Origin of the sequence: Bradyrhizobium sp. BRP22 (genome assembly GCF_020194175.1) — a bacterium.
Lineage (GTDB): Bacteria > Pseudomonadota > Alphaproteobacteria > Rhizobiales > Xanthobacteraceae > Bradyrhizobium.
In genome coordinates, this window is the sequence record NZ_JADYVX010000051.1 from 1 (window position 1) to 45590 (window position 45590).

At 63.3% G+C, this 45590-nt stretch carries 50 protein-coding genes; 28 read left to right on the plus strand and 22 right to left on the minus strand.

Annotated features, from left to right (window positions below; genetic code table 11):
- Positions 1 to 150 precede the first annotated feature (150 nt).
- Complete coding sequence (locus tag I6F35_RS36375) at positions 151 to 528, minus strand: response regulator (protein ID WP_225122443.1); 378 nt, start codon at positions 526 to 528, stop codon at positions 151 to 153.
- Positions 529 to 822: 294 nt separating this feature from the next.
- On the opposite strand from I6F35_RS36375, the gene I6F35_RS36380 reads away from it, so the two are divergent.
- Positions 823 to 1473 carry a protein-L-isoaspartate(D-aspartate) O-methyltransferase gene (locus tag I6F35_RS36380; RefSeq protein ID WP_225122444.1) on the plus strand — a complete coding sequence of 217 codons (651 nt, stop codon included), beginning with the start codon at positions 823 to 825 and terminating at the stop codon, positions 1471 to 1473.
- A gap of 111 nt (positions 1474 to 1584) precedes the next feature.
- Entirely contained in the window at positions 1585 to 2958 is a 1374-nt protein-coding gene (locus tag I6F35_RS36385) for a LysM peptidoglycan-binding domain-containing M23 family metallopeptidase (RefSeq protein WP_225122445.1), read from the plus strand.
- Between the two features lie 191 nt (positions 2959 to 3149).
- On the opposite strand, the gene I6F35_RS36390 is transcribed toward I6F35_RS36385, so the two are convergent.
- On the minus strand, positions 3150 to 4121 hold the full coding sequence (locus tag I6F35_RS36390) for an ATP-binding protein (protein ID WP_225122446.1): 972 nt from the start codon (positions 4119 to 4121) through the stop codon (positions 3150 to 3152).
- Between the two features lie 183 nt (positions 4122 to 4304).
- Here I6F35_RS36390 and yajC point away from each other — a divergent pair, with 183 nt between their 5' ends.
- From yajC to I6F35_RS36415, 5 genes are read left to right on the plus strand one after another with little or no spacing between them, the layout of a single operon-like run.
- On the plus strand, positions 4305 to 4667 hold the full coding sequence (gene yajC / locus I6F35_RS36395; protein ID WP_027579071.1) for a preprotein translocase subunit YajC: 363 nt from the start codon (positions 4305 to 4307) through the stop codon (positions 4665 to 4667).
- A 38-nt stretch (positions 4668 to 4705) separates the two neighbouring features.
- Complete coding sequence (gene secD, locus I6F35_RS36400) at positions 4706 to 6310, plus strand: protein translocase subunit SecD (RefSeq protein WP_225122447.1); 1605 nt, start codon at positions 4706 to 4708, stop codon at positions 6308 to 6310.
- 10 nt (positions 6311 to 6320) lie between these two features.
- Positions 6321 to 7346 carry a protein translocase subunit SecF gene (secF, locus tag I6F35_RS36405; RefSeq protein ID WP_225122448.1) on the plus strand — a complete coding sequence of 342 codons (1026 nt, stop codon included), beginning with the start codon at positions 6321 to 6323 and terminating at the stop codon, positions 7344 to 7346.
- Between the two features lie 6 nt (positions 7347 to 7352).
- Entirely contained in the window at positions 7353 to 7736 is a 384-nt protein-coding gene (locus I6F35_RS36410) for an MTH938/NDUFAF3 family protein (RefSeq protein WP_225122449.1), read from the plus strand.
- Entirely contained in the window at positions 7733 to 8593 is an 861-nt protein-coding gene (locus I6F35_RS36415) for a phytoene/squalene synthase family protein (RefSeq protein WP_225122450.1), read from the plus strand. Before I6F35_RS36410 ends, I6F35_RS36415 begins: the two co-directional genes overlap by 4 nt.
- 7 nt (positions 8594 to 8600) lie before the next feature.
- Here the strand turns inward: I6F35_RS36415 and I6F35_RS36420 are convergent, their stop codons facing one another.
- The 4 genes from I6F35_RS36420 to I6F35_RS36435 all read right to left on the minus strand — a co-directional run bounded on the left by I6F35_RS36420 (position 8601) and on the right by I6F35_RS36435 (position 11766).
- Complete coding sequence (locus tag I6F35_RS36420; protein WP_225122451.1) at positions 8601 to 8876, minus strand: DUF1488 family protein; 276 nt, start codon at positions 8874 to 8876, stop codon at positions 8601 to 8603.
- 70 nt (positions 8877 to 8946) lie between these two features.
- Positions 8947 to 10050, minus strand: coding sequence for a serine/threonine protein kinase (locus I6F35_RS36425; RefSeq protein WP_225122452.1), 1104 nt, complete (start codon positions 10048 to 10050; stop codon positions 8947 to 8949).
- A 3-nt stretch (positions 10051 to 10053) separates the two neighbouring features.
- Entirely contained in the window at positions 10054 to 11487 is a 1434-nt protein-coding gene (gene trmFO / locus I6F35_RS36430; protein WP_225122453.1) for a methylenetetrahydrofolate--tRNA-(uracil(54)-C(5))-methyltransferase (FADH(2)-oxidizing) TrmFO, read from the minus strand.
- 126 nt (positions 11488 to 11613) lie between these two features.
- Entirely contained in the window at positions 11614 to 11766 is a 153-nt protein-coding gene (locus I6F35_RS36435; protein WP_080663824.1) for a DUF1127 domain-containing protein, read from the minus strand.
- A 345-nt stretch (positions 11767 to 12111) separates the two neighbouring features.
- Between I6F35_RS36435 and I6F35_RS36440 the strand changes: the two genes are divergently transcribed.
- The gene (locus tag I6F35_RS36440) at positions 12112 to 12477 is read left to right on the plus strand and encodes a hypothetical protein (protein ID WP_225122454.1); all 366 of its coding nucleotides are present in this window, start codon (positions 12112 to 12114) and stop codon (positions 12475 to 12477) included.
- Positions 12478 to 12540: 63 nt separating this feature from the next.
- Complete coding sequence (locus I6F35_RS36445; protein ID WP_225122455.1) at positions 12541 to 12804, plus strand: hypothetical protein; 264 nt, start codon at positions 12541 to 12543, stop codon at positions 12802 to 12804.
- Positions 12805 to 12935: 131 nt separating this feature from the next.
- Here the strand turns inward: I6F35_RS36445 and I6F35_RS36450 are convergent, their stop codons facing one another.
- Complete coding sequence (locus I6F35_RS36450; RefSeq protein WP_225122487.1) at positions 12936 to 13748, minus strand: lytic murein transglycosylase; 813 nt, start codon at positions 13746 to 13748, stop codon at positions 12936 to 12938.
- Between the two features lie 216 nt (positions 13749 to 13964).
- Positions 13965 to 14873 (minus strand): DUF2189 domain-containing protein, encoded by a 909-nt coding sequence (locus I6F35_RS36455; protein ID WP_225122456.1) that lies wholly within the window; start codon positions 14871 to 14873, stop codon positions 13965 to 13967.
- A 300-nt stretch (positions 14874 to 15173) separates the two neighbouring features.
- On the opposite strand from I6F35_RS36455, the gene I6F35_RS36460 reads away from it, so the two are divergent.
- Entirely contained in the window at positions 15174 to 15560 is a 387-nt protein-coding gene (locus I6F35_RS36460) for a DUF3597 domain-containing protein (RefSeq protein WP_225122457.1), read from the plus strand.
- 91 nt (positions 15561 to 15651) lie between these two features.
- Complete coding sequence (locus I6F35_RS36465; RefSeq protein WP_225122458.1) at positions 15652 to 16443, plus strand: fumarylacetoacetate hydrolase family protein; 792 nt, start codon at positions 15652 to 15654, stop codon at positions 16441 to 16443.
- Between the two features lie 15 nt (positions 16444 to 16458).
- On the opposite strand, the gene I6F35_RS36470 is transcribed toward I6F35_RS36465, so the two are convergent.
- Entirely contained in the window at positions 16459 to 16731 is a 273-nt protein-coding gene (locus I6F35_RS36470) for a GNAT family N-acetyltransferase (protein ID WP_225122459.1), read from the minus strand.
- Between the two features lie 16 nt (positions 16732 to 16747).
- Positions 16748 to 17041: a GNAT family N-acetyltransferase gene (locus tag I6F35_RS36475; RefSeq protein WP_225122460.1), complete on the minus strand. Its 294-nt coding sequence runs from the start codon at positions 17039 to 17041 to the stop codon at positions 16748 to 16750.
- 195 nt (positions 17042 to 17236) lie between these two features.
- Here I6F35_RS36475 and I6F35_RS36480 point away from each other — a divergent pair, with 195 nt between their 5' ends.
- From I6F35_RS36480 to I6F35_RS36490, 3 genes are all read left to right on the plus strand, one after another.
- Positions 17237 to 17644: an SPW repeat protein gene (locus I6F35_RS36480; protein WP_225122461.1), complete on the plus strand. Its 408-nt coding sequence runs from the start codon at positions 17237 to 17239 to the stop codon at positions 17642 to 17644.
- Positions 17645 to 17770: 126 nt separating this feature from the next.
- Complete coding sequence (locus I6F35_RS36485) at positions 17771 to 19405, plus strand: acyl-CoA synthetase (protein ID WP_225122462.1); 1635 nt, start codon at positions 17771 to 17773, stop codon at positions 19403 to 19405.
- Positions 19406 to 19407: 2 nt separating this feature from the next.
- A complete protein-coding gene (locus I6F35_RS36490; protein ID WP_225122463.1) occupies positions 19408 to 20277 on the plus strand; it encodes a DUF296 domain-containing protein in 870 nt (289 codons plus the stop codon).
- Positions 20278 to 20505: 228 nt separating this feature from the next.
- Here the strand turns inward: I6F35_RS36490 and I6F35_RS36495 are convergent, their stop codons facing one another.
- Positions 20506 to 20844 carry a hypothetical protein gene (locus I6F35_RS36495; RefSeq protein WP_225122464.1) on the minus strand — a complete coding sequence of 113 codons (339 nt, stop codon included), beginning with the start codon at positions 20842 to 20844 and terminating at the stop codon, positions 20506 to 20508.
- 94 nt (positions 20845 to 20938) lie between these two features.
- Here I6F35_RS36495 and I6F35_RS36500 point away from each other — a divergent pair, with 94 nt between their 5' ends.
- From I6F35_RS36500 to I6F35_RS36515, 4 genes are all read left to right on the plus strand, one after another.
- Positions 20939 to 21721: an AAA family ATPase gene (locus I6F35_RS36500; RefSeq protein ID WP_225122465.1), complete on the plus strand. Its 783-nt coding sequence runs from the start codon at positions 20939 to 20941 to the stop codon at positions 21719 to 21721.
- A 13-nt stretch (positions 21722 to 21734) separates the two neighbouring features.
- Positions 21735 to 22490 (plus strand): AAA family ATPase, encoded by a 756-nt coding sequence (locus I6F35_RS36505; protein ID WP_225122466.1) that lies wholly within the window; start codon positions 21735 to 21737, stop codon positions 22488 to 22490.
- Between the two features lie 61 nt (positions 22491 to 22551).
- Positions 22552 to 22773, plus strand: coding sequence for a DUF433 domain-containing protein (locus tag I6F35_RS36510; protein ID WP_225122467.1), 222 nt, complete (start codon positions 22552 to 22554; stop codon positions 22771 to 22773).
- Positions 22774 to 22776: 3 nt separating this feature from the next.
- A complete protein-coding gene (locus tag I6F35_RS36515; protein ID WP_225122468.1) occupies positions 22777 to 23139 on the plus strand; it encodes a DUF5615 family PIN-like protein in 363 nt (120 codons plus the stop codon).
- A gap of 47 nt (positions 23140 to 23186) precedes the next feature.
- Here the strand turns inward: I6F35_RS36515 and I6F35_RS36520 are convergent, their stop codons facing one another.
- The 4 genes from I6F35_RS36520 to I6F35_RS36535 all read right to left on the minus strand — a co-directional run bounded on the left by I6F35_RS36520 (position 23187) and on the right by I6F35_RS36535 (position 28708).
- On the minus strand, positions 23187 to 23846 hold the full coding sequence (locus I6F35_RS36520) for an HAD-IA family hydrolase (protein WP_225122469.1): 660 nt from the start codon (positions 23844 to 23846) through the stop codon (positions 23187 to 23189).
- 125 nt (positions 23847 to 23971) lie between these two features.
- Complete coding sequence (locus I6F35_RS36525; protein ID WP_225122470.1) at positions 23972 to 24499, minus strand: hemerythrin domain-containing protein; 528 nt, start codon at positions 24497 to 24499, stop codon at positions 23972 to 23974.
- A 188-nt stretch (positions 24500 to 24687) separates the two neighbouring features.
- On the minus strand, positions 24688 to 27663 hold the full coding sequence (gene uvrA / locus I6F35_RS36530) for an excinuclease ABC subunit UvrA (protein WP_225122471.1): 2976 nt from the start codon (positions 27661 to 27663) through the stop codon (positions 24688 to 24690).
- Between the two features lie 298 nt (positions 27664 to 27961).
- The gene (locus I6F35_RS36535; protein WP_225122472.1) at positions 27962 to 28708 is read right to left on the minus strand and encodes an outer membrane beta-barrel protein; all 747 of its coding nucleotides are present in this window, start codon (positions 28706 to 28708) and stop codon (positions 27962 to 27964) included.
- Positions 28709 to 29157: 449 nt separating this feature from the next.
- On the opposite strand from I6F35_RS36535, the gene I6F35_RS36540 reads away from it, so the two are divergent.
- Positions 29158 to 29652, plus strand: a complete 495-nt coding sequence (locus I6F35_RS36540; RefSeq protein ID WP_225122473.1) for a single-stranded DNA-binding protein — start codon at positions 29158 to 29160, stop codon at positions 29650 to 29652.
- 404 nt (positions 29653 to 30056) lie between these two features.
- The gene (gyrA, locus tag I6F35_RS36545) at positions 30057 to 32792 is read left to right on the plus strand and encodes a DNA gyrase subunit A (protein ID WP_225122474.1); all 2736 of its coding nucleotides are present in this window, start codon (positions 30057 to 30059) and stop codon (positions 32790 to 32792) included.
- Positions 32793 to 32917: 125 nt separating this feature from the next.
- On the opposite strand, the gene I6F35_RS36550 is transcribed toward gyrA, so the two are convergent.
- Positions 32918 to 33172: a hypothetical protein gene (locus I6F35_RS36550; RefSeq protein WP_225122475.1), complete on the minus strand. Its 255-nt coding sequence runs from the start codon at positions 33170 to 33172 to the stop codon at positions 32918 to 32920.
- A gap of 215 nt (positions 33173 to 33387) precedes the next feature.
- On the opposite strand from I6F35_RS36550, the gene coaD reads away from it, so the two are divergent.
- From coaD to queA, 5 genes are all read left to right on the plus strand, one after another.
- The gene (coaD, locus tag I6F35_RS36555; protein ID WP_225122476.1) at positions 33388 to 33885 is read left to right on the plus strand and encodes a pantetheine-phosphate adenylyltransferase; all 498 of its coding nucleotides are present in this window, start codon (positions 33388 to 33390) and stop codon (positions 33883 to 33885) included.
- 40 nt (positions 33886 to 33925) lie between these two features.
- A complete protein-coding gene (locus tag I6F35_RS36560) occupies positions 33926 to 34489 on the plus strand; it encodes a peptidylprolyl isomerase (RefSeq protein ID WP_225122477.1) in 564 nt (187 codons plus the stop codon).
- A gap of 51 nt (positions 34490 to 34540) precedes the next feature.
- The gene (locus I6F35_RS36565) at positions 34541 to 34933 is read left to right on the plus strand and encodes a TonB C-terminal domain-containing protein (RefSeq protein WP_225122488.1); all 393 of its coding nucleotides are present in this window, start codon (positions 34541 to 34543) and stop codon (positions 34931 to 34933) included.
- Positions 34909 to 35373 carry a peptidylprolyl isomerase gene (locus tag I6F35_RS36570; protein ID WP_225122478.1) on the plus strand — a complete coding sequence of 155 codons (465 nt, stop codon included), beginning with the start codon at positions 34909 to 34911 and terminating at the stop codon, positions 35371 to 35373. Before I6F35_RS36565 ends, I6F35_RS36570 begins: the two co-directional genes overlap by 25 nt.
- A 143-nt stretch (positions 35374 to 35516) precedes the next feature.
- On the plus strand, positions 35517 to 36608 hold the full coding sequence (gene queA, locus I6F35_RS36575) for a tRNA preQ1(34) S-adenosylmethionine ribosyltransferase-isomerase QueA (RefSeq protein ID WP_225122479.1): 1092 nt from the start codon (positions 35517 to 35519) through the stop codon (positions 36606 to 36608).
- A 175-nt stretch (positions 36609 to 36783) separates the two neighbouring features.
- Here queA and I6F35_RS36580 read toward each other — a convergent pair whose 3' ends face one another.
- From I6F35_RS36580 to I6F35_RS36590, 3 genes are all read right to left on the minus strand, one after another.
- Positions 36784 to 37407 (minus strand): PepSY domain-containing protein, encoded by a 624-nt coding sequence (locus I6F35_RS36580; RefSeq protein ID WP_225122480.1) that lies wholly within the window; start codon positions 37405 to 37407, stop codon positions 36784 to 36786.
- A 674-nt stretch (positions 37408 to 38081) separates the two neighbouring features.
- Positions 38082 to 38795 carry a TetR/AcrR family transcriptional regulator gene (locus tag I6F35_RS36585; protein WP_225122489.1) on the minus strand — a complete coding sequence of 238 codons (714 nt, stop codon included), beginning with the start codon at positions 38793 to 38795 and terminating at the stop codon, positions 38082 to 38084.
- 103 nt (positions 38796 to 38898) lie between these two features.
- Positions 38899 to 39924: an aspartate-semialdehyde dehydrogenase gene (locus I6F35_RS36590; protein ID WP_225122481.1), complete on the minus strand. Its 1026-nt coding sequence runs from the start codon at positions 39922 to 39924 to the stop codon at positions 38899 to 38901.
- Positions 39925 to 40194: 270 nt separating this feature from the next.
- Between I6F35_RS36590 and tgt the strand changes: the two genes are divergently transcribed.
- The gene (gene tgt / locus I6F35_RS36595) at positions 40195 to 41328 is read left to right on the plus strand and encodes a tRNA guanosine(34) transglycosylase Tgt (RefSeq protein WP_225122482.1); all 1134 of its coding nucleotides are present in this window, start codon (positions 40195 to 40197) and stop codon (positions 41326 to 41328) included.
- A 2-nt stretch (positions 41329 to 41330) separates the two neighbouring features.
- Here the strand turns inward: tgt and I6F35_RS36600 are convergent, their stop codons facing one another.
- On the minus strand, positions 41331 to 41546 hold the full coding sequence (locus tag I6F35_RS36600; protein WP_225122483.1) for a hypothetical protein: 216 nt from the start codon (positions 41544 to 41546) through the stop codon (positions 41331 to 41333).
- A 231-nt stretch (positions 41547 to 41777) separates the two neighbouring features.
- Here I6F35_RS36600 and cysK point away from each other — a divergent pair, with 231 nt between their 5' ends.
- Together cysK and I6F35_RS36610 are read left to right on the plus strand one after the other, a co-directional pair.
- Positions 41778 to 42755, plus strand: coding sequence for a cysteine synthase A (gene cysK / locus I6F35_RS36605; RefSeq protein ID WP_225122484.1), 978 nt, complete (start codon positions 41778 to 41780; stop codon positions 42753 to 42755).
- A 2-nt stretch (positions 42756 to 42757) separates the two neighbouring features.
- Positions 42758 to 42997 carry a BrnA antitoxin family protein gene (locus I6F35_RS36610; RefSeq protein WP_225122485.1) on the plus strand — a complete coding sequence of 80 codons (240 nt, stop codon included), beginning with the start codon at positions 42758 to 42760 and terminating at the stop codon, positions 42995 to 42997.
- Positions 42998 to 43066: 69 nt separating this feature from the next.
- Here the strand turns inward: I6F35_RS36610 and I6F35_RS36615 are convergent, their stop codons facing one another.
- Complete coding sequence (locus I6F35_RS36615; protein ID WP_225122486.1) at positions 43067 to 44488, minus strand: caspase family protein; 1422 nt, start codon at positions 44486 to 44488, stop codon at positions 43067 to 43069.
- Between the two features lie 185 nt (positions 44489 to 44673).
- On the minus strand, positions 44674 to 45552 hold the full coding sequence (locus tag I6F35_RS36620; protein ID WP_225122490.1) for a DMT family transporter: 879 nt from the start codon (positions 45550 to 45552) through the stop codon (positions 44674 to 44676).
- Positions 45553 to 45590 lie beyond the last annotated feature (38 nt).

The window sequence follows — 45590 nt, forward strand, 5'->3', positions numbered from 1 at the left end:
ACATTGCGTCAGCGGCCATAGCCGGCTTCCACACCCTGATCTTCTGCCCAAAAGCTAGGATCTGTCCGGAATTGAGCGCGCCAGCCTAGCCGGACGCTCAAAACTATTCTTGCCCAGTCTCGCAGCGCAATCCGGGCTACAGGAGGTGATCTAGACCGGTGCGCTCTTCAGCGTGCTGTCGATCAGTTGGGCAAGCGTTTCGAGCTGGAATGGCTTCTGCAGCGCGGGGCGATCGCGATATTCCTCCGGCAGGCCTGACGAGCCATAGCCGGTGGCGAAAATGAAAGGACGGTTGCGCGCGTTGATCAATTCGGCGACCGGCGTGATCACCTTGCCGTTGACGTTGACGTCGAGGATCGCGAGGTCGAACTCGGTCGATTGCGCGAGCTTGACCGCCTCCGAAATCTCGCCGGCCTCGGCCGCCACGCTGTGACCCAGTTCTTCCAGCATGTCGGCGACCATCATCCGGATCATGACCTCGTCTTCGACGAGAAACACAGAACAGCCCTCAGGCCGTGTGGCAGTCATGACGGAATCCTTGCCTGTCCCCACGCCACGTTCGCAAATATCTCCCGTAGGCGCAACGTAAACGTTCGCACTCATGCTCGCCTCACAGAGCTTCGATCGTGCGTCGTTGCCGATCATATGGGGTATATAAAAATGCTTGCTCGCCAACGCCGGGCCGTGCAGATGGTTCCTGTTAGGGAACGCGATCGTGAAGGAAAATTTTCCTTGGCGCGGGATTTCGAATTGGAGTGGCAGTAATCGGCTAGAATCGTGCGCGGCAACCGCGCCGCGGCAGCAAGCTTAACGAGACCAGCTATGGCCACCACATCTGAGCCACCCGAGAAGATGATGTTTCAGCTCACGCTGAGACGGCGCGGCGTCAGCGATCTCGCGGTGCTGCGCGCGATGGAGGAGGTGCCGCGCGAGCACTTCGTCGAGCCCCATGACCGCGAGCATGCATACCGCGACAGTGCGCTCGGCATCGCCTGCGGGCAGACCATCAGCCAGCCCTTCGTGGTCGCCTACATGACCGAACAGCTCCAGCTCAAGAGGGATCACCGGGTGCTCGAGATCGGCACCGGCTCCGGTTACCAGGCCGCGGTCCTCTCGCGGCTGTGCAAGCATGTGCTGACCATCGAGCGCTACCGGACATTGGCCGATACGGCCCGCGAGCGGCTGGAGAAACTCGGCTACTACAATATCGAAGTCATGCTCGGCGACGGCTTCGACGTGCCGGCCGGCGCCGGCAATTTCGACCGCATTATCGTCACCGCGGCGATGGAGCAGGTCCCGGAGAAGCTTCTGGAGCGGCTCGAGGTCGGCGGCATCCTGATCGCGCCGGTCGGCCCGCACCATGGTACCCAGACATTGGTCCGGGTGACCAGGACCGAGACCGGCTTCGAGCGCCGGGAATTGGTCGACGTCCGCTTCGTGCCGGCCCTGCCGGGGGTGGCGCGGGAACTGTAGAGTTTCCAGGATTGCTACCTCGCGCCAATACCTTATTCCGAAGGTTAAGGCGTTATTTACTCGGTACGTGTTTACTCAAAACAGTATTTTGTTGCGTACGAGTGAGTAACCATGTCCGCTGTCGTCGAGTTGCTTCGCTCGCGTCGTGTGCCGCAGATGGCGGTACTGGCGCTGATGTCGTTCGGTTTTGCCGGGTGCAGCGCCGACATGTCGTCGCGCTTCTCGCAGAACTCCTATTCCAGCAATCCCTTCGCCTTCGAGCCCCAGTCGACCGGCTCGGTGCCGCAGCAGCCGGTCGAGCGGCGTGAGCTGCCGCAATATGCGCGGCCGCAATCGCCCTATCCGCAGTCGCAGCCCTACCAGTCCCAGCCGTTGCCGCCGCCGGTTGCTGCGCCGCAATCCTATCCGGTCTCGAACTCGGGCGCGTCCGGGGGCGGGCGAGGCGTGGCTTCCTACGCGCCGCCGCAGCAGCCGCCGCGTCTGGAGACGACGGGCACCGTGCCGCAGTCGGTGGCGCGCGCGCCGGCCGCCCATGGCGGCACCACGATCATCGTCGGCACCAGCGACACGCTGGAGGTGCTGTCGAAGCGCTACAATATTTCGACCGCCGAGATCCTGCGCGCCAACGGCTACAAGGGGCCGCGGGCGCTATCGCCGGGCCAGCAGCTCATCATTCCACGCCCGGCTGCCGTCGCGGCCGCGCCGGTACCTGCGGTGGCGCCGCCGGCGAGCAAGCCGGTGACCGTTGCGGCCACGGGTGGTGTTCATTTCGTCAACAAGGGCGAGACGCTGCACAGCATTGCGCGCCAGCATCACGTCTCGCCGGCCGAGCTTGCGAAAGCCAACCGTCTCGACCAGTCCGCCAAGCTCAGCCTCGGCATGAAATTGACTGTCCCTGGCACCAAGACCGCCGCGGCTGCGCCCACAGCGCCGGCGCCTGCGGCACCCGCCGCTGCTCCAATCGCGCCGGCCGCTCCGGCACCGAAGGTGGTCGCGACTGCGCAGCCGCAGGCAGCCCGGCTGGTCCAGCCGGCGGCAAATGTCGAAGCGCCTGCTCCGGCGGCGGAACCGGTGGCGGTCAAGCCGAGCGAGACCACCAGCTCGCTGCCGACCTTCCGCTGGCCCGCCCGCGGCAAGGTAATCACCGGCTATGGCGCCAAGACCAACGGCAAGTCCAATGACGGCATCAACCTCGCGGTGCCGGAGGGCACGCCCGTGAAGGCCGCCGAGGATGGCGTGGTCGCCTATTCCGGCAACGAATTGAAAGGTTATGGCAATCTGATCCTGGTGCGGCACTCCAACGGCTACGTCACCGCTTATGCCCACGCGAGTGAGCTGTTGGTGAAGCGCGGCGATACGATCAAGCGCGGCCAGGTGATTGCCAAGTCGGGCCAGTCGGGAGAGGTGAGTTCGCCGCAGCTGCACTTCGAGATCCGCAAGGGATCATCGCCCGTCGATCCGCTGCAATTCCTCAACGGCGCGTGAGGCGCGAGCTGAGTTCGCGGGACTGCTCATGACAGAGACGCTGTCATCGCCCGGCTTGACCGGGCGATCCAGCATTCCAGAGACAGTGGTTGTTGAGTGGAGAGGCCGCGACGTACTGGATTCCCCGCCTTCGCGGGGAATGACAGTTTCGTAGCCCGGATGGAGCGAAGCGGAATCGGGGCTGCAGGTCGCTACTTCCCTGTCAGCTTCACGCCGAGCCGGCCGGCCAATTCCTGCGTGAACTGCCAGGCGACGCGGCCGGAGCGGGAGCCGCGGGTGGTCGACCATTCCAGCGCCTCGCGCTCCAATTCCTCCGCGTCGATCTTGATGCCGAAATGGTCGCAATAGCCTCTGACCATCGCGAGGTATTCGTCCTGGCTGCAGCGATGGAAGCCGAGCCAGAGGCCGAAGCGGTCGGACAATGAGACCTTCTCCTCGACCGCTTCGCCGGGATTGATCGCGGTCGAACGCTCGTTCTCGATCATCTCGCGCGCCAGCAAATGCCGCCGGTTCGATGTGGCATAGAGGATGACGTTCTCGGGCCGTCCCTCGATGCCGCCTTCCAACACCGCTTTCAGCGATTTGTAGGAGGCATCGTTGCCGTCGAAGGAGAGGTCGTCGCAGAACACGATGAAGCGGAAATCGGAGGCGCGCAGCACTTCCATCAGCGCAGGCAGGCTCTCGATATCCTCGCGATGGATTTCGATCAGCTTCAGCCGATCCGCAGGCTTGCGGTCGAGATTGATGCTGGCATGCGCGGCCTTCACCAGCGAGGATTTCCCCATGCCGCGCGCGCCCCACAGCAGCGCGTTGTTGGCGGGCAGGCCGTTGGCGAAGCGCTCGGTGTTTTCGATCAGGATGTCGCGCATCCGGTCGATCCCCTTGAGCAGGAAGATCTCGACGCGGCTGACGCGAGGCACTGGAGAGAGCCGTCCGTCCGGGTGCCAGACGAAAGCATCGGCGACGCCAAGCTGCTCGCCTGCATCGGCGTCCGGGGCAGCGGCGGAGAGGTGGCGCGCGATCGCTTCCAGCGCGTTTGCGATCCGCTCCGCGGTGGCGGCGTCGGGCTCGCTCGCCGGACCTTTTGTCGCGGTTTTGCGGGGGCCTGGGGAGGCCAGTTTCGGCATGGCGCGAGGCGCTGATTTTTTGGCTTTTTTCGACATTTGCGCAGTTCCTGACAGGGCAGCGTTTAACGGGCCTTGGCGGCTCCCGCAAGCGGCCTAAATGAGAGGCTGTTAACGTTGCAATTGGGCTGGCCGCCGCTATAGTCCGCGCGAATTTGCTCCGGACCGGGCTTGACGCGCCAGGCGTCGCCGGTCCTTTCCCGTCACACGAGGATTGTCCAAATGCTGATTACTCCTGCGTTTGCCCAGGCTGGCGCCGGTGGCGATGCCAACAGCATGTTGATGTCGCTGCTGCCGTTCGCGCTGATCTTCGTGATCATGTACTTTTTGATTCTGCGCCCGCAGCAGAAGAAGGTGCGCGACCATGCCGAGCTCGTCAAAAACATCCGCCGCGGTGACACCGTCGTGACCTCGGGCGGGCTCGTCGGCAAGGTGACCAAGGTGGTCGATGACGACCAGATCGAGTTCGAGATCTCCGATGGCGTCCGCGTGCGGCAAATGCGGCAGATGATTTCCGGCGTGCGCACCAAGGGCGAGCCGGCGAAGGAAAAGGCCGAGGCCAAGGACGAGACATCAGCGAGCTGATCGTCGCGCCGCATTTTCTGATCTGACAGGTCGAGTCGATGTTGTATTTCACGCGGTGGAAGGCGCTGGGAATCATTCTCACGGCGCTCGTGGTGTGCCTTTGCGCCGTGCCGAACTTCTTTCCGGAATCCCAGGTCAAGACCTGGCCGGCCTGGGCGCAGCGGCGCCTGGTGCTCGGCCTCGATCTGCAGGGCGGCTCCTATCTGCTGCTCGAGGTCGATTCCAACTATGTGAGGAAAGAGAAGCTCGATCAGATCCGCGACGATGTGCGGCGCGTGCTGCGTGACGCCAAGATCGGCTACACCGGCCTCAACGCGCGCAACGACGCGGTGGAGGTGCGGATCAGCCGCGACACTGATCTGCCGACCGCGCTTTCCAAGCTGCGCGAGCTGTCGCAGCCGCTCGGTGGTCTGCTCGGTTCCAGTGGTCAGCGCAGCCTCGAAGTCTCCGATGCCGGCGGCGGGCTGATCCGCCTGACGGTGCCGCAGGCCGCCATCACCGAGCGCATCCGCCAGACCATCGAGCAGTCGATCCAGATCGTCGAGCGCCGCGTCAACCAGCTCGGCACCGTCGAGCCCGTGATCCAGCGCCAGGGCACCGACCGCATCCTGGTGCAGGTGCCCGGTCTGCAGGATCCGACCCGCCTGAAGGAACTGCTCGGCAAGACCGCGAAGATGGAATTCCGCATGGTCGACACTTCGGTGCCGCCCGACCAGGCCCAGCAGGGCAGGGTTCCGCCGGATTCCGAAGTCCTGATGAGCGCGCAGACGCCGAAGATCCCGTACGTCATCAAGAAACAGGTGCTGGTCTCCGGCGGCGATTTGACCGACGCGCAGCCGGGGTTTGACCAGCGTACCGGCGAGCCGATCGTCAGTTTCCGCTTCAACACCTCGGGCGCGCGGAAATTCGCCCAGGCGACGACGGAGAATGTCGGCCAGCCCTTTGCCATCGTGCTCGACAATGAGGTGATCTCCGCGCCCGTGATCCGTGAACCGATCACCGGCGGTTCGGGCCAGATCTCGGGCAGCTTCACGGTTCAGTCCGCCAACGATCTTGCGATCCTGCTGCGCGCCGGTGCGCTGCCGGCGCCGCTGACCGTGATCGAGGAACGTACCGTCGGTCCCGGCCTCGGCCAGGATTCGATCGAGAAGGGCGAGCTGGCGGCCTATGTCGGCTCGATCCTGGTCATCGTCTTCATGCTGATCACCTATCGGCTGTTCGGCGTGTTCGCCAATATCGCGGTGGCCATCAACGTCGCGATGATCTTTGGCCTGTTGTCGCTCTTGAACGCCACGCTGACGCTGCCCGGCATCGCCGGCATCGTGCTCACCGTCGGCATCGCGGTGGACTCCAACGTGCTGATCTATGAGCGTATCCGCGAGGAACTGCGGGGCGGGCGCAACGCAATCTCGGCGATCGATGCCGGCTTCAAGCGCGCGCTCGCGACCATCCTCGATTCCAACATCACCACCTTCATCGCTGCCGCGGTGCTGTTCTACATCGGCACCGGCCCGGTGCGCGGCTTTGCCGTCACGCTCGGGATCGGCATCATCACCACGGTCTTCACCGCGTTTACGCTCACGCGGCTGATCGTCGCCTGGTGGGTGCGGTGGAAGCGGCCGCAAAAGACCGTGCCGATCTGAGAGGCCTATTGTGACTCATTACCTTCTCATCGGCCTTGGCATCCTGATCGCCGTGCTGACCGTCGTCAGCGCGCTCGACCTCCTGCCGCCGCTGCGCATCGTCCCTGATGACACCCATTTCGACTTCACGCGCTTCCGCCGCATCAGCTTCCCGATCTCGGCGGTGCTCTCGATCATCGCGATCACGCTGTTCTTCACCCACGGCCTGAATTTCGGCATCGACTTCCGCGGCGGCACGCTGCTGGAGGTGCAGGCCAAGTCCGGCACCGCCGATATCGCCGCGATGCGCGCCACGCTCAGCAACCTGAACCTTGGCGAGGTCCAGTTGCAGCAGTTCGGCGGTCCGGCCGATGTCTTGATCCGCGTCGCCGAACAGCCCGGCGGCGACAGCGCCCAGCAGGAGGCCGTGCAGAAGGTCCGCGGCGCGCTCGGCGATTCCGTCGATTATCGCCGTGTCGAGGTGGTGGGACCACGTGTCTCCGGCGAACTCCTGGCCTACGGCATGCTCGGCCTGATGCTCGCGATTGTCGGCATCCTGATCTATCTCTGGTTCCGCTTCGAATGGCAGTTCGCGCTCGGCGCCATGATCGCCAACGTCCACGATATCGTGCTGACGATCGGCTTCATGTCGATCAGCCAGGTCGATTTCGACCTCACCAGCATCGCGGCGCTGCTGACGATTCTCGGCTACTCGCTCAACGACACGGTCGTGATCTATGACCGCATCCGCGAGATGCTGCGGCGCTACAAGAAGATGCCGATGCCGCAGCTCCTCAACGAGTCGATCAATTCGACGCTGTCGCGTTCGATCATCACTCACGTCACCGTGACGCTGGCGCTATTGGCGCTGCTCTTGTTCGGCGGCCATGCCATTCACAGCTTCACCGCCGTGATGATGTTCGGCGTGGTGCTGGTCGGCACCTACACCTCGATCTTCATCGCGGCCCCGATCCTGATCTATCTGGGCGTGGGAACCACGCGGGGTGATGCGCCGGATACTCCGGCCAAGAAGCCGGAAGCAGCAATAAAGAAGTAGCGAACCATGGCTCAATCCTCGGACGTTCCACATCTTCCGAGGTCGGCGCCGATCGATGCCTATGGCAAGGGCGGTTTTGCCTTTGCCGACATGTCACATCGCGGCTCGCTGCTCTGTCTGCCTGATGGCATCTGGGCCTGGCCGGTGACGGAGCCGCGCCAGATCGACCGATACTCGCTCGAGCGTGTCTTCGCGAAGGCCAACATCATCGACACGCTGATCGTCGGCACCGGCACGGAAGTATGGATCGCGCCCAAGGCGCTGCGCGAGGCGTTGCGCGCGGTGCATGTGGTGCTGGATACGATGCAGACGGGACCTGCGATCCGCACCTACAACATCATGATGGGCGAGCGTCGGCGGGTGGCGGCGGCGTTGATTGCTGTGCCATGACCGATCCCGGCGGCACCGACGCCGCAGCGTTCTGCGCCGATCTGGTGCGCACCCATGATTTCGCGCGCTATGCCTCCGCGTTGTTCGTGCCGGCGCCCGCGCGGCGCGCGCTGCTCGCGATCTACGCTTTCAATGTCGAAATCTCCCGGGTTCATGAGCTGGTCAGCCAGCCCTTGCCTGGCGAGATACGCCTGCAATGGTGGACCGACATGCTCGCAGGCAGCGGCCATGGCAGTGTCGAAGGCAACCCGGTCGCGGCAGAGCTGTTGCTCGCGATCAGGAATTTCCGGCTGCCTATCGAGCCGATGTCGCGGCTGGTCGAGGAGCACCAGTTCGACCTCTATAACGATCCGATGCCGTCGATGGCGGCGCTGGAGGGCTATCTCGACGCGACCGCCTCGGCGCTGTTTGCGCTCGCGGCGCGCGTGATGGCCCCGCCGTCGGAGGAGATCGCTCATCTCGCGCGGCACGCCGGGCTCGCGCAAGGTGTCGCGCAAGTGATAACAGCGCTGCCGCGCGATGCGTCGCGTCGACAATTGTTCCTGCCGCTGCAGTTCCTTGAGCAGCAGGGCGGCGAGCTCGAAGACGTGTTCTCCGGCAAGCAGACGCCGCAGCTACGTGCTGCGATCGGCCAACTCATCGGCGAGGCGAGGGACCATCTGAAGACCGCGCGCTCGCTGCTGCCAACGGTTCCGCCGGCGGCACGGCCGGTCTTCCTGCCATTGGCGCTGGCCGAGCGCGAGCTGACGCGCATGTCGCAAGCCGGCTACGACCCCTTTGCTCCGCAGGTCGCGTCACGGCTGCGGGCGCTGTGGACCACGTGGCGGGCGTCGCGGCGAGGAGAGTTCGGCGGCTGACAGCGCGCTACTTCTGCACGTGCTTGGTAAATATCCTGATGGTGCGGCCCTTCACGACCGGGCCGCCGTCGAACAGGTCGGACGCGATCTTCTCGATTTCGTCGCGCAGGGACACGAATTGGCTCTGCCGTGCGATGCTTGGCGTGCCACGCGTCCCTGCAAGCTCGTCCATCGCGGCGTCGCTGATCTGACACTCCACGGTCTCGCCATCGTTCAGCATCGTGAACGTGAACGCGAGCCGTTCGGAATCATGTCCGCCAATCTTGCCACGCGCCAGCGGCATCAAAGCACTCCCCTCGGCGTCGATTCCGAAGTTGGTTCGCAACCATGGCTTTGTCGAGGTGACGAGATGATCAGCGCGCCAATCGGTCCATTTCGGCGACCTCGAAATTGAACCGGTCGCGAAGATTCTTGCGCTGTTCAAGGATGTCCTTGAGGAAGGCGCGATCGGCCTCGTTCTGCATCATCGGCTCGATCAGGTCGATCTGGTTCATCGCCACGAGCTGCAATATCTCCGTGCGCGGCTTGCCTGCGGCATCGCGCGGCAGCGCATGGACGACCTGGATATGCTCGGGCGGCCGGACGCCCTTCGCGGAGGCAAGCGTGCTCCGCAGCTTCTGCTCCAGCGCGACCTCGTCGGCTTCGACGAAGGCATAGAGCCCGACGCCGACGCGGCGATCGGCAAATGCAACGATCGCGGTGTCGCGGACCTCCGGATTCTTCCGGATCAGATCGACCAGGACCGGCGCGTCATTGACCAGCCTACGGCCGCCGCCCTCGCGATCGGTGAAATTGAAAAGACCGCGGGTAATCGCCTGGTAAATCTTCTTGCCGGTCTTGAGCCAGACGCTGGCAACGACTGACTTCCGTGCGAGGATCTTGCGTTCCTTCGCGGTCAGCGCATCGGGCGCATAGCTGCGCTTGTGCTTCAGGAGGTGCCGCAAATCCTCATAGGCAGCGATGCGGAACAGGCGGCTGCGGCGCTTGAAGCAGGCGGCGAGCTGGAAATCGGTGAGATAGGCGCGGCCGTCGCGGCCGACCAGCCAGTTCTGCTCCTTGGCGAGATCGTTGTGGCAGATGCCGGCGCGATGCAGCTTGCGCAGCGCGTCCTTGGCCGAGCGGAAATAGGCGACATCGCCATGCGGCTTGGCCAGGTGCAGCGCCACGCCGTCGATGAAGCCGCGCACCAGGGCGCGTTCTCCGGCCCATAGCAGCTTTGGGCCGACGTCGAGATCGCGTGCCAGCGACAGCGCGCGGCGCTCGCGGGAAAACAGGTGCAGCGCCAGTGGAAACGACCAGAACGGCACATGGTCCAGCCGGCGCAATACCGCGTCGGTCTCGCCGGTCTCGCTGCGAAAGCGCCCGCGCTCCACGGTCGAGAACACGTCCCGCTTGAGCAGGACACCTTCGCGCCATCGCGCCGACAGGGTGGCGGCGTCGTCTTTCGGCAAGCTCATGAGTCAGGCCGCCGCTGCAACGCGCAAGTGGTCCGATATCCAGCGGTCGAGATCGGCAAGCGCGCGCGCGGACATCGCCTGCTTCTTCGCCACCGTCTTCTCGTTGCCGCGGAGCCGCGTGCCGTCGGGCTTCTTCGTTGGCGGGCTGGCCAGCGGCGGGAACAGGCCGAAATTGATGTTCATCGGCTGGAACGAGCGCGGACCCGTGTCGATCGTCTCGATATGGCCGCCGGTGATGTGCCCGAGCAGCGCACCGAGCGCCGTGGTTGCGGGCGGTGGAGTCAGCGACTGTCCGCGCGCGTCTGCTGCGGCATAGAGGCCGGTGAGCAGGCCGATGCTGGCGGATTCCACATAGCCTTCGCAGCCGGTCATTTGTCCGGCGAAGCGCAATCGCGGCTCCGCGCGCAACCGTAGCTGTGAATCCAGCAGCTTGGGCGAGTTGAGGAAAGTGTTGCGGTGCAGCCCGCCGAGCCGGGCGAATTCGGCGTGTTCGAGGCCCGGAATCGTCCGGAACACGCGTTGCTGCGCGCCGTGCTTCAGCTTGGTCTGGAAGCCGACCATGTTGTAGAGCGTACCGAGCTTGTTGTCCTGGCGAAGCTGGACGATCGCGTAGGGTTTGGTCGCGGGATCGTTTGGATTGGTGAGGCCGACCGGCTTCATCGGCCCGTGCCGCAGCGTCTCGCGGCCGCGTTCCGCCATCACCTCGACGGGGAGGCAGCCGTCGAAATAGGGCGTGTTGGTCTCCCAATCCTTGAAGTCCACCTTCTCGCCGGCCAGCAGCGCATCGACGAAGGCGTCATACCGCTCCTTCGTCATCGGGCAATTGATGTAGTCGGCACCGGTGCCGCCCGGCCCGACCTTGTCGTAGCGCGACTGGAACCATGCCACGCTCATATCGATGGAGTCCTTGTGCACGATAGGTGCGATCGCATCGAAGAACGCCAGTGCGCTTTCGTCCGTGAGCTCACGGATGGCGTCCGCCAGCGGCGCCGAGGTGAGGGGGCCGGTCGCGACGATCACGTTGAGCCACTCGGCGGGCGGGAGGCCAGCGATCTCCTGGCGGCGAATCTCGATCAGCGGGTGCTCGTTGAGCGCCTTGGTGACGGCAGCGGAAAACCCCTCGCGATCGACCGCGAGCGCCCCGCCAGCGGGCACCTGGTTGGCGTCGGCGGCGCGCATGATCAGTGAGCCGAGCCGGCGCATTTCGGCATGCAGCAGGCCGACTGCGTTGTTGGCCGCGTCATCGGAGCGGAAGGAATTGGAGCAGACGAGCTCGGCAAGGCCGTCGGTGCGATGGGCCTCGGTCATCCGCTGCGGGCGCATCTCGTGCAGCACCACGCGTCCGCCGGCGCTCGCCACCTGCCAGGCGGCTTCAGAACCGGCAAGGCCTGCGCCGATGATATGGACGGGATCTGGAGAAGGCGTGTTCGCAGTCATCGCGCAGGGTTAGCGCGTTTTTTCCGCGAGCGCATCTGAAACCGGGCAGAGAAACTGGGGAGTAAACACGAGAACGCCCGCGAAAGCAGCGGGCGTTATCCGTTCATCGATGGGCTTGACGAACGATCAGCCGTTGTAGTGCCCAGAGGCCACGCGCGGAATGTCAGAGCGATCGAGGCCGATGTCCGCCAGCTCGCGATCGCTAAGCTGCGACAGCTCGGCAACATTACGCTGATAATCGCGGAAGGCCCGGATCATGCGGATGAGCGAGAGTAACATGGTAGTCTCCTAGAAATTACGATTCAGCTCTTATGCGAAGCATCATCGTCGATGAAATGAACATAGGTTGAGTTGATGCGGTGCGGTAGTTGCTATGTTGCGGTGCAGCTAGGTGGAAAATGCATGACGCGAGTAAGGTCTGATTAATTCTTCAGTGGAGCTAGGCTTGGAGCTGCAGCCGCGCCGGCGAACGCAGCCATTGGGATCAGAAAGCTCCGTAGAATCACTGGCTTGCCTTAAGTATGGCGCCCCGTTACATGCGTCACATGTGGCCGCTGACCAGCCGAAAAGCAAATCTCGGGTTTTGGATCGCCGGCGGCGTCATCTCGGCGCGACTCGCTTTCCATGCATGATTCGCATGCATCCTATAGAAATGAAAACAAAATCATTTCTTTTGCGCTGTTTCTTAGAAGAACATTCCTCGCGGTTCGGCAGTTGGATCCGGACGCCCCAAGCCTGCGGCTGGTCTTGGTATCGTCCGGCCGGACCGTTGCCACCGCGCTGATGCGGATCCCGCAATTCCATGCGCTCCGGGTGCCGTTCCACCGCCGGCTCCGCAACCAGCGGCAACGATCCGTCGCGTGGATTGCCTTTCCTTACCGGGATGTAATGAAAATTCGATGCAACGCATGCGTGCTTTGCCCGCAGCGTCGATCACATCTCTATCGCGCGGAATTCATTCTGAACTTTTCGATGATGGGCGAACAATGATTTCACGGATTCCGGCAATGACGCCGGCTTCCGTTCAAATAATTCGGAAACTGGGGAAATACCATGCGCAACAAACTGATTGCAGCGACTGCAATGACGATTATCGCTTACGCCGCCGTTCCGGTCCACGCCGCCAAGGTAAGCGCCGGCTGCAGCGGCGACAATCTCGCCAAGACCGAATCCATGATTGAGAACATGGCGGACGGTCCAGGCAAATTCGTGGCGCAAAAGGAGATTGCGCAAGCCCAGGACGCTCTGCTCGGTGGCAAGATGGGCGTCTGCGCGATGCATCTGAGCAAGGCCGCGCACGCCGGCGACGCGAGGTAAGCAAGCAAGACTTCGCAAAGGCGCCGATCGTTTCGCAGCGATCGGCTCCTTAAAGCCGGAGAGGCTCTGGATTTTTTGACGCGTTTTCTGGACGCGAGCCGGTGTCCGCTTTGCGCGAAAACCCGCTAGATTTAGGGCACGCGGGTGAGCTGGGTGGCAAAATAGCCGACGGTCCGCGCATAGACCTCGCTCTTGTTCCATTGCTGGATCACAGCGAAGTTTGGGCTGCCCGGCTCCCAATTCTTGCCGCGTTGCCAGCCATGATTGGCGAAGAAATTCGCTGTAGAGGCCAGCACATCGGGCGCACTGTGCAGGAGATCGCGGCGGCCGTTGCCATCGAAATCGACTGCGAATTTGATGTAGTTCGACGGCATGAACTGGGTCTGGCCGATTTCGCCGGCCCAGGCACCACGCAGTTCCTGCGGGGCGATATCGCCGCGCTCAATGATACGGAGCGCATCCAGAAGCTCGGCCCTGAACATGTCGGCGCGACGGCAATCATAGGCGAGCGTCGCCAGCGATCGTATGGTTTGGAATTTGCCGGTATTGACGCCGAAATCGGTCTCGAGTCCCCAGATCGCTACCAGTACTTCCCCCGGGACGCCATACGCCTCCTCGATACGGGAGAGCACCGAGCCATACTGCTTCATCATGTTGGCGCCGCGGGTGAGGCGCGGCGGCACCATGCGTCCGGAGAATTCCTCGAACGTCTGGCTGAATACCTTCTGCGACTGGTCGCGCGTGAGCACGTTCTTGTCGGGCGTGACACCATTCAGCCCGGCCTGAATGGCGGATGACGAGATCCCTTTGGCTGCAGCTTCCTTCTTGAAGTCGTCCAGCCAACTGTCAAACGAGCCGCTGCCGCAGGGCGCGGCGAACGAAGGCGTGGTCAATGTCAGGAGCAGGGCTCCAAGTGCAGTCCGCACGGAAAAGCGAAAGCCCATGAAATCGTTCACTCCATGTCGACGTATCATCATCGACATTAGCCTCGAAACGCTACCAAAATGTTCGCGGCAACAGCGGCCAAAACAAGGCTTGTCGACACTCCCCAAGCGAGTCAATCGACATGCCAAGGCTGCGTCACGTGCGGGAGCCCGAACCGTACGAGTCCCCGATCTGGGGCTGGCACACCAGGCCGGGGGGATCGATTTGCCGAAGCTTTACGCCCTGTTCTTCCGCCGCCACGGGAACAGGTTGGCAGGGAAGTCGGCAGCAGGCTTGCGCTCGCGCGGGCGCGGTATGAGCGGTCGCACATTGGGGTCGGGAACGATGACCTGCCGGTAGAGGTGCCAGGTGGCATGGCCGAGCAGGGGAATAACGATGGCGAGGCCGAGGAAGAACGGCAGCGTTCCCAGCACCAGCAATGCCGTGACGATCAGGCCCCAGACGGCCATCGGTACCGGATTACGTGCGACCGCGCGAAGCGAGGTGACCATGGCTTCACCGGTCGTGGCATGGCGGTCGAGCATCATCGGGAACGAGACCACGCTGATGCAAAGTGCGAGCAGGGCGAAGAGGAAGCCAACGCCGCAGCCGACCAGGATCAGCCACCAGCCCTGCGCTGTCGTCAGCACCTGCGTTAGAAAATCGGGGATTCCCGCCGCCGTCGCATAACCCAACGCCGCGACGTAGATGGCTTGCGCGGTGGTGATCCAGGTCACGAACAGCGCGAACAGCAGCGTTCCTAGTCCAAGCATGGCACCGAATGACGGCGAGCGGACGATCCCGATTGCGTCCCACGCGGAAGGCTCCTCACCATTCTCGCGGCGGCGGCTGAGTTCATAGAGACCGATCGCCGCAAATGGGCCGAGCAGGGCGAAGCCCGCGGCCAACGGGAACAACAACGGCAACACTGAATAGCCTTGCACGACGCGGGCAAGCACCAGACCCAAGACAGGATAGATCACGCAGAGGATGATGGCGTGGCTTGGTACGGTCTTGAAATCCTCCCAGCCGAGTTGCAGCGCGCGGTGCAGATTGCCGAGATCGATGGTGCGAATCTCGGGCGCAGCCGCGGCTTCCTGTCCGCTCTGCGTCAGAGATGTGACATTGTCGTGATAGGTGGCCATGGTCGTTGTCTCCCTCCGGCGCGGCCGCATTTCTGTGCCCGCCAGCGAAGGGCACAACGTGCCGTCTGCTAAGCGATCACGAACAGGCCAGACGCGAAGACACTCACCGGCCATGTCGCGAACTGAACCGTGAGCGTACTCCCAAACCGCTACAGACGCACTCACGCTTCGGTGAATGTTGCATTGGCAAGCCTGGTTGGTCCGGGTAAAATCATTTGCCACCCCGGCGAGGTGCTGCCGGTCAAAAGAGCCCCGAGAGAACCACCTGACACCACATCTCAAGTCCTTTGGGAGCCAACGATGAGCATTTTCGGAAAAATCATGAGCTCGATTTTCGGCAGCAGCACAGCGACTGCGGCGCCGGCTGGCAGCGCGCCTGCAGGCGCTTCGCCGAGTGCTACGGCCGCGCCGGCTGCAGCGCCCGCACAGACCGTCGACGTCGCTCCGATCCTTGACAAGGCGGTTGCCGAGAAGAAGGAGAAGCTCGAGTGGCGCACATCGATCGTCGACCTGATGAAGGCGCTCGACATCGATTCGAGCCTGTCCGCGCGCAAGGAGCTTGCCAAGGAGCTCGGCTATACCGGCGACACCAGTGATTCCGCGAGCATGAACATCTGGCTGCACAAGCAGGTGATGACCAAGCTCGCCGCCAATGGCGGCAAGCTGCCACCGGAAATCAAGCATTAAGGCGACGCTTGTACTCAAGGATTCGAAGGCCCGCGATCGTCGCGGGCCTTTTTTTGACCACGCCAGACAACAATAACGAAGGAGAACGCCCATGAACACGATCGATCGCAGGACCGTGCTTGCTACCGGCGCGCTCGCGCTGGCGGGAACGGCCGCGCAGGCTACGTCCGCGGAAGCGCAAGTCGGGCCGAAGGCGATGTTTCCAGTGGCGGCGACGACGATTCCCATCGTCGGCGAGACTGAGGTATTCCAGGTCCGCCGCATCTATTGCATCGGGCGCAACTATGCCGCGCATGCGATCGAGCGCGGCTCCGACCCGACACGCGAGCCGCCGTTCTTCTTCCAGAAGCCGACCGATGCGATCCAGAACGTTGCGATCGGAACGGTCGCCGATCATCCCTATCCGTCGCTGACGAAGAATTATCATCACGAGGTTGAGCTCGTCGCCGCGCTGAAATCCGGCGGCACCAACATTCCCGCCGAGAAGGCGCTCGATCACGTCTATGGCTACGCGCTCGGTCTCGACATGACCCGGCGCGACCTGCAGAACGGCATGGCTGCGGAGAAGAAGCCCTGGGAGATCGGCAAGAGTTTTGATCATGCCGCCGTGATCGGTCCGCTCCATCCAGCTTCCAAGACGGGACATTTCACCAAGGGCGCGATCTCGCTCGCAGTCAACGGCACCGTCAGGCAGAACTCGGACCTGCGGAACATGATCTGGAGCGTTGCCGAGCAGATCGCGAAACTGTCGGAAGCCTTCGAGCTGAAGGCCGGCGACATCATCTATTCCGGCACGCCCGAAAATGTCGGCCCGGTGGTCAAGGGCGACGTGCTGCTGTGCAAGCTCGAGGGTCTGCCCGACATGTCGATCCGGATCGTGTAGCGGGACGCCCGACTCTCACGCCACGAGATCCCGATATTCGGGATGCTTGCGGAGATAGTCGACGACAAAACCGCAGCCGGCAATCACCTTGTGGCCGTCGGCGCGGATCAATTCCAGCGCGCCCTTGACGAGCTCGGAGGCGATGCCGCGGCCGCGCAGCGCGCGCGGCGTTTCGGTGTGGGTGATGATGACGGCCGTCGGCGTCGCGCGGTAGTTGGCGAAGGCCATGCCGCCTTCGACGTCGAGTTCGAAGCGGCTTTGCGCCGTGTTGTTGCGGACTGATGTCATGTCTGATGTATAGCCTTCAGCGTTTCAGCAGGTGCTGATAATCGGCGTGCTTCTCGATGAAGGCCTTCACGAACGGACATTGCGCAATCACCTTCAAACCCTCGGCGCGCACGTGGTCCAGCGCGCCGCGGACCAGCTTTGAGCCGATACCCTTGCCGCCGAGCTCCGGCGGCACCTCGGTGTGAACGAAGGTGATCACGCCGTTCGCTTTCTCGTAGTAGGCCGCGGCAATATGTCCGTCGACCGCGAGTTCGTAGCGCTGGCGCTCGGGGTTGTTGGCTACTGTTTCGTTTGCGCTTCCATCCATCATCTCATTCCCGTTGTTTGCGTCGCCGCACCGCACCCGCGGTTATCCGCGATATGGCCGGGCGGCCTTGCAAGCCGATCGTAACCGGCCTACGTTTTTCTCAAGACATACGCCCCGAAGCGGCCCGATGGTCGTTTGGTATTGCAATGTCATGATCGCTGGCTGCTGACGTATGCCTCTTTTCCAGGGAGGTCTACCATGTCGGATAAGCGTTTCTTTAGCACCCATAGACCGTGGGAGGATTGGTTCGGCATGCTGCTTGGCGTGCTGATCGTGGTGTCGCCGTGGTTTCCGATGCAGGCCGGCCGTGAGGTCGTCGATTCCGAGCGCAGCATCATGATCCTCAACACCTTCGTGATCGGCATGCTGGTGTTCGGCCTCGCCCAGCTCGAATATGTCGCCCTGCAGCGCTGGGAGGAGGTCGCAGCCATCGTGCTCGGCTGCTGGCTGATCGCTTCGCCGTTCCTGTTCGGCTATTCCGGCGACACGATGCTGCAGGTCTGGCACGGCATCCTCGGCGCGCTGGTGGTCGTGCTGGGTGCGCTGCAGCTCTGGCAGGATTGGGGCAGAAGCGACCAGGAACTCGCCGACCATCCGCAGCAATGACAGCCCACGCGCCTTAGCGGCGGGCCGGAGGGGCCGGGTCCGCCCTTGCCGAACCCGGTGCGGAGACGATAAACCGCAATTGGGGCGACAGAAGCCCCGCGTGACAAAACTCCCGATGGGACGGAAATGAGCGGAGAGACGAGTAGCCTGGCCGCGCCGCGCGGCGGGATCGTGCGAATGTCGCGCCGGGTGATGAACCTGGCGCATATCGTGACCCAGAATGCGCGCCGGCATGGCGATCGCGCAGGCTTCATTTGGCGGGACCGAAGCTGGTCCTGGCGCGAGATCGACGGCCTCGTCTCCGCACTTGCGGCTGCGCTGGCGGCGCAGGGCATCGTCAAAGGCGACCGCATTCTCGTCCATTCCAAGAACTGCGACGAGATGTTCTGGTCGATGTTCGCCGCCTTCCGCCTCGGCGCGGTCTGGGTCCCGACCAATTTTCGCCTGATGCCTGATGAGGTCGCCTATCTGGCTGTAGCTTCCGGCGCCAAGGCCTTTCTCTGCCACGGCGACTTTCCCGAGCATGCCGCAGCCGCCGCCAATCCTGCGCTGCAGTTCACATGGCGGATCGGCGAGGAGGGGACCTTCGGTGAGCGCACAGTCACCGAAGCGATTGCGGCGCACGCCGGCGCGACGGTCGACAATGTCGCGGTCGAGCATGACGATCCCTGCTGGTTCTTCTTCACCTCCGGCACCACCGGCCGCTCCAAGGCTGCCGTGCTGACCCACGGCCAGATGGCCTTCGTGGTGACCAATCATCTCGCCGACCTGACGCCCGGCGTGAGCGAGCAAGATGCCTCGATCGTGGTCGCGCCGCTGTCGCATGGCGCCGGCATCCACCAGCTCATGCAGTCCGCGCGCGGCGTGCCGACTATCCTGCTTCCGTCCGAGAGATTCGATATTCCCGAAACCTTCCGCCTGATCGAGAAGCACCGCGTCAGCAACCTTTTCACGGTGCCGACGATCCTGAAGATGATGGTCGAGCATCCCGCCGTCGACCAGTTCGATCATTCCTCGCTGCGGCACGTGATCTATGCGGGAGCGCCGATGTACCGCGAGGACCAGAAGCTCGCGCTGAGCAAGCTCGGCGCCGTGCTGGTGCAGTATTTCGGCCTCGGCGAGGTCACCGGCAATATTACCGTGCTGCCGCCGGCGCTGCACGATCCCGAGGACGGCCCGCATGCGCGGATCGGCACCTGCGGCTTCGAGCGGGTCGGCATGCAGGTCTCGATCCAGGACGACCAGGGGCGCGAGGTGAAACCGTTCGAGACCGGGGAGATCTGCGTGATCGGGCCGGCGGTGTTCGCGGGCTACTACGACAATCCTGAAGCCAATGCGAAAGCGTTTCGCGACGGCTGGTTTCGCACCGGCGATCTCGGCCACATGGACGAGGAGGGCTTTGTCTACATCACCGGTCGCGCGTCCGACATGTACATCTCCGGCGGCTCCAACATCTATCCGCGTGAGATCGAGGAGAAGATCCTGACGCATCCGGCCGTCGGCGAAGTCGCCGTCCTCGGCGTGCCCGATCCTTTCTGGGGCGAGGTCGGCGTCGCCGTCTGCGTCGCACGCGACGGCGCCGGCGCGGTGAGCGAGGCGGAGCTTGCCGCTTATCTTGCGCCGAAGGTACCGCGCTACAAGATGCCGAAACGCTTCTTCTTCTGGGACGCGCTGCCGAAGTCGGGCTACGGCAAGATACCCAAGCGCCTGATCCGCGACGAGCTGGAAGCGCGCGGGCTGCTCGACACCAAGCAGACCTGACGATGCGCAGCATCGCCCAACCGGGTCCGCCTGCGCGCGAGCGCATTCAATGGGTGGAAGCGCGCGGGCGCGCATTCTCCTTTACGCTAGAGGCCGGCATCCCGCTGCTGGAGGCTGCGCGCCGTGGCTTCGCGGCGGAAGGATTTTCGGGCGGCGTGTTGAGTGCGAGCGGCGGAGCGCTCGATCCATTCGCCTACGTGATGCCGGCGCTGTCGAAGACCGGCGCCAACGCCGCGTTCTACAGCGAGACGTTTCGTCCCGACGGCATCACGCGGCTCAAGTTCGCGACGATGACGTTCGGCGAACGCGACGGCGCGCCGTTCTTCCACTGCCATGGCTTCTGGAGCGAGGCGGGCGGGCGCTTCAACGGCGGCCATATGCTGCCGGAGGAGACCATGGTCGCCGAGCCCTTCGAGGTGCAGGCCTTTGGTCTCGATGGCGCGAAGTTTGTGGCCGAGCCCGATGCCGAGACCAATTTCAAGCTGTTCGGCCCGGTGCGGCGCGAGGCGACGAATGCGGACACCACCAGCCGCGCCTTTGCGCTGCGGCTGCGCCCGAACCAGGATTTTGCCTGTGCGCTGGAGAAGTTTTGTCGCCAGCACGGCATCCTGCACGCACGCCTGCATGGCGGCGTCGGTTCGACCATTGGTGCCTGCTTCACCGATGGCCGCACCGTGGTGCCGTTCGCGACCGAGCTCGCGGTCCGAGCGGGCACGATCGCCCCCGATGCCGATGGCCAGCTCGAAGCCAAGCTCGATATCGCACTCGTCGACTATCTCGGCGGGATCGCCGAAGGGACGCTCGTGCGCGGCGACAACCCGGTGCTGATGACGATGGAGCTCGTGCTCGAGGTGCTGGACGAGGAGGGGTAGGCGGCTGTCGTTCCGGGCACGGTTCTCTCCGCCGTCATTACGAGCGGAGCGAAGCAGTCCATGCTTTGGCAAGTGGCGAGATGGATTGCTTCGCTCCGCTCGCAATGACGAGGGGGAGGGATCTGACTCAAATGTCGAACGGCTCTCCGCTGTCATCGTCCGGAGACGCGCTATGCGCTCCTCACCATGAGGGGCTGGCATTGCGCGCGCGGCCAGGACAGAACGTCGTCACCGGCGCTTGCGGATGTGGATGTTGATGTCGAGATCGATGTTGCTGACGCAGGTCTGCTCGGTTCGGTGCGAGCCGCCTTCGTGCCAGCGTCCCTTGCGTAACTTGGCATCGCGAACGTTGGCGAGCCGCAGGCAGCGCCATTGCGGCAGCTTGCCCGAGCTCTCGCCGGCGAACTGCCAGGCCAGCACGACTTCTTCGCCCGATTTGTTGGTGCCGATGATGTGCGGGCAGAGCTCGCGGGTGCGGCCGTCGTAGGTGCACACGACCTGTTGCTCGCCGATAATGGCGCTGCGGAAGAGGGCGTAAGTGGCGCTGGGCGCGAGGCTGACACTCATGGCAGAAATGTTCTTGTTGTGTTCCGAGAACTATGCCAGATAGGTTCGGGATCGGGACCAAAGCCCTGAACTACGCCGGTTGTTAGGTACGCGCATGGCTGCACGAAAGAACAGAACGATCAATCTGCCGGCGCCTTACCTCAAACGCATCTGGCTCGATCCGAGCCGCGTCACCGACCGGGATGCCTATCCGTTCTGCCTGCCTTTGCTGCGAGATGATTTCGAGCTGAGCTTCGACCGTGCGATCACCATCATTGTCGGCGAGAACGGGACCGGCAAGTCGACGCTCTTGGAAAGTATAGCGGTACTAGCGGGCTTCGACGAGGCCGGCGGCAGGAATGGTTACATGCCGGTCGATCACTCGAAGGCAATCGAGAAGATGGGGGGACAGCTGTCGACCGCGCTTCGTGCAAGCTGGTTGCCGAAAATCGCCAATGGCTGGTTCTTTCGGGCGGAAAGCTTCTTTTCGGTCGCAAGATATCTGGATGAGGTCAACAACGAATTTATTCCGGGCGTTGGTCGCGGCATCCCTCCGGACTTCCTCTCCCACTCTCACGGCGAAGGCTTTTTGCGTTTCTTTAACGAGCAGTGCCAGCGTCAGGGCCTCTTCATCTTCGACGAGCCGGAATCGGCGCTATCGCCCTCGCGCCAGATCGAATTCCTGAAACTGCTCCGCCGCATGGATGCCACAGGCCATTGCCAGGTGCTGATGGCCACGCATTCGCCGGTACTGATGGCCTATCCCAATGCAACGCTGTTGCGGCTGACGAAGTACGGGCTTGAGCCGGTGACCGTCGAGCAGACCGACCACTACAAGGTGATGCGCGAGTTCTACGCGGACCCGGCGGGGTTCGTGAATGCGGCGATCGCGGAATAGACTGGGGCAGGGCATGGGCCGAAGACGAAACCGCACAACCAGCCTTCCCGCGCCTTATCTGAAGCGGGTCTGGCTCGATCGCTCGCTCGTTCCGGATTGGGACGCCTATCCATTCTGCCTTCCCATTTTCAGGGACGAATTCGACCTGAGTTTCGGGTCGGCCATCACCATCATCGCCGGCGAGAACGGGACGGGTAAATCGACCATCCTCGAAGGCATCGCGGCGCTCGCCGGCTTCGACAATGCCGGCGGCGGCAAGGGATATAGGCCGATCGATCATTCCGACGCCATCGAAGCGACGGGCGAAGACCTGTCGGTTGCCTTGCGCGCCGGCTGGTTGCCCAAGGTCAACTACGGCTGGTTTTTCCGGGCGGAGACGTTCTTCTCGGTCGCAAGATACCTGGATCAATCAAGCCAATCGCCGCCCGATTATCTCTCTTACTCCCACGCAGAGGGCTTTCTCTACTTCTTCGAGGAGCGCTGCCAGCGCCAGGGCATCTTCATTTTCGACGAGCCGGAATCGGCGCTGTCGCCTTCGCGCCAGATCGAATTCCTGAAGCTGATGCGCCGGATGGACGAGAGCGGCCAATGCCAGATCATCATGGCCACGCATTCGCCGATCCTGATGGCTTATCCCAATGCGACGCTGCTGCGGCTGTCGAAATACGGATTGGAGCCGGTGAACGTGAAAGACACCGACCATTACAGGGTCATGCGCGAGTTCTGCGATGATCCCCATGGGTTCGTCGAGGCGGCGATCGAGGAGTGAGGTGACCTGAGGGCGCTGACAGGCGCCCCCTTGTCTGATAATCTACGTCTGAGAGGTCATCATGCCGCACGAACGGATTGAGATTAACCCTGGTATAATGGACGGGAAACCGGTCATTCGTGGCACACGGATTCCCGTAGAGACCGTTCTGCGCAAACTCGGTGCCGGTATGTCGATCGAGGCGATCCTTGCCGACCATCCGCGGCTGATCCGGGATGACATCCTGGCCGCTCAAGCATTTGCCGCGGACTATCTTGCTGATGAAGAAATCGTCTACGGCTGATCTGTGCGCTGGCTTGTAGATGAATGCGTCGGGGCGCCTTTGGTCGCGTCTTTGCGTTTGCTTGGTCATGACGTCTTGTATATCGCCGAAGCAGCTGCTGGCTTGAGCGATGCGGACGTAGTCGCGTTCGCGGCTCGCGAGAAACGAATCCTTCTCACCGAAGATAAGGATTTTGGCGAGCTCATTTTCCGTAGGGAGCGCACGATACCCGGTCTTGTCTTGATACGTATTGGTTCCGAAAATACTTCACTCAAGATCGAACGACTCGGGACGGCAATTGAGCGATATGGGGAGCAGCTTTTTGAACGCTACCTGGTAATCGAAGAGGGGCGGTTTCGGTCTCGTCATCTGTGGCGCGAAGAATGAGCACGTGAAGTGGCGATAAGATCGGTCAAATGCCCAAGGTCACCCGACTACATTGGGTCACCGCCTATCTCTGTTACAATCGCCCCGCATAGCTCGCCCACAATATCCTCCATGCGCTCGAACATCAGATCAGGGCCGAGCGCCCGCAGTTTCGCCGGCGCCGAGTAGCCCCATGACACTGCGGCGCAGGCAATGCCGACGGCTCGCGCGGCTTCGATGTCGCGGGTTTCGTCGCCGATCGAGATCACCTGCGACGGAGTGACGCCGGCGCGCTTGAGAACGCGGCCGAATTTCGCGGACTTGCCGAAGATCGACGCGCCGCAGTCGAAATCGGAGAACAGTGCGGCGGCATTACCAAGCAGGCGGCGAGCATTCGCCTCGCTATCCGAACTGACCAGCGCCAGCTTCAGGCCGCCATGCGCGAGCGTGCGCAACATGGCCTCGGCGCCTGGAAATAGCGGGATGTCGGCCAGATGCTCCGCCTTCAATCGCCGCATGTGCCGGGCGATCATCGGTACCTTCCACATCGGCACCCCAAGCCGCGCAACGATCTCGCGCGAGCCGGCATGCCGCAGGCCCTCGACGTCTTCACCAGCGACGCGGTGGAAACCGAACCGGTCAGCGACGTCGTTCACATTGCGCAAGAACCAGGGAAAGCTGTCCGCAAGAGTGCCGTCGAGATCGAAGATGACAAGGGAATAGGGCATTGGGCGCAGGAAGGGATAGCACGCCCGGGGAGAATTGCGAAATTCACAAACGGAGAAGCCGTGGCGAAGATGCGCTCGCGGCGAGCATTGGCTGTCGCCGATGATACGCTCAGAGGACAATTGCACTAACGCCGCTCGGCTTCGGCCTCCAGCTCCAACTGCAAGATATGTGCGCGCAGGACGTCGAACCTGGATTCCGTGGCATCAGAAAACAGCGGATCCTTGTGAGGGGACAGGGCTGAAGCGATTTCGATCCAGTCCTGAGGCTGCAATGCTCTCTGAGCAGCGGGGAAGAAATCTCGATCCTCCATCATGATGTGGCGCCGTTCGTGCTGCAGGAAATCGCGATCGGAAAGCACGGCGTCGACGGCTTGGGCGACGCGGTGCAAGCGCTTGGCCCCTTCCTGGTGCTCATGGGTCAGATCGCCGATTTTCGCAGCGGCGGCGGGATCGCGGATTTTCAGCTTGGCGAAAACGCGGTCTTCCTGGGGATGGTGATACAGCTCAGTATAAATTTCGAAATAGGCGATGATCGAGCGGATGACCTCGTAGTCCGGTCGGCCTGAGCGATCGAAAATATCCAGTTCGTGCTCGAGAACGGCAAGCAGCCGTTCAATGGTGCGGTGCTCTTGGCTTAGCAGATCGATGATCATTGCGGTGATCCACGACGGTGAACCATTGTAGAAAAATAGCCGCAAAAATCATCGTGACATTGCGCTGGATCAAGGCGCTAGCCGATTTGGGCCGAGATCAGCGCGTGCCCACCATTCGCGCTGTGGCGCAAGCGAAAGTGGGCACGCTTCGCTCTTCGCATCCTACGGGATGGTCCCTGATGCAGATTTCACTCCGCCGCTTCGCTCGCGCGGCTCTTCCTCGGCTTGCTGTTCGCCTTCTTCAGCACCGGTGCCAGGAACTGGCCGGTGTAGCTTCGCGGCGCCTTGACGATGTCCTCGGGCGGGCCCCAGGCGACGATCTCGCCGCCGCCGTCGCCGCCTTCGGGGCCGAGATCGATGACCCAGTCTGCGGTCTTGATGACTTCGAGGTTGTGCTCGATCACGACGACCGTGTTGCCCTGGGCGACGAGTTCATGCAGCACTTCCAGCAGCTTTGCGACGTCGTGGAAGTGCAGGCCGGTGGTGGGTTCGTCCAGGATGTAAAGCGTGCGGCCGGTGGCGCGCTTGGACAGCTCTTTTGCCAGCTTGACGCGCTGGGCTTCACCGCCCGACAGCGTGGTCGCCTGCTGGCCGACATGGATGTAGTCGAGGCCGACGCGGTGCAGGGTCTGGAAGGTCTCGCGCACGCGCGGCACCGCCTTGAAGAAGTCGGCGGCTTCCTCCACGGTCATGTCGAGCACGTCGGCGATCGACTTGCCCTTGAACAGCACTTCCAGGGTCTCGCGGTTGTAGCGCTTGCCCTTGCAGACGTCGCAGGTGACGTAGACGTCCGGCAAAAAGTGCATCTCGATCTTGATGACGCCATCACCCTGGCAGGCCTCGCAGCGGCCGCCCTTGACGTTGAAGGAGAACCGCCCGGGCTCGTAGCCGCGCGCCTTGGCCTCCGGCAGGCCGGCGAACCATTCGCGGATCGGCGTGAAGGCACCAGTATAGGTCGCGGGGTTGGAGCGCGGGGTGCGGCCGATCGGCGACTGGTCGATGTCGATGATCTTGTCGATATGCTCCAGGCCCTCGATGCGGTCGTGCGGGGCTGCGGCCTCGCTTGCATTGTTCAGCTTGCGCGCGATCGCCTTGTAGAGTGTGTCGATCAGGAGCGTCGACTTGCCGCCGCCGGAGACGCCGGTGATGCAGGTGAACAGCCCCAGCGGAATCTCCGCCGTGACGTTCTTCAGATTGTTGCCGCGCGCGTTGACCACCTTGATGGTACGGCGATGGTTCGGTGGCCGCCGCTCGGGGATCGGCACCGAAAGCTCGCCGGTGAGATACTTGCCGGTCAGCGATTTCGGATTGCGCATGATGTCGGCAGGCGTGCCCTGGGCGACGATATGGCCGCCATGCATGCCGGCGCCGGGGCCGATGTCGAGCACGTAATCGGCCAGCCGAATCGCGTCCTCGTCATGCTCGACCACGACCACGGTGTTGCCGAGGTCGCGCAGCCGCTTCAGCGTGTCCAACAGACGCGCGTTGTCGCGCTGGTGCAGGCCGATCGAGGGCTCGTCCAGCACATAGAGCACGCCCGTCAGGCCTGAGCCGATCTGCGAGGCCAAGCGGATGCGCTGGCTCTCGCCGCCGGACAAGGTGCCGGACGAGCGGGACAGCGTGAGATAGTTGAGGCCGACGTCGAGCAGGAAGGTCAAGCGCTCGCGGATCTCCTTCAGGACGCGGGCGGCGATCTCGTTCTGCTGCGTGTTGAGCGCATCCGGGACGCCCTCGAACCACTCGCCGGCGCGCTTCACCGAGAGGTCGGCGATCTCGCCGATATGCTTGCCGCCGATCTTGACGCACAGCGCTTCCGGCTTGAGGCGATAGCCGTTGCAGGCGGCGCAGGGGATGTCGGTGAAATATTTCGCCAGCTCCTCGCGCGCCCACTCGCTCTCGGTCTCGCGATAGCGGCGGTTGATGTTGGTGATCACGCCCTCGAACGGCTTCTTGGTGTCGTAGGAGCGCACCCCGTCCTCGTAGGAGAACTTGATCTCGTCGTCGCCCGAGCCGTGCAGGATCGCGTTCTGCGTTTTCTTCGGCAGATCCTTCCACTTGGTGTCGAGCGTGAACTTGTAGTGCTTGCCAAGCGCGGTCAGCGTCTGCAGGTAATAGGGCGAAGAGGACTTTGCCCACGGCGCGATGGCGCCCTTGCGCAGGGACAGTTCCTTGTCGGGAATGACGAGGTCGTCATCGACATGCTGCTCGACGCCGAGACCGCCGCACGCAGGGCAGGCGCCATAGGGGTTGTTGAACGAGAACAGCCGCGGCTCGATCTCGGGGATGGTGAAGCCGGAAACCGGGCAGGCGAACTTTTCCGAGAACAGGATGCGCTCGGGCCCGCTCTTGTCGTGGATCTTCGCGGTCTTCTTCTTTTCTTCCGCAGGCGCTGCCGCCGGCGCGTCGGCGAATTCGATCACCGCGAGCCCTTCTGCGAGCTTCAGTGCGGTCTCAAAGCTTTCCGCGAGACGCTGGCCGATGTCGGGGCGCACCACGATGCGATCGACGACGACATCGACGTCGTGCGGAAACTTCTTGTCGAGGCTCGGGGCATCGGCGAGCTCATGGAAGGTGCCGTCGATCTTGACGCGCTGGAAGCCCTTCTTGAGATATTCGGCGAGCTCTTTCCGGTACTCGCCCTTGCGGCCGCGCACGACGGGCGCGAGCAGATAGAGGCGGGTGCCTTCCGGGAGCGCCAGCACGCGATCGACCATCTGCGAGACGGTCTGACTCTCGATTGGCAGCCCGGTGGCCGGCGAATAGGGCACGCCGACGCGCGCCCAGAGCAGGCGCATATAGTCGTAGATCTCGGTGACGGTGCCGACTGTGGAGCGGGGGTTCTTCGAGGTGGTTTTCTGCTCGATGGAAATGGCCGGCGAAAGGCCGTCGATCTGGTCGACGTCCGGCTTCTGCATCATCTCCAGGAACTGGCGGGCGTAGGCCGAGAGCGACTCGACATAGCGGCGCTGGCCTTCGGCATAGATGGTGTCGAAGGCGAGGGAGGATTTGCCGGAGCCGGACAGGCCGGTGAACACGACAAGCTTGTCGCGTGGGATCTCGACGTCGATGTTCTTGAGATTGTGCTCCCGCGCGCCGCGGATGGTGATGGCACGTGAGGAGGAGCCGGCGGGTTGTTGGCGCTTCGCCCTGAGCACTTCATCCATATCGGCATTTTCCAGGCGCTTGCAGGCGCGCCACGTTACGGGCGCGCGTCGTCGGAAATCCGTACCACGGCGCCGATGGGGTGATGCTGGAACATAGGAAGAACGCGTGATGATTTCCAGTGCCTAGAGCGAATCATCAACGATTTGTTTCTGGTCGCGCGTCTTGCGTGCTGCGTTGGCAGTAGCTGGCAGCAAGGCGGGAGCTTGCGCAGACGGAGTTTCGTGACGGGAACGGCGCGCAAAACAAAAAGGCCGGCGCGAGGCCGGCCTTTTCTCGGATCGATATCCGATCGTGCGATCAGTAGCGGGCGATGAGCGGGCCGCCCCACTTGTAGTTCACGCGGACGGTGACCATGTCGACGTCCTGGCTGACATTCTCCGTGGTGAAGAGCGTGCCGGCCGGGCCAGCGAAGCCATTGTTGATGAAGTCGTAGGAGCGATCACCCAGGAAGATGTGGTCGTACTCGACGCCGACCGACCAGTTGGGCGCGAAGCCGAACTCGACGCCGGCGCCAACCACGGCACCCCAGCGGGTGTCGTTGACGTCGTTGGTGATCGGGAAACCAGTGGCGGTGTCGAGGACGCGGTAGCGATTTCCGGTCACAGCCGCACCGCCCTTGACGTAGAACAGCACGTTGTTGGCGGCATAGCCGATCTGGCCGGTCAGCAGGCCGAAGGCGTCGATCCTCGACTCGTTGGTATCGATGCCCGTCAGCAGGCTGATGTTGCTGCCCTTGAAGTCAGCCCAGTTGCCCTGACCTTCGACACCGAACACCCAGGTGCCGGTCTGCCAGCGATAGCCGATCTGACCACCGGCCGTGCCGCCATCCGCATCGTGGCAGCCGTCACCAAAGCCGACGACATCCCAGCACGTGCGGCTCGTTCCCCAGCCGCCGTTGCCGCCGATATAGAACCCGCTCCAGTCATAGACGACCGCAACCGGCGCCGGCGGGGCCTTTGTATAGGGACGCGCAGCAAGATCGGCAGCCGACGCTGGCGCCGCCAGCGCAACCAAGGCAACCGTACCAAGCAAAAACTTCTTCATCGTAGCTCTCCAGCCTTTGTTCGCTTCTATTGGTCCCGAAGCGTCACGTTATAAAGACGCGAGCGCCGCGCCGTCGTTTTAGGCATATACCCCGATTCAACCCGAAATACCGTCGCCGAAAGGCAACACTTAACGGCGAAGTGGTGATAACATAAGTTAGTGATTTGTTTAGTCTTTTCGGGAACCCGGGGGCTGACTTCGGGTTCCATCCCCGCTGCACCAAAATTAGGCCACGATCTTGCCGCGTTTACGGCAGGTTGTAAGGAACAAAACTGGAACAATGGCCCGGTTGGTGCTATATGTGGATAACCGCGGGGATGGACGGGAATGGCTGCGCCGGCAGCGTCGGCGAGCGTATACGGTCCGTCAGCAGTATAAGATGTGGTTAGCGAAGACTGAATGCGTCGGCCGTGCAACCGGCCGGCCCGGTGATTGAGTGGAGAGCGGCGATGGCGGGAAGTGTGAACAAGGTGATTCTGGTGGGCAATCTTGGCAAGGATCCGGAGATCCGGCGAACCCAGGACGGCCGTCCGATCGCCAATCTCAGCGTCGCGACCTCCGAGACCTGGCGCGACCGGGCCACCGGCGAACGCAAGGAGAAGACCGAGTGGCATCGCGTCGTCATCTTCAATGAGGGGCTGGCGAAGGTCGCCGAGCAATACCTGAAGAAGGGCGCCAAGGTGTATATCGAGGGCCAGCTCCAGACCCGCAAATGGACCGATCAGAGCGGGGTCGAGAAATATTCCACCGAAGTGGTGCTGCAGGGCTTCAACTCCAACCTGACGATGCTGGACGGCAGGGGCGGTGGCGGCAGCTTCTCCGATGATATGGGCGGCGGCGGTGGCGGCGATTTCGGCGTCAGCGGCCCCTCAAGTTCCGCACCGCGCCGCGCGGTGCCGGCCGGTGCCCGCAACAACGACATGGACGACGATATTCCGTTCTGATCGCCTGGCATGTTCCTCAAGGCATCGCGTGAGGATCAGAAAATCTCCTGGCGCGGTGAGGGGTGGACTGGACTTATCCTCTTGAATGACTGCAGGAATGCCCGTCAAGCGATTGACGTTGTTTGCTGGGCCGCTGCCGAGGTCGTCGCAATCCCAGTTCATGTGAATTATGAGGAAATCGAGCCAGCCGCAGCTGAGGTATCGCGGCTGCCGGAGGCTGAAACGGCCGCGTTGCGCGCGCCCTTGCCGCCGCTTTAAAGGGCGCTTCCGCGCAACCTCCGCCAATCACCTAAGTCTATGAAAAAACGAAGGGAAAAAGCCGCTCGCCGCGGCGGTTCCGGGGTGGTTATCAAGCCTCCGATACGCTATATGATTCTTCAGTAGAACCGACCCGGATTCCCCCTTTGGCAGACCCTGAAGACGACAAGCCCGGCGAGCCGTCGGAGCCCTCGGATATTCGTCCGATCTCCATTCTCGACGAAATGAAGAAATCCTACCTCGATTACGCCATGAGCGTGATCGTGGCGCGGGCGCTGCCGGATGCGCGCGACGGGCTGAAACCCGTGCACCGCCGCATCCTGTATTCGATGTACGACCAGGGACACACGCCGGACAAAAAGTACGTCAAGTCCGCGCGCGTGGTCGGCGACGTCATCGGTAAATATCACCCGCACGGCGACCAGTCGATCTACGACGCGATGGTGCGCATGGCGCAGGATTTTTCGATGCGCGTGCCCCTGATCGATGGCCAGGGCAATTTCGGCTCGGTCGACGGTGATCCGCCGGCAGCCTATCGATACACCGAAGCGCGTCTGACCCGGGCGGCTGAGGCGGTCCTCGCCGACATCGACAAGGACACGGTCGATTTCCAGCCCAACTACGACAATAACGAGAAAGAGCCCGCGGTTCTGCCGACGCGGTTTCCGAATCTCCTGGTCAATGGCGCGGGCGGCATCGCCGTCGGCATGGCCACCAACATCCCGCCGCACAATCTCGGCGAGGTCGTCGACGCCTGTGTGGCGCTGATCGACAATCCCGCGCTCACCATCGACGAACTCATCAACATCATTCCGGGGCCGGATTTCCCCACCGGCGGCGTCATCCTCGGTAGACAGGGTATCCGATCATCCTATCATCTCGGCCGCGGCTCGATCGTGATGCGCGGCAAGGTCACGATCGACACCCTGCGAAAGGATCGCGAGGCGATCATCATCACGGAGATCCCTTACCAGGTTAACAAGGCCAACATGGTGGAGCGGATCGGCGAGCTCATCCGCGAGAAGAAGATCGAGGGGATTGCCGACCTGCGCGACGAGTCCGACCGCGAAGGCTTCCGCGTCGTGATCGAGCTGAAGCGCGAGGCGATGCCGGACGTCGTGCTGAATCAGCTCTACCGCTTCACGCCGCTGCAGACCAACTTCCCGGCCAACATTCTGGCACTTGATTCCGGCCGCCCGCAGCAGATGAACCTGAAGGACCTGCTGACGATCTTCGTCGCGTTCCGCGAACAGGTGGTGACCCGGCGCACCAAATACCTGCTCACCAAGGCACGCGACCGGGCCCACCTCCAGGTGGGTCTGGCGATTGCGGTTGCCAATATCGACGAGGTCATCCGCGTCATCCGCTCTTCGCCGAACCCGGCGGCCGCGCGCGAAACCCTGATGTCGCGCGATTGGCAGGCGCGGGACGTGGAGGACATGCTGACGCTGATCGACGATCCGCGCCACCGCATCAGTCCGGATGGCACCATCCGCCTTTCGCTGGAGCAGGCGAAGGAAATCCTCGACCTCCGGCTGCAGCGCCTGACCGCGCTTGGCCGCGACGAGATCGGTGAGGAGCTCACCAAGCTCGCGGCCGAGATCTCCGACTATCTCGACATCCTGCGCTCGCGCGCCCGCGTGCAGGCGATCGTCAAGACCGAGCTCGCCGAGGTAAAGGCCGAGTTCGCCACGCCGCGCAAGACTGTCATCGTCGAGCAGGAAGGCGAGGTCGAGGACGAGGACCTGATCCAGCGCGAGGACATGGTGGTGACCGTGTCGCACGCCGGCTACGTCAAGCGCGTGCCGCTGTCGACCTACCGCGCTCAGCGCCGCGGCGGCAAGGGCAGGGCGGGCATGCAGACGCGCGATGAGGATTTCGTCAGCCGCGTGTTCGTGGCCTCCACCCATACGCCGGTCCTGTTCTTCTCCTCGCGCGGCCAGGTCTACAAGGAAAAGGTCTGGCGGTTGCCGATGGCGGCGCCGAATGCGCGCGGCAAGGCGCTGATCAACATCCTGCCGCTGGAGCAGGGCGAGCGCATCACCACCATCATGCCGCTGCCGGAGGACGAATCCTCCTGGAGCAATTTCGACGTGATGTTCGCCACCACCGGCGGCAACGTCCGCCGCAACAAGCTGTCCGACTTCATCGACGTCCGCCGTTCCGGCATCATCGCCATGAAGCTGGAGGAGGGCGAGGCGATCGTCGACGTGCAGATCTGCACCGAGCATGACGACGTGCTTCTGACCGCCGCCGGCGGCCAGTGCATCCGCTTCCCCGTGACCGACGTCCGCGTTTTCACCGGTCGCACCTCGATGGGCGTGCGCGGCATCTCGCTGGCGGAAGGCGACAAGCTGATCTCGCTCGCGATCCTGCGCCATGTCGAGACCACCTCGGACGAGCGCACGGCCTACCTGAAGATGCGCCGCGCAGTTGCGGGCGAAGTGGCCGCCGAGGAGCCGGTGGAGACCGAGGCCGAGGAGACCACGGGCGCGATCCAGCTCTCGCAGGAGCGCTATGTCGAGATGTCGGCGCAGGAGCAGGTGGTGCTGACCGTGTCCGAAAACGGCTACGGCAAGCGGACCTCGTCCTACGAGTACCGCACCACCGGCCGCGGCGGCAAAGGCATCGTCGCGATGAGCGTCAACAGCCGCAACGGCAAGCTCGTCGCCTCGTTCCCGGTCGAGGAAGCCGACCAGATCATGCTGGTGACCGACAAGGGCCAGCTGATCCGCTGCCCGGTCGGCGACATCCGCATCGCCGGCCGCTCGACCCAGGGCGTCATCGTGTTCGACACCGCCGATGACGAGCATGTCGTCTCGGTCGAGCATATCGGCGAGGACAGCGAGAATGGCGAGAACGGCAACGGGAACGGCCAGTAATCAGTAGCCCGGGTGAAGCGGAGCGTCACCCGGGAAAGCCCGTTGCTACTGACTAGACCCGGGGTTGCGCTTCGCTTCACCCGGGCTACGAACGGAACGTCACCTGCTCGGGAAGGGCGCTTGCCCTACGGGGTGCGGTCGGCGGTGACCAGGCGGGCCTCGCGGACTGTGGTCTTGCCGGCGTTGCGGAGGCAGGAGGCATCAAAGTTCGGCCAATTCTGCTGTGAGCAGTCCTTGGCGGCGGGGCGGATATCCAGCCGGTCGGCCTTGGCGAGAGCGCGGGGCACGCTGGCTTCGACCTGGGGCGCGAAGCCCGGAAGCACGGTGAGCGCAGCGGCAACAAAAGCGGCGATGGCGACGGCGGAAAGTGCCTTGATCATGACGGTCCCCTGACGGTGGGCCTTGGCGGCCCGTCGTTTCGTTGCGGGGAGTGATAGTTGGCCGGGGTTTCCGGTTGTCTTCGCGCCGCGGCTAAAACGGTTTCGTCCACTGACGGCTTTGTTTCGTTGGCGGCAGCGGACGAAACATTGGGGTCTGAGGCGGTCAGGGAACCCGGCTGGCTTGCCGGCCGGCCCGGGGCAGGCTAGAGGGGGATATGCCTCGCATCGCGCTTTATCCGGGCTCGTTTGACCCGGTCACCAACGGCCATCTCGACGTGGTCAAACACGCCGTCGCCCTCTGCGACCGTCTGGTGGTCGCCATCGGCGTTCATCCGGGGAAGAAGCCCCTGTTTTCGGTCGAGGAGCGCTTGGCAATGCTGCAGGAGGTATTCGGCCCGGTCGCCACGAAAGCCGGGTGCGATTTTGAATGCATCACGTTCGATGACCTGACCGTCACCGCGGCGCAACGAGCCGGTGCTACCATCCTGATCCGGGGCCTGCGCGACGGCACCGACCTCGATTACGAGATGCAGATCGCCGGCATGAACGAAACCATGGCGCCTGACGTGCGGACCGTGTTCCTGCCGGCCTCGCCGACGGTGCGGCCGATCACGGCCACGCTGGTGCGCCAGATCGCCAGTATGGGCGGCGACGTCTCCAACTTCGTACCCAAGGCGGTTGCCGTCCGCCTCAAGGCCAAATTCGCCAGCTAGCTTCCCGCTGATCCCCTCTGATATCCGGTCCGGAGTTTTCATGATCCGAATTCTCGCCGTTCTCGCCGCGCTTCTCTGTGTGGCTCCCGCGGTCGCACAGCCTTTGCCGGCCAATCTGGACAAGGCCAACGCGATCGCGATCGACACCAACAAGGGCCGCATCGTCATCAAGCTCAGGACGGACATCGCCCCGCAGCATGCCGAGCGCATCAAGCAACTGGCGCGCGAGGGCTATTACAACAACGTGCCGTTCCACCGCGTGATCGACGGATTCATGGCGCAGACCGGCGACGGCCAGAACTTCAACGGCACCGGTGGCTCGAAATACCCCAACCTGAAGCAGGAATTCTCGAACGTACCGTTCAAGCGCGGCATCGTCGGCATGGCGCGCCGCGGCGACAGCGTCGACAGCGCCAACTCGCAATTCTTCATCATGTATGCGGACGGACCGAGCCTGAACGGCCAGTACACCGTGATCGGTGAAGTCGTGTCCGGCATGGATGTGGTCGACAAGCTGAAGAAGGCGCCGGCGGGATCGCCGAGCGGCGCGGTGACCGATCCCGACAAGATGGTGAAGGTGCAAGTCGCATCCGACATCAAGTGAGGCTCGCCAGTGTTGCGCGGCAAACCATTTCTCTGGTTTGCAGCGCCGCTGATGCTGCTTGCTTGCGCGGCGCAGGCGCAGCCGGCGCCCGAGAAGCTCGACACCCTCAAGGACATCCTCGTGAGGCTGCACTCCTGCTTCAAGCCGCCGCCGCTGTCGCAGGCCAACCCGATCGACATCACGGTGATCGTCAGTTTCAACCGCCAGGGGGCAATCCTGGGACAGCCCAGGATCACCTACGAGACGGAACAGGCCAGCGACAATGACCGTTTACAATACCGGATCGCGGTGATGGAGGCATTGCAACGCTGCACGCCATTGCCATTTACGGAAGCACTGGGCGGCGCGGTCGCAGGCCGGCCTTTTGCGATCCCCTTCAGAACTCGTAAACGTCAACCCAAGACCGAAGAGAGGCGAGCATGGCTGCCACCGAAAATACTCTGATCCTTGAGACGACCCAGGGTCCTGTCACCATCGAGATGCGGCCTGATCTCGCACCAAACCACGTCGCCCGCATCAAGGAATTGGTGCGTGAGGGCTTCTACGACGGCATCGTGTTCCACCGCGTGATCGACGGCTTCATGGCGCAGACCGGTTGCCCTCACGGCACCGGCACGGGCGGCTCCGGAACAAAGCTCAAGCAGGAGTTCAACAGGGAGCCGCATGTCCGCGGCACCGCCTCGATGGCGCGCGCCGCCAACCCGGATTCCGCCGACAGCCAGTTCTTCATCTGCTTCGACGACGCCTCCTTCCTCAACGGCCAGTACACGGTCTGGGGCAAGGTCACGGAGGGCATGGAGAACGTCGACAAGATCAAGCGCGGCGAGCCGGTGCAGAACCCGGACAAGATCGTCAAGGCAAGGATGGCCGTCGACGCGGAGTAACTTCGGCTCCTCATGGTGAGGAGCCTGCGTAGCAGGCGTCTCGAACCATGAGGCCCCGGTGCTGCCGCACGCGGGCCTCATCCTTCGAGACGCGCGTTCCGCGCTCCTCAGGATGAGGATCAGGCCGCAGCGTACTAGCCAAGATGCGCACCGATCTCTTCGACTTCGACCTCCCACCCGAGCGGATCGCGCTGCGACCTGCGAATCCGCGCGACGCCGCGCGGATGCTGGTGGTGCAGGGCGACGACGTGCTGCGCGACCGCACCGTGGCCGAACTGCCAGAATGGCTCGAGCCGGGTGACCAGCTCGTGGTCAACGACACCAAGGTAATCGCGGCGCAATTGAAGGGCCGCCGCATCGGCCGCGAAACCGAGCCGAAGATCGAGGCGACGCTAATCAAGCGGCTCGACGGTTCGCGCTGGCAGGCGCTGGTGAAGCCGGCGAAGAAACTGGCGGAAGGTGATACTGTTCGCTTCGGCAATGAGGGCAAGGTCTGCCTGCTCGGGCATCTCGATGCACAGGTCGAAGCCAAGGGGCAGGAAGGCGAGGTGACGCTGTCATTCTCTTTCCACGGGCCGGCGCTCGACCAGGCCATCGCCGATCTCGGCACCCCACCGCTGCCGCCCTATATCGCCTCCAGGCGCACGCCCGATGACCAGGACGCCGCCGACTACCAGACCATGTTCGCGCTCAATGAGGGCGCGGTCGCCGCCCCGACCGCGGGCCTGCATTTCACGCCGGCGCTGGAAGCGGCGCTGCGCGGCCGCGGCGTCGATATTGTCAGGCTGACACTGCATGTCGGGGCAGGGACGTTCCTGCCGGTGAAGGTGGACGACACCTCCGAGCACAGGATGCATTCCGAGTGGGGCTGCATCTCCGCGAAGACGGCGGCAGCGTTGAATGCCGCGCGCGCCAAAGGCGGGCGCATCGTCGCGGTGGGTACCACTTCGCTGCGCCTGCTCGAAAGCGCGGCGAGGGAGGATGGCACGATCCAGCCGTTCAGCGGAGACACCGCGATCTTCATCACGCCGGGCTACCGCTTTCGCGCGGTCGATATCCTGCTCACCAATTTCCATCTGCCGCGCTCGACCCTGTTCATGCTGGTGTCGGCGTTCTCCGGGCTCGAGACGATGAAGCAGGCCTATGCGCATGCGATCGCGGCAGGCTATCGGTTCTACTCGTACGGCGATGCGTGTCTGCTGTTTCGCGCGCATGAGGGACGCGGGTTTCTGTAGATTGTGTAGGGTGGAGTGCGCAGGAGCTCTACGCGTTCACGCAGCCAGTTGATGTGCCCTCGCCCCTGTGGGAGAGGGCTGCTCCGCCGCTGCTACTGGACTCATTCGGGTGAGGGGTTCTCTCCACAAGGACGGTCGCGCCACCTTCTCCGACACGGAGAGAAGGGAACGAATGTCAGCGGTTCTTGCGGCGAGGTGGTTCGAGGATCACCTGCTTCAGGTCCAGTCCGCTGACGACGATGACCACAAAGTTCAGCTTGCCGCGCTCGCGTGTCAGGCCGCCGCTGATGGCCTTGCCCGAGGCGGCGCGTTCCGCCACCCGCACTGCATCCGAAAGCTGCTGGTCAACACCCGATAGCGAGGCGATGTTGGTGCGGTCCTCCGCATTGAGTTCCTTCAGCGGCGATACCAGCCGGTCCGTCGAGATCTCGCCGGTGGCCGCATCGATGGCGTGTTCCCAGAGCTTGCCGTCGTAGAACGTTCTGACTCGGTAGATCGGCGCGCCTGTTCCTCCGTCGAAGCTGACATCGGAGGTCCTGGCGCCGGTGTGTGCGCGCTCGGCGATCTCGATGGCCCGGCTCAGCGATACCTGGGCGGTTCGGAAAAGCTCAATCTGATGGGCGACCGCCTGGTCGTCAGACTCCGTTTCCTGTTCCTGGTTGGACGTGGACTCAGGGCCTGAAGGGGCCGCGGCCGCAGAGGAGGGCGCAGATGCCAGCAGCGCGAGCAGACCGACCACAAGCAGGTGCCGTGTTGTCCTGGACATCGCGCTCGTGGGGAGCGTGCGCGGATTCACCATCGATCCTCCTCTGTCGTTCAAAGCATCTCGTCCGCAGCCCCCATGTCACCGATCATTTGGCACTTCGATCTGGCATTTTCGAGTTCCGAACCGAGATCACTTCGCGGCATTTTTCGCTCAACTGCCGCTTATTTGCGTGAAGGCACGAAACGATCTGGTCGGTGTTCGGGATGGAACCGGAGCAGAACCTGAAGACATCGGGTGTGCAGGCCTCGCGCTCTTCCGGCGTTCCCTGATTTCCCGCTTCGGCTCGCGCCGCGCATGACGGCGCCGCGATCGCAAGACCCGCGACCACGAGATTGATGCATCTTTCGCGTAGCTTGCTGGGGGCCAACGAGGCGATCCTTCTTGGTCGAGACGACTACCGCGCGTCGCGCCGCCTGCAGCAGCGTCCTTCCCGTCAGCTTCGTTGCGCCGAAAGGACACGGCCGACCCGCGTCCGGGTCGGCCGTCCGAACAGCGCAAGCCAGCCTTGGAGGCCAGGGAGACACAGGTTGCGCCGATCGAAGTCTGCGACGGCGTGAGCACTGGATGACGTCCGGTGCGGCGGATATCGCCGGCTCACTTAATAAAACCATACGGTATCGTTTAGTTATCGTCAACAGCTCTTCGGCGTTTGAGCGCCAGCCAAATCGGGAGGCAGCCCGCAGCGTCCGGCATGGCTGGTCGAGATGTCAGCGGCTCGGGCGAGTCCGTGCGCCGGATGTGCGCGGCCGCCCGCCCGGTCCGCCGATGCCGGTCATCAACAGCCGCAAGGAGGCCCGCAAGCGTTTTTCCTCAGCCTTCCGGTCGATTGGAATGGCGTTGGTTGCCTGCCGGAAGGTGTGGCCGACCGTGATGTTGAGATAGACCTCAGCGGCGATGGTCGTGTCCTCGATCTGGACCGCTCCCTCGGCGACCAGGCGATCAAACAGACGGGTCATGGTCGAAACCGCTTTGAGGTAGCCTTCCTCCTCCGCCAGCCTTGCGAGTTCGGGAAAGTTGGTTGCCTGCGCCGCCACAATGCGGCTCAGGGCACCAGGCTCGGGTCCGCTGATCAGATCGAGCATCTGTCGCGCGAGATCGAGGAGAGCTTGCTCGACGGAAGTACTGGAAACATCGCTGCACTGCATTTCCGCCGCTGTCGCCAGCGGGGAGAGCCAGCGCGCAATCTCGCGGCGCAGCACGGCCTCGAACAGGCCGCGCTTGTCGCGATAGCGAGCGTAGACCGTGGGCTTGCTGACCCGCGCCGTTTCCGCGACGGCATCGATCGACGTCGCTTCGAAGCCACGCTCCAGAAAAAGCTGGGTGGCGACCTCGATGAGCCGCAGGTCGCGCTGGATGGCGGCGCTTTTTGTCGGGCGGCCGCCGCGAGACTTCGCAACACTCTGCCGTGCCGCCCGTGCCATTAACCTCGTCAGTGCTTTACGTCCTGTCCGCGCTTTGCGATGTCGCTCTATATCGCGTCGTCGCACCGCCGTCATGGCTAATTTGCCGGCGGTGCCGGCCCGCTCACGCCATCACGCGCTCGGGCAACAGCTCCGCGATCTGGATCGCGTTCAGCGCCGCCCCCTTGAGAAGCTGGTCGGCCGCTACGAAGATCGAGATCGAGTGGCCGCTCGGGTCGCTCAGATCCTTGCGGATGCGGCCGACCAGCACGTCGTCCTGTCCGGAGGCATCGATCGGCATCGGGAAGTAGTTCCCGGCGCGATCGTCCACGATCCGCACGCCCGGCGCGGCCGCAAGAAGCATGCGTACCTGATCCTCGCTGATCGGCCTTTCGCATTCGAAGGTGATGGCCTCGCAATGTGCGCGCAGCACCGGCACGCGGACGCAGGTGACGCCGACTGCGATCCTATCGTCCTCAAAGATCTTGCGGGTCTCCTTGATGACCTTGGTCTCCTCGTCGTTGTAGCCGGTCTCGGGATCAACAGCGGTGTTGTGGTTGAACAGGTTGAAGGCATAAGTGTGCGGCATCACCTTCGGCGTATAGACCTGTCCGTTCAGATTGGCGCGGGTCGATTCCACCAGCTCTTCCATGGCCGCGGCGCCGGCGCCGCTTGCGGCCTGGTAGGTCGAGATAATCACGCGCTTGATGCGGTTGTTCTGGTGGATCGGCCACAGCGGCACCAGCGCGGTGATCGCAGCGCAATTGGGATTGGCGATGATGCCCTTGTGCTCGCGGATGCGGCCGGCATTGATCTCCGGAATCACCAGCGGCACGTTCGGGTCCATCCGAAAGGCGGAGGAATTGTCGACCACGACGGCGCCGGCCTTCACCGCGACCGGCGCGAACTTCTTCGAGACGCCGCTGCCGGCCGAGAACAAAGCGATGTCGACGCCGTCGAAGGAGCGTTCGTTGAGCTCTTCGATGACGACCTGTTGCCCGCGGAACTCGATGGTCTTGCCCGCCGAACGTGCGCTTGCGAGCGCCTTGAGCTTGCGCACAGGGAAGCCGCGCCGGTCCATGGTGGCGATGAACTCGGCACCGACGGCGCCGGTCACGCCGGCGATGGCAACAACGGGATCGTTCTTCACGGGAGTCTCCTTCAGGATCAGAATAAAGCAATAAAAAAGCCCCGGACCTTCATCAGGCGGGGCTTCGGTTCGAGATGCTGCGGTTCGTCCGACTACGCGCGCACGCCTCCCAAGGCCCCGGAGAGCTTTTTGGTCGTGGTGGTGCGTTTGGTCGAAATCATCATGGCGGCGAACTTATGCGGGAGAGTCCGGGCGCCGTCAACGGCCTTGCGGGAGAAATTGCCCTCAACGCGGTTGAACGGGGGCCGTTGTCACGCCATAAGCGGCCGCATGAGCCTTCCCAACCATTTCGAATTGCTCGCAACTGACGGCCATGCCCGTACCGGCCGGCTGACCACGCCGCATGGCGTGGTGCGCACGCCGGCCTTCATGCCGGTCGGCACCGCCGGTGCGATGAAAGGCATGCACTGGCGCGAGGTGCGCGATGCCGGCGCCGACATCGTGCTCGGCAACACCTATCATTTGATGCTGCGGCCCGGCGCCGAACGCATCGCAGCCCTGGGCGGGCTACAGACATTCACCGGCTGGAACGGCCCGATGCTGACGGACTCCGGCGGCTTCCAGGTGATGTCGCTGTCGGAGCTGCGCAAGGTCAGCGAGAACGCCGTGACTTTCCGATCGCATATCGATGGCGCCAAGGTCGAGCTGTCGCCGGAACGCTCGATCGAGGTGCAGCGGCTGCTCGGCTCCGACATCGCGATGCAGATGGATGAGTGCGTGCGGCTGCCGGCGGAGCGCGACGACATCGAGCGCGCGATGCGGTTGTCGCTGCGCTGGGCCGAGCGCAGCAAGCGGGCTTTCGAGACTGCGCCTGCCGGCTACATGCTGTTCGGCATCGTGCAGGGCGGCGATGTGCCGGAGCTGCGTCGGCAGAGTGCGGAAGCATTGGTCGAGATCGGCTTTCACGGTTACGCGATCGGCGGGCTCGCGGTCGGGGAGCCGCAGGCGGTGATGCTTGCAATGATCGAGGAGAGCGTGCCGGTGCTGTCAGCGGATCGTCCGCGCTATCTGATGGGCGTCGGCACGCCCGAGGACATTCTCGAAGCGGTCGCGCGCGGCGTCGACATGTTCGACTGCGTGATGCCGACACGCAACGGACGCCATGGCGTGGCGTTCACGCGATTCGGACCCGTGAACCTGCGCAACGCACGACACGCCGACGATCCGCGTCCGCTGGACGAGGAGAGCCCATGGCCTGCCGCGCGCAGCTATTCACGCGCCTATCTGCACCACCTCGTGAAGTCAGGTGAGACGCTCGGCGCGATGCTGCTGTCGGAGATCAACGTCGCCTATTACCAGCAGCTCATGCAGGACATTCGCGCCGCGATCGCGAGCGGGAGATTTGAGGATTTCCAGAATCAGACGCGCGCCGATTGGGCGCGCGGTGACATCGCCGCCAGATAGGCTCAATTGCACATGAAGCGCTTGATCGAGTGCTTGGTCACGAAACCGTAACCGCAGGTGTCGCAGGTCCAGAGATAGCTGATGATGCTGTCGTACAGATAGGCCGACGCTTCTGCCGCTATCATGGAATCTGCGCACACCGGGCAGGTCGGCAGATCGCACCCGCGCGGGTCCGGGCGAACCGCGATGGTCGACGGGATTTCAGCGAGTGCTGTCATCGTGACCTCCTTGCGATCTGACGGGATTTAATTTCAGGTAACCTATACACCGGTTTGTTTGACGTTGTCGCAACACAATTGCGTTGGTTTATCGCTATTTAGAAACATTTCGCTATTGCGATGCAGCGAATTTGCCAATCGATCGTTTCCCCTTCTTGCGCTGCGGTGTGCGCTGTTCCTAACTAACGAAGACCGCGATTTTCGCGGGACATTTTGTCAGGGAGCCCTGCGATGGATGCGCCTTCAACTACGCGTGCAGTGCAACGGCCGGGACGAGGATTGGTCTATGACTCCATCGTGGATGCGATCGGCGACACGCCGATCGTCCGCCTGCGCCGATTGCCGCAGGTCCACGGCGCGCATGCGACGATCCTTGCCAAGCTGGAATATTTCAATCCGGCGGCGAGCGTGAAGGATCGCATCGGTGCTGCGATGATCGTCGCGATGGAGAAGGCCGGCATCATCAATGCTGATACGGTGCTGATCGAGCCGACCTCGGGCAATACCGGCATCGCGCTGGCGTTCGTCGCGGCCTCGCGCGGCTATCGGCTGAAACTGGTGATGCCGGAATCGATGTCGATCGAGCGCCGCAAGATGCTGGCGTTCCTCGGCGCCGAACTCGTGCTGACGCCGGCGGCGCAGGGCATGAAAGGCTCGATCGCGACCGCGGAAGAACTGGTGCGCACCACGCCCAACGCCGTGATGCCGCAGCAGTTCAAGAACCTCGCCAATCCCGAGATCCATCGCCGCACCACCGCGGAGGAGATCTGGAACGATACCGGCGGGAACATCGACTATTTCGTCGCGGGCGTCGGCACCGGTGGCACCATCACCGGCGTCGGGCAGGTGTTGAAGCCACGCAGGCCGTCGCTGCGCATCGTTGCCGTCGAGCCCGAGGAAAGCCCGGTGCTGTCGGGCGGCCAGCATTCGCCGCACAAGATCCAGGGCATCGGTGCCGGTTTCATCCCCGACATCCTCGATCGTTCCGTGATCGACGAGATCGTGAAGGTCAACAGCACGACCGCAATCGAGACGTCGCGCGCGCTGGCCCGCAACGAGGGCATTCCCGGCGGCATTTCCTCGGGCGCGGCGATCGCGGCGGCGCTTCAGATCGGCAAGCGGCCGGAAGCCGCTGGCAAGACCATCCTGGTTGTGGTGCCATCGTTCGCCGAGCGCTATCTGTCGACAGCGCTGTTCGAGGGGATCTAGCAATGGCCGATCAGCCGAGACGACCGCGCACGCTGAACGACGCCCGCAGCGAGGCGGAAGCCGCGTTCAAGCGCGCCACAGCCAAAGTGGCTGAAGCTCCGCCGAAGACGAACGCCGTTCCCGGCGTGCGCGAACAGGTGACGCTGCGGATCGATCAGGACGTGCTGGAATGGTTCCAGGAGGGCGGCCCGGGCTGGCAGGATCGCATCAACGAGGCGCTGCGCAAGGCAGCGGGGAAGTAGTCCGAGCGCGGACCGGCCAGAAAAAAGCCCGGCGGCGAGCCGGGCTTTTTGTTTGACGTTTTGTGAGTGTTACCGGCGAAACGCGCCGCCCAGCATGCCGCCGACGACCCCGCCGACGAAGGCGGCTCCGGGATCGATGCCGCCGCCATGGTGGCGCGGGGCGGGCGCGCTGCCGCCACCGCTGCTGGCGCGGCGGCGCGGACGCTCCTCATCGCCCGAATTTGTCGCCGTGGTCGACACGACCTCGGTCAGCAGCGCCTTGTGCTGCAGGCGGTTGAGGTAGCCGCTCTTCGGATAGCCGCGCGCGGCCTGCCAGCGCGTGATCACGGCGCGGGTGGGCTCGTCGAACTTACCGGTCGCCTTGACGTCGAAGCCGAGCCCGTTCAGGCGGCGCTGCACGTCGCGGCGCTGGCCCTTGTCGAGGCCGATCTGGTCCTCGGTGACCTGGCTCGCTTCCTCGGTGAAAGTCGCAGGATCGATGCCGGCGGTTAGGTTGCGCGTCTGCGTGCTCGGAGCTGCGCCGCTCTCGAGCGCGGCGATACGGGCCAAGGCGAGCGAACGGAACTGGCCGTTCGGATAGCTTGAGAGATAGGCGTTGAACTCCTCAGTCTTGTTGGAGTCCTTGATCGAACGCCAGAACTCGAGTTCGACATCCGAACTCGGCGCGGCCGCAACTGCGGTCGGTGCCGACGGAGTGCCCGCGGCGGTGGGCGCGTTCGCCGGCGTGCCGTTGAGATAGACCGAACCGATCAGGTTGGTATGGCCCCAGGGCAACTGGCCCTTGTTGGTCTCCTCGTTGACCTGGGCGCGGACCTTGGTCATCGCCTGCTGGATCTCGACGCCAGGCTGGGTGATGTTGGCGATCAGCGCGCGGGTGAACGGGCTGTTGGCGCCTTCCTGGCCGTCGAGCGCGGTCTGGCCCGGGCCGGTTGCGAACGCGATCAGCGTGCCTTCGCCGGATTTCATTTCGGCAAGGCCGGTCTGCACATTGACGCTTCGGGTCGGCGAGTTCGACTTGATCTTGGCGGCGAACGGATTGTCGCGGCAGGCATCGAGGAACACCAACTTGACCTTGGCGTCGCTCATGGTCTGGTCGAGCGTGAGGTCGATATTGATGGCCGCGCCCAGCTTGACGTCCATCTCCGACTTGATGTCGGCATCGATGGGCAGCAGATAGTTGGTGCCGCTGATCGCGATGCCGTGGCCGGCATAGTAGAACACCGCGATGTCAGCGCCTTGCGCCTTCTTGCCGAAATCGAGCAGCTTCTCGGTCATCTTGTCGCGGGTGAGGTTGGTGCCCTCGACCACTTCGAAACCGACATTGCGCAATGCGCTGGCCATCGACTTGGCGTCGATGGTCGGGTTGGGCAGCGGCGTCACGTTCTTGTAGGTGCCGTTGCCGACGACGAAGGCGACTCGCCTGTCGGCATGCGCGGCGGTCGCAGTCAGCGCCACGCAGATCAGCGAGGCGAGGAGGGTAAGGGTGCGCATCTGAAATCCCCCAGCAGAATCGAAAAGACTTTGAAGGTAACGCGTTGCGTCAGGTTACACGAAAACACCACAGTTGGCGCAGCAAAAAAATACCGCAGCGATTGCAGGCGACTATCCTGTTGCCATCAGGCATGCCACGGCGGCGCGCCGTGCTTGCGTGATCGACGTCACAGCCGCGCCCGACGTCACGTGCCTGCGCGCGCGTGAGCTGGCGCGTTCGGTATCAAATTCAAGAGATTGCCGGTCAGGATCAGCACTGCGCCGAGCACCGTGAACAGGTCGAGCCGTTCCGAATAGAGCAGCCAGCCTGCGGTCGCCGTCAGCGGCACCCGGAGGAAATCCATGGGAAGCACGACGGTCGCATCCGCGTACAGCATCGCGCGCGCCATGCAGTAGTGCGAGAAAGTGCCGCAGAAGGCGATCAGGAGGACCCAAACCCATGTACGCGCCGGCGGCCATATCCAGACGTAGAGCGACGGCAACAGGCCGGCGGCCGACTGGACAACCAGCATCCAGAAGATGATCGCCAGCGTCTGTTCGGTGCGGGTCAGCGACTTCACCATCGCAACCGAGATGCCGAAGCCGACGGCTGCAGCGAGTGCGATCAGCTGGCCCGGATTGACCTCGCCCGTGGCGGGGCGGACGATGATGATGACGCCGATCAGCCCGAGCACGATGGCCGCAATCTTCCACACCGTCATGCGTTCGCCGAGGAAAGCGGCGGCTAGGATCGCCGTCCAGATCGGCATCGTGAATTCGATCGCCACCACCTGGCCGATCGGGATCAGCGTCAGCGCGAAAAACCAGCCAAGCTGTGCGCCGTAATGGATCAAATTGCGCGCGATGTGCATGTGCACGCGCGCGGTCTTCACGATCGACAATCCGCCACTGGCGTGAAGCAGCGGGTACAGCATGAAGAAGCCGAGGACCGAGCGCACCTCCATCAGTTGGAACACGTTCATGTCCCGCATGGCTTCGCGGCCGGAAATCGCGATGACCAGCATCAGCGTGAGCCAGCCCGCCATCCACAGCGCGGCCTTGGTCTTTGAAGGGTGGCGGTCCATCGGTGATGCGGAAAAGCGGAAAGGGAGAGGGCGGGCGG

Bases quoted from the DNA above. Each gene is read 5' to 3' on its own strand.
- tgt (WP_225122482.1), top strand. From the start codon at position 40,195: ATGAGCCTTCCCAACCATTTCGAATTGCTCGCAACTGACGGCCATGCC.
- I6F35_RS36490 (WP_225122463.1), top strand. From the start codon at position 19,408: ATGCGCAGCATCGCCCAACCGGGTCCGCCTGCGCGCGAGCGCATTCAA.
- secD (WP_225122447.1), top strand. From the start codon at position 4,706: ATGTTGTATTTCACGCGGTGGAAGGCGCTGGGAATCATTCTCACGGCG.
- I6F35_RS36560 (WP_225122477.1), top strand. From the start codon at position 33,926: ATGATCCGAATTCTCGCCGTTCTCGCCGCGCTTCTCTGTGTGGCTCCC.
- I6F35_RS36470 (WP_225122459.1), bottom strand. From the start codon at position 16,731: ATGACATCAGTCCGCAACAACACGGCGCAAAGCCGCTTCGAACTCGAC.
- I6F35_RS36415 (WP_225122450.1), top strand. From the start codon at position 7,733: ATGACCGATCCCGGCGGCACCGACGCCGCAGCGTTCTGCGCCGATCTG.
- I6F35_RS36485 (WP_225122462.1), top strand. From the start codon at position 17,771: ATGAGCGGAGAGACGAGTAGCCTGGCCGCGCCGCGCGGCGGGATCGTG.
- I6F35_RS36540 (WP_225122473.1), top strand. From the start codon at position 29,158: ATGGCGGGAAGTGTGAACAAGGTGATTCTGGTGGGCAATCTTGGCAAG.
- I6F35_RS36390 (WP_225122446.1), bottom strand. From the start codon at position 4,121: ATGTCGAAAAAAGCCAAAAAATCAGCGCCTCGCGCCATGCCGAAACTG.
- I6F35_RS36510 (WP_225122467.1), top strand. From the start codon at position 22,552: ATGCCGCACGAACGGATTGAGATTAACCCTGGTATAATGGACGGGAAA.
- I6F35_RS36565 (WP_225122488.1), top strand. From the start codon at position 34,541: ATGCTGCTTGCTTGCGCGGCGCAGGCGCAGCCGGCGCCCGAGAAGCTC.
- I6F35_RS36495 (WP_225122464.1), bottom strand. From the start codon at position 20,844: ATGAGTGTCAGCCTCGCGCCCAGCGCCACTTACGCCCTCTTCCGCAGC.
- I6F35_RS36620 (WP_225122490.1), bottom strand. From the start codon at position 45,552: ATGGACCGCCACCCTTCAAAGACCAAGGCCGCGCTGTGGATGGCGGGC.
- I6F35_RS36385 (WP_225122445.1), top strand. From the start codon at position 1,585: ATGTCCGCTGTCGTCGAGTTGCTTCGCTCGCGTCGTGTGCCGCAGATG.
- I6F35_RS36505 (WP_225122466.1), top strand. From the start codon at position 21,735: ATGGGCCGAAGACGAAACCGCACAACCAGCCTTCCCGCGCCTTATCTG.
- I6F35_RS36375 (WP_225122443.1), bottom strand. From the start codon at position 528: ATGACTGCCACACGGCCTGAGGGCTGTTCTGTGTTTCTCGTCGAAGAC.
- I6F35_RS36450 (WP_225122487.1), bottom strand. From the start codon at position 13,748: ATGGGCTTTCGCTTTTCCGTGCGGACTGCACTTGGAGCCCTGCTCCTG.
- I6F35_RS36465 (WP_225122458.1), top strand. From the start codon at position 15,652: ATGAACACGATCGATCGCAGGACCGTGCTTGCTACCGGCGCGCTCGCG.
- I6F35_RS36455 (WP_225122456.1), bottom strand. From the start codon at position 14,873: ATGGCCACCTATCACGACAATGTCACATCTCTGACGCAGAGCGGACAG.
- I6F35_RS36600 (WP_225122483.1), bottom strand. From the start codon at position 41,546: ATGACAGCACTCGCTGAAATCCCGTCGACCATCGCGGTTCGCCCGGAC.
- I6F35_RS36420 (WP_225122451.1), bottom strand. From the start codon at position 8,876: ATGCCGCTGGCGCGTGGCAAGATTGGCGGACATGATTCCGAACGGCTC.
- I6F35_RS36550 (WP_225122475.1), bottom strand. From the start codon at position 33,172: ATGATCAAGGCACTTTCCGCCGTCGCCATCGCCGCTTTTGTTGCCGCT.
- I6F35_RS36410 (WP_225122449.1), top strand. From the start codon at position 7,353: ATGGCTCAATCCTCGGACGTTCCACATCTTCCGAGGTCGGCGCCGATC.
- queA (WP_225122479.1), top strand. From the start codon at position 35,517: ATGCGCACCGATCTCTTCGACTTCGACCTCCCACCCGAGCGGATCGCG.
- I6F35_RS36435 (WP_080663824.1), bottom strand. From the start codon at position 11,766: ATGTTACTCTCGCTCATCCGCATGATCCGGGCCTTCCGCGATTATCAG.
- I6F35_RS36535 (WP_225122472.1), bottom strand. From the start codon at position 28,708: ATGAAGAAGTTTTTGCTTGGTACGGTTGCCTTGGTTGCGCTGGCGGCG.
- I6F35_RS36615 (WP_225122486.1), bottom strand. From the start codon at position 44,488: ATGCGCACCCTTACCCTCCTCGCCTCGCTGATCTGCGTGGCGCTGACT.
- coaD (WP_225122476.1), top strand. From the start codon at position 33,388: ATGCCTCGCATCGCGCTTTATCCGGGCTCGTTTGACCCGGTCACCAAC.
- trmFO (WP_225122453.1), bottom strand. From the start codon at position 11,487: ATGACTGCGAACACGCCTTCTCCAGATCCCGTCCATATCATCGGCGCA.
- I6F35_RS36425 (WP_225122452.1), bottom strand. From the start codon at position 10,050: ATGAGCTTGCCGAAAGACGACGCCGCCACCCTGTCGGCGCGATGGCGC.
- cysK (WP_225122484.1), top strand. From the start codon at position 41,778: ATGGATGCGCCTTCAACTACGCGTGCAGTGCAACGGCCGGGACGAGGA.
- yajC (WP_027579071.1), top strand. From the start codon at position 4,305: ATGCTGATTACTCCTGCGTTTGCCCAGGCTGGCGCCGGTGGCGATGCC.
- I6F35_RS36585 (WP_225122489.1), bottom strand. From the start codon at position 38,795: ATGGCACGGGCGGCACGGCAGAGTGTTGCGAAGTCTCGCGGCGGCCGC.
- I6F35_RS36570 (WP_225122478.1), top strand. From the start codon at position 34,909: ATGGCTGCCACCGAAAATACTCTGATCCTTGAGACGACCCAGGGTCCT.
- I6F35_RS36440 (WP_225122454.1), top strand. From the start codon at position 12,112: ATGCATGATTCGCATGCATCCTATAGAAATGAAAACAAAATCATTTCT.
- I6F35_RS36460 (WP_225122457.1), top strand. From the start codon at position 15,174: ATGAGCATTTTCGGAAAAATCATGAGCTCGATTTTCGGCAGCAGCACA.
- I6F35_RS36380 (WP_225122444.1), top strand. From the start codon at position 823: ATGGCCACCACATCTGAGCCACCCGAGAAGATGATGTTTCAGCTCACG.
- I6F35_RS36500 (WP_225122465.1), top strand. From the start codon at position 20,939: ATGGCTGCACGAAAGAACAGAACGATCAATCTGCCGGCGCCTTACCTC.
- uvrA (WP_225122471.1), bottom strand. From the start codon at position 27,663: ATGGATGAAGTGCTCAGGGCGAAGCGCCAACAACCCGCCGGCTCCTCC.
- I6F35_RS36445 (WP_225122455.1), top strand. From the start codon at position 12,541: ATGCGCAACAAACTGATTGCAGCGACTGCAATGACGATTATCGCTTAC.
- I6F35_RS36475 (WP_225122460.1), bottom strand. From the start codon at position 17,041: ATGATGGATGGAAGCGCAAACGAAACAGTAGCCAACAACCCCGAGCGC.
- I6F35_RS36580 (WP_225122480.1), bottom strand. From the start codon at position 37,407: ATGGTGAATCCGCGCACGCTCCCCACGAGCGCGATGTCCAGGACAACA.
- I6F35_RS36520 (WP_225122469.1), bottom strand. From the start codon at position 23,846: ATGCCCTATTCCCTTGTCATCTTCGATCTCGACGGCACTCTTGCGGAC.
- I6F35_RS36480 (WP_225122461.1), top strand. From the start codon at position 17,237: ATGTCGGATAAGCGTTTCTTTAGCACCCATAGACCGTGGGAGGATTGG.
- I6F35_RS36525 (WP_225122470.1), bottom strand. From the start codon at position 24,499: ATGATCATCGATCTGCTAAGCCAAGAGCACCGCACCATTGAACGGCTG.
- I6F35_RS36610 (WP_225122485.1), top strand. From the start codon at position 42,758: ATGGCCGATCAGCCGAGACGACCGCGCACGCTGAACGACGCCCGCAGC.